The 57363-nt window shown below is 54.4% G+C and carries 51 protein-coding genes, 1 pseudogene and 1 other annotated feature (1 of these 53 running past the window's edge); of the genes and pseudogenes, 34 read left to right on the top strand and 18 right to left on the bottom strand.

The annotated features are described in order from the left end of the window. Nucleotides 1-28: 28 nt before the first annotated feature. Nucleotides 29-1030, bottom strand: a complete 1002-nt coding sequence (locus NQ842_RS20825; protein WP_063412610.1) for a zinc-binding alcohol dehydrogenase family protein — start codon at nt 1028-1030, stop codon at nt 29-31. 108 nt (nt 1031-1138) lie between these two features. On the opposite strand from NQ842_RS20825, the gene NQ842_RS20820 reads away from it, so the two are divergent. Then, nucleotides 1139-2038 carry a LysR family transcriptional regulator gene (locus NQ842_RS20820; protein ID WP_014830585.1) on the top strand — a complete coding sequence of 300 codons (900 nt, stop codon included), beginning with the start codon at nt 1139-1141 and terminating at the stop codon, nt 2036-2038. A 91-nt stretch (nt 2039-2129) separates the two neighbouring features. Here the strand turns inward: NQ842_RS20820 and ettA are convergent, their stop codons facing one another. After that, nucleotides 2130-3797 (bottom strand): energy-dependent translational throttle protein EttA, encoded by a 1668-nt coding sequence (gene ettA / locus NQ842_RS20815; protein WP_013095500.1) that lies wholly within the window; start codon nt 3795-3797, stop codon nt 2130-2132. Between the two features lie 227 nt (nt 3798-4024). On the opposite strand from ettA, the gene sltY reads away from it, so the two are divergent. Further along, a complete protein-coding gene (gene sltY, locus NQ842_RS20810; RefSeq protein ID WP_083021540.1) occupies nt 4025-5962 on the top strand; it encodes a murein transglycosylase in 1938 nt (645 codons plus the stop codon). 55 nt (nt 5963-6017) lie between these two features. Beyond that, nucleotides 6018-6347, top strand: coding sequence for a trp operon repressor (gene trpR / locus NQ842_RS20805; RefSeq protein WP_014830588.1), 330 nt, complete (start codon nt 6018-6020; stop codon nt 6345-6347). 27 nt (nt 6348-6374) lie between these two features. Here the strand turns inward: trpR and yjjX are convergent, their stop codons facing one another. Next, nucleotides 6375-6890, bottom strand: coding sequence for an inosine/xanthosine triphosphatase (gene yjjX, locus NQ842_RS20800; protein ID WP_014830589.1), 516 nt, complete (start codon nt 6888-6890; stop codon nt 6375-6377). A gap of 50 nt (nt 6891-6940) precedes the next feature. On the opposite strand from yjjX, the gene gpmB reads away from it, so the two are divergent. Continuing rightward, on the top strand, nt 6941-7588 hold the full coding sequence (gpmB, locus tag NQ842_RS20795) for a 2,3-diphosphoglycerate-dependent phosphoglycerate mutase GpmB (protein ID WP_008502057.1): 648 nt from the start codon (nt 6941-6943) through the stop codon (nt 7586-7588). Here gpmB and robA read toward each other — a convergent pair. Further along, nucleotides 7585-8454, bottom strand: a complete 870-nt coding sequence (gene robA, locus NQ842_RS20790) for an MDR efflux pump AcrAB transcriptional activator RobA (protein ID WP_013095505.1) — start codon at nt 8452-8454, stop codon at nt 7585-7587. The two genes, gpmB and robA, sit on opposite strands and share 4 nt — an antisense overlap. 211 nt (nt 8455-8665) lie before the next feature. Between robA and creA the strand changes: the two genes are divergently transcribed. Next, a complete protein-coding gene (gene creA, locus NQ842_RS20785; protein WP_014830590.1) occupies nt 8666-9139 on the top strand; it encodes a protein CreA in 474 nt (157 codons plus the stop codon). 46 nt (nt 9140-9185) lie between these two features. Here the strand turns inward: creA and arcA are convergent, their stop codons facing one another. After that, complete coding sequence (gene arcA, locus NQ842_RS20780; RefSeq protein WP_003856501.1) at nt 9186-9902, bottom strand: two-component system response regulator ArcA; 717 nt, start codon at nt 9900-9902, stop codon at nt 9186-9188. Between the two features lie 95 nt (nt 9903-9997). Between arcA and yjjY the strand changes: the two genes are divergently transcribed. The 7 genes from yjjY to NQ842_RS20745 all read left to right on the top strand — a co-directional run bounded on the left by yjjY (nt 9998) and on the right by NQ842_RS20745 (nt 16805). Further along, complete coding sequence (gene yjjY, locus NQ842_RS20775; protein ID WP_001541509.1) at nt 9998-10138, top strand: protein YjjY; 141 nt, start codon at nt 9998-10000, stop codon at nt 10136-10138. 399 nt (nt 10139-10537) lie between these two features. After that, the gene (locus NQ842_RS20770) at nt 10538-11224 is read left to right on the top strand and encodes a tRNA/rRNA methyltransferase (protein WP_014830591.1); all 687 of its coding nucleotides are present in this window, start codon (nt 10538-10540) and stop codon (nt 11222-11224) included. A 211-nt stretch (nt 11225-11435) separates the two neighbouring features. Next, nucleotides 11436-11504, top strand: a complete 69-nt coding sequence (thrL, locus tag NQ842_RS20765; protein ID WP_015572623.1) for a thr operon leader peptide — start codon at nt 11436-11438, stop codon at nt 11502-11504. Next, nucleotides 11443-11560 (top strand) — a sequence feature (Thr leader region). It overlaps the preceding gene by 62 nt. Before the next feature lie 24 nt (nt 11561-11584). After that, on the top strand, nt 11585-14047 hold the full coding sequence (thrA, locus tag NQ842_RS20760; RefSeq protein WP_257256271.1) for a bifunctional aspartate kinase/homoserine dehydrogenase I: 2463 nt from the start codon (nt 11585-11587) through the stop codon (nt 14045-14047). A 1-nt stretch (nt 14048) separates the two neighbouring features. Continuing rightward, the gene (gene thrB, locus NQ842_RS20755; protein ID WP_013095510.1) at nt 14049-14978 is read left to right on the top strand and encodes a homoserine kinase; all 930 of its coding nucleotides are present in this window, start codon (nt 14049-14051) and stop codon (nt 14976-14978) included. A 3-nt stretch (nt 14979-14981) separates the two neighbouring features. After that, nucleotides 14982-16268 carry a threonine synthase gene (thrC, locus tag NQ842_RS20750; protein ID WP_014830593.1) on the top strand — a complete coding sequence of 429 codons (1287 nt, stop codon included), beginning with the start codon at nt 14982-14984 and terminating at the stop codon, nt 16266-16268. A gap of 243 nt (nt 16269-16511) precedes the next feature. Then, complete coding sequence (locus tag NQ842_RS20745; protein ID WP_047360286.1) at nt 16512-16805, top strand: DUF2502 domain-containing protein; 294 nt, start codon at nt 16512-16514, stop codon at nt 16803-16805. Nucleotides 16806-16837: 32 nt separating this feature from the next. Here the strand turns inward: NQ842_RS20745 and yaaA are convergent, their stop codons facing one another. Both yaaA and NQ842_RS20735 read right to left on the bottom strand, forming a co-directional pair. Then, complete coding sequence (gene yaaA / locus NQ842_RS20740; RefSeq protein ID WP_047360287.1) at nt 16838-17611, bottom strand: peroxide stress protein YaaA; 774 nt, start codon at nt 17609-17611, stop codon at nt 16838-16840. Between the two features lie 66 nt (nt 17612-17677). Next, entirely contained in the window at nt 17678-19108 is a 1431-nt protein-coding gene (locus NQ842_RS20735; protein ID WP_047360288.1) for a sodium:alanine symporter family protein, read from the bottom strand. 262 nt (nt 19109-19370) lie between these two features. Between NQ842_RS20735 and tal the strand changes: the two genes are divergently transcribed. The 3 genes from tal to NQ842_RS20720 all read left to right on the top strand — a co-directional run bounded on the left by tal (nt 19371) and on the right by NQ842_RS20720 (nt 22467). Beyond that, a complete protein-coding gene (gene tal / locus NQ842_RS20730) occupies nt 19371-20324 on the top strand; it encodes a transaldolase (protein ID WP_013095515.1) in 954 nt (317 codons plus the stop codon). Between the two features lie 110 nt (nt 20325-20434). Beyond that, nucleotides 20435-21022 carry a molybdopterin adenylyltransferase gene (gene mog / locus NQ842_RS20725; RefSeq protein ID WP_013095516.1) on the top strand — a complete coding sequence of 196 codons (588 nt, stop codon included), beginning with the start codon at nt 20435-20437 and terminating at the stop codon, nt 21020-21022. Between the two features lie 122 nt (nt 21023-21144). Further along, nucleotides 21145-22467, top strand: coding sequence for an MFS transporter (locus NQ842_RS20720; protein ID WP_257256270.1), 1323 nt, complete (start codon nt 21145-21147; stop codon nt 22465-22467). Here NQ842_RS20720 and satP read toward each other — a convergent pair. Then, a complete protein-coding gene (gene satP, locus NQ842_RS20715; RefSeq protein WP_153907967.1) occupies nt 22444-23010 on the bottom strand; it encodes an acetate uptake transporter in 567 nt (188 codons plus the stop codon). The two genes, NQ842_RS20720 and satP, sit on opposite strands and share 24 nt — an antisense overlap. Nucleotides 23011-23306: 296 nt before the next feature. Between satP and dnaK the strand changes: the two genes are divergently transcribed. The 4 genes from dnaK to nhaR all read left to right on the top strand — a co-directional run bounded on the left by dnaK (nt 23307) and on the right by nhaR (nt 28762). After that, nucleotides 23307-25220: a molecular chaperone DnaK gene (dnaK, locus tag NQ842_RS20710; protein WP_013095521.1), complete on the top strand. Its 1914-nt coding sequence runs from the start codon at nt 23307-23309 to the stop codon at nt 25218-25220. A gap of 87 nt (nt 25221-25307) precedes the next feature. Further along, nucleotides 25308-26453, top strand: coding sequence for a molecular chaperone DnaJ (gene dnaJ, locus NQ842_RS20705; protein WP_014830600.1), 1146 nt, complete (start codon nt 25308-25310; stop codon nt 26451-26453). Nucleotides 26454-26628: 175 nt separating this feature from the next. Beyond that, the gene (nhaA, locus tag NQ842_RS20700; protein ID WP_014830601.1) at nt 26629-27804 is read left to right on the top strand and encodes a Na+/H+ antiporter NhaA; all 1176 of its coding nucleotides are present in this window, start codon (nt 26629-26631) and stop codon (nt 27802-27804) included. A gap of 58 nt (nt 27805-27862) precedes the next feature. Further along, a complete protein-coding gene (nhaR, locus tag NQ842_RS20695) occupies nt 27863-28762 on the top strand; it encodes a transcriptional activator NhaR (RefSeq protein WP_014830602.1) in 900 nt (299 codons plus the stop codon). A gap of 57 nt (nt 28763-28819) precedes the next feature. Here nhaR and rpsT read toward each other — a convergent pair whose 3' ends face one another. Next, nucleotides 28820-29083, bottom strand: coding sequence for a 30S ribosomal protein S20 (gene rpsT, locus NQ842_RS20690; RefSeq protein WP_003856458.1), 264 nt, complete (start codon nt 29081-29083; stop codon nt 28820-28822). 101 nt (nt 29084-29184) lie between these two features. Here rpsT and NQ842_RS20685 point away from each other — a divergent pair. From NQ842_RS20685 to NQ842_RS20640, 10 genes and pseudogenes are all read left to right on the top strand, one after another. Next, a pseudogene (locus NQ842_RS20685) lies at nt 29185-29403 on the top strand (DUF2575 domain-containing protein). 7 nt (nt 29404-29410) lie between these two features. Further along, the gene (gene ribF / locus NQ842_RS20680; RefSeq protein WP_046889353.1) at nt 29411-30337 is read left to right on the top strand and encodes a bifunctional riboflavin kinase/FAD synthetase; all 927 of its coding nucleotides are present in this window, start codon (nt 29411-29413) and stop codon (nt 30335-30337) included. A gap of 45 nt (nt 30338-30382) precedes the next feature. Beyond that, entirely contained in the window at nt 30383-33199 is a 2817-nt protein-coding gene (gene ileS, locus NQ842_RS20675; protein ID WP_014830604.1) for an isoleucine--tRNA ligase, read from the top strand. Then, nucleotides 33199-33699, top strand: a complete 501-nt coding sequence (gene lspA / locus NQ842_RS20670) for a signal peptidase II (protein WP_047360289.1) — start codon at nt 33199-33201, stop codon at nt 33697-33699. The genes ileS and lspA overlap by 1 nt, the downstream gene beginning before the upstream one ends. A gap of 117 nt (nt 33700-33816) precedes the next feature. Next, a complete protein-coding gene (gene fkpB / locus NQ842_RS20665) occupies nt 33817-34266 on the top strand; it encodes an FKBP-type peptidyl-prolyl cis-trans isomerase (RefSeq protein ID WP_023345412.1) in 450 nt (149 codons plus the stop codon). Between the two features lies 1 nt (nt 34267). Beyond that, entirely contained in the window at nt 34268-35218 is a 951-nt protein-coding gene (gene ispH, locus NQ842_RS20660) for a 4-hydroxy-3-methylbut-2-enyl diphosphate reductase (protein WP_014830607.1), read from the top strand. A 205-nt stretch (nt 35219-35423) separates the two neighbouring features. Further along, complete coding sequence (gene dapB, locus NQ842_RS20655; RefSeq protein ID WP_118283613.1) at nt 35424-36245, top strand: 4-hydroxy-tetrahydrodipicolinate reductase; 822 nt, start codon at nt 35424-35426, stop codon at nt 36243-36245. A gap of 454 nt (nt 36246-36699) precedes the next feature. Continuing rightward, nucleotides 36700-37848, top strand: coding sequence for a glutamine-hydrolyzing carbamoyl-phosphate synthase small subunit (carA, locus tag NQ842_RS20650; protein ID WP_047360427.1), 1149 nt, complete (start codon nt 36700-36702; stop codon nt 37846-37848). Nucleotides 37849-37866: 18 nt separating this feature from the next. After that, nucleotides 37867-41091 carry a carbamoyl-phosphate synthase large subunit gene (carB, locus tag NQ842_RS20645; protein ID WP_014830610.1) on the top strand — a complete coding sequence of 1075 codons (3225 nt, stop codon included), beginning with the start codon at nt 37867-37869 and terminating at the stop codon, nt 41089-41091. Nucleotides 41092-41230: 139 nt separating this feature from the next. Further along, complete coding sequence (locus NQ842_RS20640; RefSeq protein WP_013095533.1) at nt 41231-41464, top strand: YgdI/YgdR family lipoprotein; 234 nt, start codon at nt 41231-41233, stop codon at nt 41462-41464. A gap of 47 nt (nt 41465-41511) precedes the next feature. Here NQ842_RS20640 and NQ842_RS20635 read toward each other — a convergent pair whose 3' ends face one another. Further along, nucleotides 41512-44073 carry an autotransporter outer membrane beta-barrel domain-containing protein gene (locus tag NQ842_RS20635; RefSeq protein ID WP_047360426.1) on the bottom strand — a complete coding sequence of 854 codons (2562 nt, stop codon included), beginning with the start codon at nt 44071-44073 and terminating at the stop codon, nt 41512-41514. On the opposite strand from NQ842_RS20635, the gene NQ842_RS20630 reads away from it, so the two are divergent. The 4 genes from NQ842_RS20630 (at nt 43964) to folA (ending at nt 47791) form a co-directional block, all read left to right on the top strand. Then, nucleotides 43964-44455, top strand: coding sequence for a hypothetical protein (locus tag NQ842_RS20630; RefSeq protein ID WP_163281471.1), 492 nt, complete (start codon nt 43964-43966; stop codon nt 44453-44455). The two genes, NQ842_RS20635 and NQ842_RS20630, sit on opposite strands and share 110 nt — an antisense overlap. Nucleotides 44456-44808: 353 nt before the next feature. Continuing rightward, nucleotides 44809-45339 (top strand): glutathione-regulated potassium-efflux system oxidoreductase KefF, encoded by a 531-nt coding sequence (kefF, locus tag NQ842_RS20625; RefSeq protein WP_014830612.1) that lies wholly within the window; start codon nt 44809-44811, stop codon nt 45337-45339. Beyond that, nucleotides 45332-47197 carry a glutathione-regulated potassium-efflux system protein KefC gene (gene kefC / locus NQ842_RS20620; protein WP_046889349.1) on the top strand — a complete coding sequence of 622 codons (1866 nt, stop codon included), beginning with the start codon at nt 45332-45334 and terminating at the stop codon, nt 47195-47197. The genes kefF and kefC overlap by 8 nt, the downstream gene beginning before the upstream one ends. A gap of 114 nt (nt 47198-47311) precedes the next feature. Further along, the gene (folA, locus tag NQ842_RS20615; protein ID WP_047360425.1) at nt 47312-47791 is read left to right on the top strand and encodes a type 3 dihydrofolate reductase; all 480 of its coding nucleotides are present in this window, start codon (nt 47312-47314) and stop codon (nt 47789-47791) included. Nucleotides 47792-47830: 39 nt separating this feature from the next. On the opposite strand, the gene apaH is transcribed toward folA, so the two are convergent. From apaH to lptD, 6 genes are read right to left on the bottom strand one after another with little or no spacing between them, the layout of a single operon-like run. Then, complete coding sequence (gene apaH, locus NQ842_RS20610; protein WP_014830615.1) at nt 47831-48679, bottom strand: bis(5'-nucleosyl)-tetraphosphatase (symmetrical) ApaH; 849 nt, start codon at nt 48677-48679, stop codon at nt 47831-47833. A gap of 4 nt (nt 48680-48683) precedes the next feature. Beyond that, complete coding sequence (apaG, locus tag NQ842_RS20605; RefSeq protein WP_014830616.1) at nt 48684-49061, bottom strand: Co2+/Mg2+ efflux protein ApaG; 378 nt, start codon at nt 49059-49061, stop codon at nt 48684-48686. Between the two features lie 3 nt (nt 49062-49064). Next, the gene (gene rsmA, locus NQ842_RS20600) at nt 49065-49886 is read right to left on the bottom strand and encodes a 16S rRNA (adenine(1518)-N(6)/adenine(1519)-N(6))-dimethyltransferase RsmA (protein ID WP_014830617.1); all 822 of its coding nucleotides are present in this window, start codon (nt 49884-49886) and stop codon (nt 49065-49067) included. Next, the gene (gene pdxA, locus NQ842_RS20595) at nt 49883-50869 is read right to left on the bottom strand and encodes a 4-hydroxythreonine-4-phosphate dehydrogenase PdxA (RefSeq protein WP_257256269.1); all 987 of its coding nucleotides are present in this window, start codon (nt 50867-50869) and stop codon (nt 49883-49885) included. The genes rsmA and pdxA overlap by 4 nt, the downstream gene beginning before the upstream one ends. Continuing rightward, nucleotides 50869-52155, bottom strand: a complete 1287-nt coding sequence (surA, locus tag NQ842_RS20590; RefSeq protein WP_014830619.1) for a peptidylprolyl isomerase SurA — start codon at nt 52153-52155, stop codon at nt 50869-50871. Before surA ends, pdxA begins: the two co-directional genes overlap by 1 nt. 53 nt (nt 52156-52208) lie before the next feature. Beyond that, complete coding sequence (lptD, locus tag NQ842_RS20585; protein WP_014830620.1) at nt 52209-54560, bottom strand: LPS assembly protein LptD; 2352 nt, start codon at nt 54558-54560, stop codon at nt 52209-52211. A gap of 239 nt (nt 54561-54799) precedes the next feature. Between lptD and djlA the strand changes: the two genes are divergently transcribed. Next, nucleotides 54800-55618 (top strand): co-chaperone DjlA, encoded by an 819-nt coding sequence (djlA, locus tag NQ842_RS20580; protein ID WP_014830621.1) that lies wholly within the window; start codon nt 54800-54802, stop codon nt 55616-55618. Nucleotides 55619-55648: 30 nt separating this feature from the next. On the opposite strand, the gene rluA is transcribed toward djlA, so the two are convergent. Further along, on the bottom strand, nt 55649-56308 hold the full coding sequence (gene rluA, locus NQ842_RS20575) for a bifunctional tRNA pseudouridine(32) synthase/23S rRNA pseudouridine(746) synthase RluA (RefSeq protein ID WP_214551213.1): 660 nt from the start codon (nt 56306-56308) through the stop codon (nt 55649-55651). 12 nt (nt 56309-56320) lie between these two features. Then, nucleotides 56321-57363 carry the 3' end of an RNA polymerase-associated protein RapA gene (rapA, locus tag NQ842_RS20570; protein WP_014830623.1) on the bottom strand. It continues 1864 nt past the right edge of the window, so 1043 of the gene's 2907 nt are visible here — the last part of the coding sequence; its start codon lies off the right edge, out of view; it ends in the stop codon at nt 56321-56323.

The raw sequence follows: 57363 nt of genomic DNA, 5'->3' as shown, positions 1-57363 counted from the left end.
GAGGGCCGGGGTGAGGAAATCAGGCCACTCAGAACGCAACCACCACTTTCCCGCGCATATGCCCGTCCAGCACTTTGCGGTGCGCCTCGGTAATGCTTTCCACGCTCAGCCCGTGCAGCGTTTCGCTGAGCGAGCTTTCCACCACGCCGTTATCCACCAGCTTCGCCACCTCGTTTAAGATCTCACCCTGACGCGCCATATCGGCAGTCTGGTACATGCTGCGGGTGTACATAAATTCCCAGTGCAGGGCGGCGGATTTGGATTTCAGCTTGTCCTGGTTCAGCGGATGCGCATTTTCGACGATGGAGCAGATATGCCCCTGCGGTGCAATCAGTTCGCTGGCCGCATCCCAGTGGCCATCGGTATCATTGAGGATGAAAATGTAATCCACAAAGGTGATGCCCTCTTTGGCCAGTTCACCTTGCAGATCGCGATAATTCACCACCAGATCCGCGCCGCGATCGCGACACCACCGGGCAGAATCTTCCCGCGACGCGGTGGCGATGACCCTGACCTTGCTGTTGTGTTTTGCAAACGGGATCGCCAGGGAGCCCACGCCGCCGGCACCGCCGATGATCAGCAGCGTTTTGTCCGATCCGGCATCCTGAATGTTCAGGCGCTCAAACAACCCTTCCCAGGCGGTGAGCGCGGTCAGCGGCAATGCGGCGGCAGCATCCCAGCCAAGGCTTGTCGGTTTGTGTCCGACAATGCGTGCATCAATCAGCTGGTGCGTGGCATTACTGCCCGGACGGGTAATGTCGCCCGCGTACCATACTTCGTCGCCCGGTTTGAAGCCGGTGACGCTTGCCCCAACCGCTTTGACGATCCCGCTGGCATCCCAGCCGAGAATGCGCGGATCCTTGAGGCCATTTTTAGCAATACTCGCGTGGACTTTAGTATCAACCGGGTTAATTGAGACGGCCTTCACTTCCACCAACAGATCGTGCTCGCCAGGCTGCGGCATGGGTTGGGAAATTTCAATGAAAGCAGCGGGATTTTCTGGGTTAACGGCAATGGCTTTAACTGACATGGTGAACTCCTCAATGGAATGCGTTTTGTTGAGACTAGTCTATTAAGTGGCCATGCGCGTGATAAGATGGACAATCAAGAACGAAGTGTTCGTACAGGATGAACAATCATGTTTAAACAGCTTCAGGATATGGCGCTGTTTGCGCTGGTGGCCGAGATGGGGAGCTTTACTGCTGCAGCGCAGAAGGCTGACTTGCCGAAATCCAGCGTTAGCCAGCGGATTAGCCAGCTTGAGCAGCAGGTGGGGATCCGCCTGCTAAATCGCACCACGCGCAGGCTGAATCTGACCTTTGCGGGGGAGCACTATCTGGTGCATTGTCGCGAGATGCTGGCGGCCAGCGAAAGGGCGGAATATGCCATTCAGCGACTGCGAGAAAACCCCAGCGGACGGCTTCGCATCACCTGCCCGGCAGGGATTGGCGCGACATTACTGGCACACCTGAATGCCGAGTTTCAGCTCCGCTATCCTGACGTTTCGCTGGATGTCTCGATTTCTGACGACGTGCTCGATCTGGTGGAGTCTGGCTTTGACGTCGCGCTGCGTACCGGTAAACCGCAAGACTCCTCGCTGATAGGTCGCATGATTGGTCACTGCCCGCGCTATATGCTGGCTTCGCCAGATTATCTGGCGCGGCGGGAGCCACTGAACCATCCCCGTCAGCTGGTGGAGCACCGCTGTATAACCCATAAGGCCTGGTCTGAATGGCTGCTGCAAAGCGAGAGCGAGGATTACCGCTATCTGCCGGATAACGCACATATGACGGATAATCTGGTGTATGCCCGTGAGTGCGCGGTTGCTGGCGCGGGGATCACTTTGCTGCCCGCATTTCTACTGGAAGATAAGATCGAAAAAGGGGCACTGGTGCAGGTACTGCCGGCGTGGAACGTCGAAGGAAACGACCTGTGGCTGGCCTATCCGAGCCGTAAGCTTAACTCGCCCGCGCTGATGAGCTATATCGACTTTGCGATGCAGTTTGATGAGGTTAAGCGATTTTACGTGGGTGGGTGATTATGTGCGGCCTGATGCCCTCACCCTGACCCTTTCCCACGGGGAGAGGGAACAAATATAAAAAACGGCAACCGAAGTTGCCGTTTTACTTTTATTTCGCGATACGCTTGTACTTAATACGCTTCGGCTCCAGCGCGTCGGCGCCCAGCGTGCGTTTCTTGTACTCTTCGTATTCGGTGAAGTTACCTTCGAAGAACTCCACTTTCCCTTCATCCTGGTAATCCAGAATGTGGGTGGCGATACGGTCCAGGAACCAACGGTCGTGCGAGATAACCATCGCGCAGCCCGGGAACTCCAGCAGGGCGTTTTCCAGCGCGCGCAGGGTTTCGATGTCGAGGTCGTTTGTTGGTTCATCGAGCAGCAGAACGTTACCGCCAACCTGCAGCAGTTTCGCCAGATGCAGACGACCACGCTCACCACCGGACAACTCGCCGACGCGTTTACCCTGATCGGTGCCTTTGAAGTTAAAGCGACCAACATAGGCGCGGCTTGGCATTTCGGTGTTACCGATACGCATGATATCCAGACCGCCGGAGACTTCTTCCCACACGGTTTTGCTGTTATCCATTGCGTCACGGAACTGGTCAACGGACGCCAGCTTCACCGTCTCACCCAGGGTAATAGAGCCGCTGTCAGGCTGCTCCTGACCAGACATCATACGGAACAGGGTGGATTTACCCGCGCCGTTCGGACCGATGATACCGACGATGGCACCCTTCGGTACGGAGAAGGAGAGGTCGTCGATCAGCACGCGGTCACCGTAAGATTTACGCAGGTTGCTGACTTCGACCACTTTATCCCCCAGACGCGCGCCAGGTGGAATAAACAGTTCGTTGGTTTCGTTACGTTTCTGGTATTCGGTGTTGTTCAGCTCTTCAAAGCGTGCCAGACGGGCTTTGCCCTTCGACTGACGGCCTTTCGTGCCCTGACGTACCCACTCCAGCTCTTTCTCAATAGACTTACGGCGTGCTGCTTCAGCAGAGGCTTCCTGCGCCAGACGCTGATCTTTCTGCTCCAGCCAGGAAGAGTAGTTGCCTTCCCATGGAATACCCTCACCGCGGTCCAGCTCCAGGATCCAGCCCGCCACGTTGTCGAGGAAGTAACGGTCGTGGGTGATCGCCACCACGGTGCCTTCGAAGTCGTGCAGGAAGCGTTCCAGCCACGCCACGGACTCTGCATCCAGGTGGTTAGTCGGTTCGTCGAGCAGCAGCATGTCTGGCTTTTCCAGCAGCAGACGGCACAGCGCCACGCGGCGACGCTCACCACCGGAGAGGTTGGCGATTTTCGCATCCCAGTCCGGCAGACGCAGGGCGTCAGCGGCGCGCTCCAGCTGCACGTTCAGGTTGTGACCGTCGTGCGCCTGGATAATCTCTTCAAATTTGCCTTGCTGAGCGGCCAGTTTATCGAAGTCCGCATCTGGCTCGGCGTATTTAGCATACACTTCATCCAGACCTTTCAGCGCGTTAACCACTTCGGATACTGCTTCTTCAACAGATTCACGAACGGTGTGTTCAGGGTTCAGCTGAGGTTCCTGCGGCAGGTAGCCAATTTTGATGCCAGGCTGCGGACGGGCTTCACCTTCGATGTCTGTATCGATGCCGGCCATGATGCGCAGCAGGGTGGACTTACCGGCACCGTTGAGGCCCAGAACACCGATTTTTGCGCCCGGGAAGAAGCTCAGCGAGATATTTTTAAGAATATGACGTTTCGGCGGTACCACTTTGCCGACACGATGCATGGTATAAACGAATTGAGCCACGTTGGACTTCGCCTCTTTTATCGTGATGAAAAGGAATTTCAGCCTCGAAGTGTAGCCTTTTTCCCGCCCTAATCCCAGCCAGGAACGTCGGGAGTGTTAAAACGCGCAGGAAAGGTAAAAAAGTGTCCGTAACGTGGCGCGTTCCGGGATGCCTGGTTAGCATAAGTTAATTAGACTTTGACGTGGCAAGACGCTGCAATTGACGAAAAAACAATGAGGAAGAGCTTGTGGAAAAAGCCAAACGGGTGGTCTGGCGTCTGCTGGCGGCCAGCGTATGCGTAATGGCGGTAAGCCAGGCGGTGCATGCCGATTCACTGGATGAACAACGTAACCGCTACGCCCAGATTAAACAGGCGTGGGACAACAAACAGATGGATACCGTGCAGGCGCTGATGCCGACGCTGAAGGACTATCCACTCTACCCCTATCTGGAGTATCGCCAGATTACTGACGATCTCATGAATCAACCCACGGTCACCGTGAATAACTTCATTCAGGCGAACCCGACCCTGCCGCCCGCCCGGAACCTGCAGTCTCGTTTTGTAAACGAGCTGGCGCGTCGTGAAGACTGGCGCGGGCTGCTGGCTTTTAGCCCTGACAAGCCGAACACCACAGAAGCCCAGTGTAATTATTACTATGCGAAATGGGTCACCGGTCAGCAGGAGGAGGCCTGGGCCGGGGCAAAAGATCTGTGGCTGACCGGGAAAAGCCAGCCGAACGCCTGTGATTCGCTCTTTGGCGCCTGGCGTGCTTCCGGTAAACAGGATCCGCTGGCTTACCTTGAGCGAATTCGTCTGGCGATGAAAGCCGGGAACACGCGTCTGGTGACCGCCCTGGCGGGGCAAATGCCGTCGGATTACCAGACCATTTCGACCGCCGTGATGTCGCTGGCAAACGATCCCAACAGCGTTCTGACCTTTGCCCGCAGCACGGGAGCGACCGATTTTACCCGTCAGATGGCGGCGGTGGCCTTTGCCAGCGTGGCGCGTGACGATGTTGAAAACGCGCGGCTGATGATCCCGCAGCTGGTGCAGGCCCAGCAGCTCAATGAAGAGCAAACCCAGGAACTGCGCGACATCGTGGCGTGGCGACTGATGGGCTCGGACGTGACCGACGAACAGGCCCGCTGGCGGGACGATGCCATTATGCGCTCCAGCTCCACGTCGCTGGTGGAACGCCGCGTGCGCATGGCGTTGGGGACCGGCGATCGAAAAGGCCTCAATACCTGGCTGGCGCGTCTGCCGATGGAGGCCAAAGAGAAAGACGAATGGCGCTACTGGCAGGCGGACCTGCTGATGGAGCGGGGACGCGATGATGAAGCCAAAGAGATCCTCCACGCGCTGATGCAGCAGCGTGGCTTCTACCCGATGGCGGCCGCGCAGCGTCTGGGTGAGGAGTACACCTTCCGCATTGATAAAGCACCGGCGAACGCCAGCCCGGCGTTGACCCAGGGGCCAGAAATGGCGCGCGTGCGCGAGCTGATGTACTGGAATATGGACAATACCGCCCGTAGCGAGTGGGCGAATCTGGTGACCAGCCGCACGACGGATGAAAAAGCCCAGCTTGCGCGCTACGCCTTTGATAACCACTGGTGGGATCTGAGCGTTCAGGCGACGATCGCTGGCAAGCTGTGGGATCATCTCGAAGAACGTTTCCCGCTGGCCTACAAAGATCTGTTCGATCGCTACACCAGCGGCAAAGATATTCCGCAAAGTTATGCCATGGCGATTGCCCGTCAGGAGAGCGCCTGGAACCCGAAAGTCCGTTCCCCGGTAGGGGCCAGCGGCCTGATGCAGATTATGCCGGGCACGGCGACGCATACGGTGAAGATGTTTAATATCCCGGGATACAGCAGTCCATCACAGCTGCTGGATCCGGATACCAACATCAACATTGGTACCAGCTATCTGCAGTACGTCTATCAGCAGTTTGGTAACAACCGCATTTTCGCCTCTGCGGCGTATAACGCGGGCCCAGGGCGCGTGCGTACCTGGCTGGGTAACAGTGCCGGACGCATCGACGCCGTGGCGTTTGTCGAGAGCATTCCGTTCTCAGAAACGCGTGGCTACGTGAAGAACGTGCTGGCGTATGATGCCTACTACCGTTACTTCATGGGGCAAAAAGATACCCTGATGAGCGACGCGGAGTGGCAGAGACGTTACTGATCGGGATGGGTTGTGTTATGCTGTACTCGTTAATGAGTACAAGAGGCAGCATAACATGACCCAGCATTCCCCGTATTCCTCGGCACTGGCCGAACAACGTCATCAGGAGTGGCTTCGTTTTGTGGAGTTGCTTCGCCAGTCTTACGACCAGGATCTGCATTTACCCCTGCTGCAACTGATGCTGACGCCAGACGAACGTGAGGCGCTGGGAACGCGCGTGCGAATCATCGAAGAGTTACTGCGCGGTGAGATGAGCCAGCGTGAGCTCAAAAACGAGCTGGGCGCGGGTATCGCGACGATCACCCGCGGTTCAAACAGCCTGAAGTCTGCGCCAGTTGAGCTGCGTCAGTGGCTGGAAGCGATATTGCTGAAAAACGCCGGATGACGGCTGCGCCTTATCCGGCCTACACGTTCAACGATAAATGGCGTTATGAAACGGGCTTAACGCCAGGATCACTGCCTGATGGTAAACGCTTGAGCGCGTAAGCGCGCCAGCGGTAAAGACGCCAATCGCCCCTTCTTTGCGACCAATCTCATCAATGCCGGTGTATTGTGACATCACCGGCCCGAGCGCCTCACCTGCGCGGACCTTTTCCAGAATGATCTCCGGCAGCGGCAGGGTGGCCGAGCGTGCTTCACCACGCTGTTCGCGGCTTTCGATAACCACCCAGCTAAACGTCGCGCCTTCGTCAATTCCCGCTTCAATCGCTACCCAGAAGTCGGCATCGGGTGCGGCCGCTTTCGCATTGAGCACGCGATTTCGTGCGCCAGCGCGCGTTTCTTCGCTGCCAAACGGCTGTTCAGGAACGCCACTCTCGACGCCGATGGCATCAATATGGCAGGATCCTTCGCCGAAAATCTCTTCAAATGCCCTTAGAATTGCCTGAATTTTGGCAGGATTGGTGGTAGCAGAGACAACATGGTGCATAATTAAGCTCGATTCAAAAAAAACTCATCGCAGTATAACGGAAAAAAAGCATGTTACAGGTATACCTTGTTCGCCACGGTGAAACGCAGTGGAACGCCGAGCGACGTATTCAAGGCCAGTCCGACAGTCCTCTCACTGAAAAGGGTGTGCAGCAAGCGTGGCAGGTGGCAGAACGTGCCAGAACGCTGGGCATTACCCATGTCATCACCAGCGATTTAGGTCGCACGCAGCAGACGGCGCGCATTATTGCTGATGCCTGTGGTTGTGATGTGATGCTTGAACCACGCCTGCGCGAACTGGATATGGGGGTGCTCGAAAAACGCCATATCGATACGCTGACGGAAACGGAAGAGGGCTGGCGTCGCACGCTGGTCAACGGTACCGAAGATGGCCGTATTCCTGAGGGTGAATCGATGCAGGAGTTGAGCGTGCGTATGCATGCTGCGCTGGCAGAGTGCCTGAAGCTGCCCGCCGGAAGCCGTCCACTGCTGGTGAGTCACGGAATTGCGCTGGGCTGTCTGGTGAGCACCATTCTGGGGTTACCGGCCTATGCTGAACGCCGCTTGCGCCTGCGCAACTGTTCTATTTCCCGTATTGATTATCAGGAAAGCGCGTGGCTGGCGTCGGGGTGGGTCGTGGAGATGGCAGGGGACATTTCGCATCTTGATGCCCCTGCACTGGATGAACTGCAGCGCTAACGACGTATCGGAATTAAGAATTCCATCCGCAGATTAATGGGGCCTTCTTCCGGTTTTGCATCGCTTGCCGGGTAGTAGCGCTCAATATCCTGACCTTTACGGCGATTCAGGTTCAGCATAGGCATGCATGTTCCGTAAACGGTCAGGATAAATTCCTGTACGCCCGTTCCCAGCCCTTCATAGGAGAACATCACGTACTCTCCGCCTTCCAGCACGACCGGTTTTGAACCCTGAATATAGCCATTGGCCATCTCCGGCGTTAACGCGGTGGTGTAGAACACCTCCTGCTCGTCGTCTTTTTCCTGGCTTGGATGCGTTTCGTTGAGACCATACAGGATAGGCGGGATCGCCGGTGCATGGCTCAGGAAGTCGCGCCAGAACTGAACGCGCATTTGATGGCGGAACTCGGAAATCTGCTCCAGAGAACAGGTGTAGCTCTGTGTCGTACCGATCAAATGGGTTTCCGGCAGGGTAATGATTTCGTACTTCGGCATGGCGAACTCGCCCAGGCGCAGCGGCGGGCGCATACCGTATGAGCTCCAGTCCGGTGAACGTCGATAGAGCGCTGGCGTCAACGAGAACTGTTTTTTAAAGGCTCGGGTGAACGTTTGTTGTGAATCGAAACGATACTGCAGGGCAATATCGAGAATAGGCCGCGCGGTCAGGCGCAATGCCACGGCAGATTTTGATAAACGACGTGCGCGAATATAGGCACCGATAGCATGACCGGTGACATCCTTGAACATCCTTTGCAGATGCCACTTGGAATAGCCTGCTTTTGCCGCCACATTATCCAGTGACAAAGGCTGGTCGAGATGACCTTCCAGCCAGGTGAGCAGGTCGCGAATAATTCCAGCCTGATCCATATACTATCCTCATCCTTAAAACAGCAGGTGCCTGATAACAGGTTAGCGGATAATAGCATTTTTTGATGTTTTAGCATTCAGTGTTTTTTTTGCTCATTAATGCTTTTTGTCCTGCGTTTTGGGTGAATATATTCTAATCCTGTGATCTTGCTACATTTTTGTCTAACGTGTTGAATAATCGCTCAACGTAATATTAAGAAATGGTAACAATATGAAATATAAGACTTTGCTCTTAACTGCCTTACTGCTGATGGTTGGCCGCGCGGCGCAGGCAGAACAGATTGGTTCTGTCGATACCGTCTTTAAGATGTTTGGCCCTGACCACAAAATTGTGGTGGAAGCGTTTGACGATCCGGATGTGAAAAACGTCACCTGCTACGTTAGCCGGGCGAAAACCGGGGGAATCAAAGGCGGGCTGGGGCTGGCCGAGGATACATCCGATGCGGCCATCTCCTGCCAGCAGGTGGGCCCGGTTGAGTTGAGCGAGAAAATCAAAAACGGCAAAGCGCAGGGGGATGTGGTATTCCAGAAACGGACTTCACTGGTTTTCAAAAAGCTGCAGGTGGTGCGTTTTTACGATGCTAAACGTAATACCCTGGCCTACCTTGCCTACTCCGACAAAGTGGTGGAAGGCTCACCGAAAAACGCGATAAGCGCGGTGCCAATCATGCCATGGCGGGAATAAAAAAACGGCGCGAAAGCGCCGTTTTTTTATGGTGCTCACTGCGGGATCACTCCTGCAGGTCACCGCAGAAGCGATAGCCTTCGCCGTGGATCGTGGCGATGATTTCCGGCGTATCTGGTGTAGATTCGAAATGTTTACGAATACGACGGATGGTCACGTCTACAGTACGGTCGTGTGGCTTCAGCTCACGGCCGGTCATTTTCTTCAGCAGTTCTGCACGGGACTGAATTTTGCCCGGGTTTTCACAGAAGTGCAGCATGGCGCGGAATTCACTGCGCGGCAGTTTATACTGCTCACCGTTCGGGCTGATCAGTGAACGGCTATTGATATCAAGTTCCCAGCCGTTAAATTTGTAGCTGTCTACGCTACGACGCTCTTCGCTGACGGTGCCCAGGTTCATGGTGCGGGACAGCAGGTTGCGTGCACGAATGGTTAACTCGCGAGGGTTAAACGGTTTGGTGATGTAGTCATCCGCACCGATTTCCAGGCCAAGGATCTTATCAACTTCGTTATCACGGCCTGTCAGGAACATTAATGCGACGTTCGCCTGTTCACGCAGTTCACGCGCCAGAAGAAGGCCATTTTTACCTGGCAGGTTGATATCCATAATGACCAGGTTGATATCATTTTCAGAAAGGATCTGATGCATCTCTGCGCCATCGGTCGCTTCAAAGACATCGTAGCCTTCTGCTTCGAAAATGCTCTTTAACGTGTTGCGTGTTACCAACTCGTCTTCAACGATAAGAATGTGCGGGGTCTGCATGTTTGCTACCTAAATTGCCAACTAAATCGAAACAGGAAGTACAAAAGTCCCTGACCTGCCTGATGCATGTCGCAAATTAACATGACCGGGCTAACGTGACTAAAGTACGTAATTGCGTTCTTGATGCACTTTCCATCAACGTCAACAACATCATTAGCTTGGTCGTGGGTACTTTCCCTTTGGACCCGACAGTGTCAAAAACGGCTGTCATCCTAACCATTTTAACAGCAACATAACAGGCTAAGTGACACCTGACACCCAATAAAACTACGCTTCGTTGACATATATCAAGTTCAATTGTAGCACGTTAACAGTTTGATGAAATCATCATAGCTAAATGCTAGCCTTTGTCACAATTTTTCAATAAACCAACTAGTTGCGGACATTGATTGATAAACAATACGAATCCAACCCAGAAACGGTATTCATACAGTCATTATCATTATAAAACATAAGGATAATAGGGTTCTGTTAACATACTAACTGATTGTTCAGTCACAAAATAGTTTAGCGTCTTTAATTTGTTATGAAACGCTATTTCGGTGATTTGTGTTGCAAAATTGTAAATTCGCGCTGCGTAATATGTTGAAGTGCATCACATTTATCCCCGCTAACTGATTAAAAAGAGAACATAAATGCATCTGTCGATTGTACTGGTCGCGCCAGCCAGAGCAGAAAATATAGGCGCTGCGGCGCGTGCCATGAAGACCATGGGGTTCACCGATTTGCGCATTGTGGACAGCGTTGCGCATCTGGAACCTGCGGCGCGCTGGGTGGCGCATGGTTCGGGTGATATTCTCGATAATATAACCACTTACGCTACGCTCGCCGATGCCTTGCACGATATCTCATTTACCGTTGCGACCACGGCGCGCAGTCGGGCGAAGTTCCACTATTACGCCACGCCAGCAGAACTGGTACCGATGCTGAGCGAGAAAAGTCAGTGGCTGGAAAAAGCCGCGCTGGTATTTGGGCGGGAAGATTCAGGATTAACAAACGACGAACTGGAACTCGCGGACGTGCTGACCGGGGCGCCGATGGTGGCGGATTATCCGTCGCTGAATTTAGGTCAGGCGGTGATGGTTTATTGCTATCAATTAGCATCCCTAATACAAATTCCACAACCGCAAGCGGCGGGGACAGATGAAAACCAGCTGGCCGCGCTGCGCACGCGCGTTGAGCATCTGCTGGCGCAACTCGGCGTGGCTGACGACCAAAAAATGGCAGATTGGTTGCAGCAGCGTCTTGGCCGTCTTGAGCAACGGGACACTGCAATGCTGCACCGTTTGCTGCACGATATCGAAAAAAAATTAGCCGAGTAAAATGCTGCCATAAGTTTTTACTATGGCGTAAGCGTCTGACATTGAGGGTTGCCTCTGGCGGAATCGGATGAAAATAAATCTGCACGCAGCGGGACGTAAGAACGTCCCGAATTGTGATCAAATTAAAAATTCATTGACTTAAGGTGCCCGATCCTTTAACCCTAAAAGAATACAGCACAGACAGATAATAATGACAGAGTACACAACATCCATGAAACGCATCAGCATCACCACCATTACCACAACCATCATCATTACCACAGGTAACGATGCGGGCTGACGCGTACAGGAAAAACAGAAAAAAGCCCGCACCTGAACAGTGCGGGCTTTTTTTTCGGCTAAAGGAAACGAGGTAGAACCATGCGAGTGTTGAAGTTCGGCGGTACATCAGTGGCAAATGCAGAACGCTTTCTGCGTGTTGCCGATATCCTGGAGAGCAACGCCAGACAGGGACAGGTCGCGACCGTACTCTCTGCGCCGGCAAAAATCACCAACCACCTGGTGGCGATGATTGAAAAGACCATTGGTGGTCAGGATGCACTCCCGAACATTAGCGACGCCGAGCGTATCTTCGCCGAGCTGCTGCAGGGGCTGGCGGAGGCACAGCCAGGTTTCCCGCTCGTACAGCTGAAAGCCTTGGTAGAACAAGAATTTGCCCAGATTAAACATGTCCTGCACGGCATCAGCCTGCTGGGTCAGTGCCCGGACAGCATCAACGCGGCGTTGATTTGCCGCGGTGAGAAACTCTCTATCGCCATCATGGCGGGCCTGCTGGAAGCGCGCGGCCATCACGTCACGGTGATTGATCCGGTTGAAAAACTGCTGGCGGTGGGCCACTACCTCGAATCCACCGTTGATATTGCCGAATCAACCCGCCGTATCGCCGCGAGCAAAATACCGTCTGACCATATGATCCTGATGGCGGGCTTCACCGCCGGTAATGAGAAGGGGGAGCTGGTGGTGCTGGGCCGTAACGGCTCCGACTATTCTGCTGCCGTGCTGGCCGCCTGTTTACGCGCGGACTGTTGCGAGATCTGGACTGACGTTGACGGCGTATACACCTGCGACCCGCGCCAGGTACCGGACGCCAGGCTGCTGAAGTCGATGTCTTACCAGGAGGCGATGGAGCTTTCCTACTTCGGCGCGAAAGTGCTTCACCCGCGTACCATCTCCCCGATTGCCCAGTTCCAGATCCCCTGCCTGATTAAAAATACCGGTAACCCGCAAGCGCCTGGCACGCTGATTGGCGCCAGTACCGATGAAGATGGCCTGCCGGTGAAAGGCATCTCCAACCTGAACAATATGGCAATGTTCAGCGTCTCCGGGCCGGGTATGAAAGGGATGGTCGGCATGGCAGCGCGCGTGTTTGCCGCGATGTCCCGTAACGGGATCTCTGTGGTGCTGATCACCCAATCCTCATCCGAATACAGCATCAGCTTCTGCGTGCCGCAGGCGGATTGCCTTCGCGCCCGTCGCGCGCTGGAGGAAGAGTTCTATCTGGAGCTGAAAGAGGAACTGCTGGAGCCGCTGTTCATTCAGGAGCGCCTGGCGGTTATCTCAGTCGTCGGTGACGGCATGCGCACGCTGCGCGGCATCTCCGCTAAATTCTTTGCCGCGCTGGCGCGGGCCAATATCAACATCGTGGCCATTGCCCAGGGCTCCTCCGAGCGTTCGATTTCGGTGGTGGTTGATAATGATGACGCGACAACCGGCGTACGCGTGGTTCATCAGATGCTGTTCAACACCGATCAGGTGATTGAGTTGTTCCTGATTGGCGTGGGCGGCGTGGGCGGTGCGCTGCTCGAGCAGGTGAAGCGTCAGCAGGAGTGGCTGAAGAAGAAGCATATCGATCTGCGCGTCTGCGGGATCGCCAACTCAAAAGCGCTGTTGACCAACGTTCACGGGCTGAACCTGGAAAACTGGCAGGCCGAGTTGAACGAGGCAAAAGAGCCGTTCAACCTTGGGCGTCTGATCCGTCTGGTGAAAGAGTATCACCTGCTGAACCCGGTGATTGTCGATTGTACGTCGCACCAGGCGGTTGCCGATCAGTACGCGGACTTCCTGCGCGAAGGCTTCCACGTGGTCACGCCGAACAAAAAGGCCAACACCTCGTCGATGGATTACTATCACCAGCTACGTCTGGCGGCGAGCAAATCGCGTCGCAAGTTCCTGTACGACACTAACGTGGGGGCGGGCCTGCCGGTGATCGAAAACCTGCAGAACCTGCTGAACGCGGGCGACGAACTGCAACGTTTCTCCGGCATTCTCTCCGGCTCGCTGTCCTTTATCTTCGGTAAGCTGGATGAAGGCATGAGTCTTTCAGAAGCGACCCGCGCCGCGCGTGAGCTGGGCTACACCGAGCCGGATCCGCGTGACGATCTCTCCGGGATGGACGTGGCGCGCAAACTGCTCATTCTGGCGCGCGAAACGGGCCGTGAGCTGGAGCTTTCCGATATCGTGATAGAACCGGTGCTGCCGGCTGAATTTGACAGCAGCGGTGACGTCAGCGCCTTTATGGCCAATTTACCGCAGCTGGATGACGCTTTTGCCGCACGCGTGGCGAAAGCCCGTGATGAAGGTAAGGTATTGCGTTATGTTGGCAACATTGAAGAAGATGGCGTGTGCCGGGTGAAGATTGCCGAAGTCGATGGCAACGATCCGCTGTACAAAGTCAAAAACGGCGAAAACGCCCTGGCGTTTTACAGCCACTATTATCAGCCATTGCCGCTGGTGCTTCGCGGCTATGGCGCAGGGAACGATGTTACGGCGGCGGGGGTGTTTGCCGATCTGCTGCGTACCCTGTCATGGAAGTTAGGAGTTTAACATGGTCAAAGTTTATGCCCCGGCTTCCAGCGCCAATATGAGCGTCGGGTTTGATGTGCTGGGTGCGGCGGTGACGCCGGTGGACGGTTCACTATTGGGCGATACGGTCACGGTGGAAGCGGCAGAAAGTTTCAGCCTGAACAACGTGGGACGTTTTGCCAGCAAGCTGCCGTCCGAACCGCGCGAGAATATCGTCTATCAGTGCTGGGAGCGCTTCTGTCAGGAGATCGGTAAAAACGTGCCGGTCGCCATGACGCTGGAAAAAAGTATGCCGATTGGCTCGGGTCTGGGGTCAAGCGCCTGCTCTGTGGTGGCCGCGCTGGTGGCGATGAATGAGCACTGCGGCAAACCTCTGAACAATAGCCGTCTGCTGGGGTTAATGGGCGAGCTGGAAGGCCGTATCTCCGGCAGCATCCACTACGACAACGTCGCGCCGTGTTTCCTCGGCGGTATGCAGTTGATGATCGAAGAAAATGGCATCATCAGCCAGCAGGTGCCAGGGTTTGATGAGTGGCTGTGGGTGCTGGCCTATCCGGGCATTAAGGTCTCCACCGCGGAAGCGCGTGCGATCCTGCCTGCGCAGTATCGCCGTCAGGACTGTATTGCCCACGGGCGTCACCTGGCAGGCTTTATTCACGCTTGCTATACCCGTCAGCCACAGCTGGCGGCGAAACTGATGAAAGATGTGATTGCCGAACCGTATCGTACGAAGCTGCTGCCTGGCTTCAATGAGGCGCGACAGGCATCGCTTGATATCGGCGCGCAGGCGTGCGGCATCTCCGGCTCCGGCCCGACGCTGTTCGCCCTGTGCGATAAGCCAGACACCGCGCAGCGCGTGGCGGACTGGCTCTCTAAACACTACCTGCAAAATCAGGAAGGCTTTGTTCATATTTGCCGTCTGGACACGGCTGGCGCACGAGTACTGGGATAACGAATGAAACTCTACAATCTGAAAGATCATAACGAGCAGGTCAGCTTCGCGCAGGCGGTGACTCAGGGACTGGGCAAAAATCAGGGGCTGTTCTTCCCTCACGATCTGCCGGAATTCCAGCTGACCGACATTGATGAGCTGCTGAAGCAGGACTTTGTTACCCGCAGCACGAAAATTTTGTCTGCGTTTATCGGCGACGAAATCCCGCAGGAGCTGCTGGAAGAGCGCGTGCGTGCGGCGTTTGCCTTCCCGGCACCGGTTCAGCAGGTTGAGCCGGATGTGGGTTGTCTGGAGTTGTTCCACGGCCCAACGCTGGCGTTTAAAGACTTCGGCGGCCGCTTTATGGCGCAGATGCTGACGCACATCAGCGGTGACAAACCGGTGACCATTCTGACCGCCACCTCCGGGGATACCGGTGCCGCCGTGGCGCATGCCTTCTACGGTCTGAAGAACGTCCGCGTGGTGATCCTCTATCCGAAAGGCAAGATCAGCCCGCTCCAGGAAAAACTGTTCTGTACCCTCGGCGGCAACATTGAAACCGTAGCAGTAGATGGCGACTTTGATGCTTGTCAGGCGCTGGTTAAGCAGGCTTTCGATGATGAAGAGCTGAAGGCCGCGCTGGGGCTCAACTCTGCCAACTCCATTAACATCAGCCGTCTGTTGGCGCAGATTTGCTACTACTTCGAAGCGGTTGCCCAACTGCCGCAAGAGGCGCGCAATCAGCTGGTGGTTTCGGTACCGAGCGGAAACTTTGGTGACCTGACCGCGGGCCTGCTGGCGAAATCACTCGGCCTGCCGGTGAAACGCTTTATTGCGGCGACCAACGCCAACGACACCGTGCCACGCTTCCTGAAAGACGGTAAATGGGCGCCGAACGCGACCCAGGCGACGCTCTCTAACGCGATGGATGTGTCACAGCCAAACAACTGGCCGCGTGTGGAAGAGCTGTTCCGTCGTAAGGTCTGGCGTCTGGGCGATCTGGGCTATGCGGCGGTCACGGATGAAACCACCAGAAGCACCATGCGTGAGCTGAAGGCGGTGGGGTATACCTCTGAACCGCATGCGGCGATTGCTTATCGTGCGCTGCGCGACCAGCTGAATCCCGGTGAGTATGGCCTGTTCCTGGGGACGGCGCATCCGGCAAAATTCAAAGAGAGCGTGGAAGAGATTCTGGGTGAAACGCTGCCGCTGCCGAAAGAGCTGGCGGATCGCGCTGACCTGCCGCTGCTCTCCCACGAGCTGCCCGCGGATTTTGCCGCACTGCGTAAGCTGATGATGACCCGAGCGTGATTTTTTGCCCGGTGGCGCTGCGCTTACCGGGCCTACAACGATCTCAATCGTAGGCCCGGTAAGCGCAGCGCCACCGGGCTTTTTTGTGAAGAAATTAAGGAGAAAAATAGCAGGGAAAAAGCAGAAATTCCCAATAAATGCGGTCACTTAGCGTTTAGGATTGCAGAGAATAACATCCCCGGTTCCCCTCACGTAATCTCCTTACATCGGCCCACGTTGGGCAAGAATCATAAGGAGTCACCGATGTCTAAACTGAAACCTGCGCTGATGGCGCTTTCACTGATGCTGGTCGCTCCCATGGCGGTACAGGCATCCGAAATTACTCTGGTTCCGGCGGTCAAACTGCAGATTGGCGATCGAGATAATAACGGTCATTACTGGGACGGCGGCCGCTGGCGCGACCATGACTGGTGGAAGGCGCATTATGACTGGCGTGATAACCACTGGCGTCCGCATGATGAGCATCGCGATCGTGACGAGCGCCATGATCACCGCCACGACGATCACCGACCAGGCCCGGACTGGAAGCATCACTAATACAAACCCCGCCAGAAGGCGGGGTTGTTTTTTTACTGTTCGTGACGCTTAAACACCAGTTCCCCTTTCCCCGACGCGTCCTCGTCAAAGAAATACCCCTCTCTGTTGAATCCGGTCAGCTGCTCAGGCTTCGTCAGACGGTTTTGAATGATGTAGCGGCTCATCAGGCCACGCGCTTTTTTGGCATAGAAGCTGATGACCTTAAACTTGCCGTTTTTCTCATCGAGGAAGACCGGTTTAATAATCTGTGCATCCAGCTTCTTCGGCTTCACCGACTTAAAGTATTCATCGGAGGCAAGGTTAATCACCACGTTATCACCCTGCGCGTGCAGGGCTGCGTTCAGCTTATCGGTGATAATGTCGCCCCAGAAATGGTACAGATCTTTGCCTTTGGCGTTTTCCAGGCGGATGCCCATCTCCAGACGATAGGGCTGCATCAGATCAAGCGGGCGCAGCACGCCGTAGAGACCCGAGAGCATACGCAGATGCTGCTGGGCAAAATCGAAATCGGCTTCGCTGAACTCTTCAGCCTGCAGACCGGTATAGACGTCACCTTTGAAGGCCAGAAGCGCCTGGCGGGCATTTGCAGGGGTGAAGTCAGGATGCCACTCGTGGAAGCGGGTCGCATTCAGATCGGCGAGCTTATCACTGATGCTCATCAATGAGGCGATTTGCGGCGCGGAGAGCTTACGTGCCTCGTGAATCAGCTGTTGCGAGTAGTCCAGCAGTTCAGGCTGGGTATAACGCTCAGTCGCGAGCGGGCTCTGGTAGTCGAGCGTTTTTGCAGGTGAAATCAGAATCAGCATATCCAGTCCTTGCAGGAAATTTAGAGCGACTTTAGCAAAAAATCGCCCTGAATTGATCGATAGCTGTTATTGCCGTGGCAAATCATCCCAGGCGCCGGGCGCAATCTGCGACTTGATTTCGGGATAGCGCGCGGCATCAAAGACGGGGGGGATACCCAGTTTGCGCTGGCGTAGATAATCTCCGGCGATAAGGTTCACAACAGGAGAGAGCAGCAAAATCGCCGTCAGGTTAGTGATAGCCATCAACGCCATAATCACGTCCGCCAGCTGCCAGACCAGCGGCATGCTGAGCAAAGAACCCGCTATTACCATTAATATCATCCCCAGACGTAGCAGGTTGCGCACAGGACGGGTGTTGAACTTCAGGAAAATGAGGTTGTTTTCGGCGTAAAGGTAATTGACGACCATCGAGCTGAAGGCGAACAGCATCAGAATGAGCGAGACAAATCCGGCCCCCCAGCCACCGGTAAGGTTCATCAGCGCCTGCTGAAGAAGCTGTATCCCGGCGGCTTCCGATGAGTGCGGTACCGGGCCGGCCAGCAGCAGGATCATGGCGCTGGCGGAACAGATAATAATCGTGTCCGTAAAGACGCCAATCATCTGCACAATCCCTTGCGCGGCCGGGTGAGGAGGCCACGACGCAGCCGCCGCGGCGGCATTTGGCGTAGATCCCATTCCGGCTTCATTAGAGAACATGCCGCGCTGAAAACCCGCCATCAGCGCCTGGCTAAAGGTATAGCCCAGCGCGCCCGAAGCGGCTTCACGCCAGCCAAAGGCGCTTCTGAAGATGGTCGCAATCACATCCGGCACCTGGTCGATATGCAGCGCAGCGACCAGCAGGCTGGCCGCAACCCAGAGCAGCGCCATGACGGGAACCAGCCATTGCATCAGACGGGCAGTGCCCTTGAGTCCGGTAGAGATAGTCAGCAGTATGCAGAGGGCTAACACCACGCCGGTTAACCATTCCGGACAGGCAAAGGCATAGCGGAGGGCATGGGCGACAGAATTTGCCTGAACGGTGTTGAAAATCAGACCATAGGCGACAAGCAAGAATAGCGAGAACAGCACGCCCATCCAGCGCATCCCTAAGCCTCGAGCCATGTACCAGGCCGGGCCGCCGCGAAACTGGCCGTTGTTGTCTTTTTCTTTGTAGAGTTGAGCGAGAGAACATTCGGCAAACGACGTTGCCATGCCGATAATTGCCGTAATCCACATCCAGAAAACCGCGCCCGGTCCGCCGGCGCTGATAGCCAGCGCGACCCCCGCCAGATTACCGCTGCCAAGACGTGCCGCGAGGCTGGTACACAGTGCCTGGAAAGACGTTAATCCACCCGGTTGCGGTGTGACGCTGTTTTTCAGACTTCTGCCAAATTTGCGGATATAACGAAACTGGATAAAACCGCTGCGAAGCGTAAACCAAATACCTGCTCCGAGAAGCAGGTAAATCATGATCGAACCCCAGAGAACTTCGTTAATAAAGAAAAAGAAATCAGGCATTAACGTCCCTCTTGTTGATGCCAGGGCAATTATGTAAGCGCTACCACATATTGAGCGTGCTGTTACTTAGCTGCCTGTTAATATTTCGAGTTTATCATACAATGGTGAAGCGCACTGTCTGCGGTTGCGCTACCCCTCCGTCGTGTTATCATCAGGGCAGACCGGTTACATCCCCCTAACAAGTAAACCTGTCATTTTTCCGCTGCAGACATGCTGTCGGTAGCGTGAATTATCCAGGGCACGTTAAAAGAGAAACACTATCATGACGGATAAATTGACCTCCCTTCGTCAGTTCACCACTGTCGTAGCTGACACCGGAGATATCGCGGCAATGAAGCTGTACCAGCCGCAGGATGCCACAACTAACCCTTCTCTGATCCTTAACGCCGCACAGATCCCTGAGTATCGCAAACTGATTGACGACGCTGTGACCTGGGCGAAAGCACAGAGCAACGACCGCGCGCAGCAGGTTGTGGATGCCACTGATAAACTGGCAGTGAACATCGGTCTGGAGATCCTTAAACTGGTTCCTGGCCGTATCTCTACCGAAGTGGATGCGCGTCTCTCCTACGACACCGAAGCGTCTATCGCGAAAGCAAAACGTCTGATCAAAATGTATAACGATGCGGGTATCAGCAACGACCGTATCCTGATCAAACTGGCTTCTACCTGGCAGGGTATTCGCGCGGCTGAACAGCTGGAAAAAGACGGGATCAACTGTAACCTGACGCTGCTGTTCTCCTTCGCGCAGGCGCGTGCATGTGCGGAAGCGGGCGTATACCTGATTTCTCCGTTCGTGGGCCGTATTCTGGACTGGTACAAAGCCAATACCGACAAGAAAGAGTACGCTGCATCTGAAGATCCGGGCGTGATTTCCGTGACTGAAATCTACGAATACTACAAACAGCACGGCTATGAAACCGTTGTTATGGGCGCAAGCTTCCGTAACGTGGGTGAAATCATCGAGCTGGCTGGCTGTGACCGCCTGACCATCGCACCAGCGCTGCTGAAAGAGCTGGCTGAAAGCGAAGGTACCATCGAGCGTAAACTGTCTTACACCGGTGAAGTGAAAGCGCGTCCAGAGCGTATCACCGAATCCGAGTTCCTGTGGCAGCACAACCAGGATCCGATGGCGGTAGACAAACTGGCAGACGGTATCCGTAAGTTTGCTATCGACCAGGAAAAACTGGAAAAAATGATCGGCGATCTGCTGTAATCATTCTGCGTGACCGGGCTCCCGGTCACGCGACTTCTTTCGTACTCTGTCTGAATTTCCCCTCTGCGTGTATCATTCCCTTTAATCAGTACTTATTGAATGGAATGGATATGAATACCTTACGCATCGGCTTAGTGTCGATTTCTGACCGCGCCTCAAGCGGTGTCTATCAGGATAAAGGCATCCCTGCTCTTGAAGAGTGGTTGGGCAGCGCGCTGACCACCCCGTTTGAAATCCAGACCCGCCTGATCCCGGATGAACAGCCGATCATCGAGCAGACGTTGTGTGAGCTGGTGGATGAGATGAGCTGCCACCTGGTGCTGACGACCGGCGGAACCGGTCCTGCACGTCGTGATGTGACGCCAGATGCTACGCTTGCTATAGCTGACCGCGAAATGCCGGGCTTCGGTGAACAGATGCGCCAGATCAGCCTGCACTTTGTTCCAACAGCGATCCTCTCCCGTCAGGTGGGGGTCATTCGCAAGCAGGCGCTAATCCTGAATCTGCCAGGGCAACCTAAGTCGATTAAAGAGACGCTCGAAGGGCTAAAAGCGGATGATGGCAGCGTGATCGTCCACGGGATCTTTGCAAGTGTACCGTATTGTATACAACTGCTTGACGGGCCGTACGTGGAAACCGATGACAAAGTCGTAGCAGCATTTCGTCCTAAAAGCGCACGTCGCGAAACAATCTCCTGAAAATAATAAAAATGTGACATTAGCTGAAGCGGCGATGGTGTGCTAAACGTTTTACGGTATAGTAATTTTTTCTTTACGTTAGCTGTAAAAATAAATCCACAACACACGCTCAATGGTTCGCTATGTCACATAACACCCGACCTCTGAATCGACAGGACTACAAAACCCTCACGCTCGCGGCCCTGGGCGGCGCGCTGGAGTTTTACGACTTCATCATCTTTGTCTTCTTCGCCGCCGTGGTGGGGGAGTTGTTCTTCCCGGCGGATATCCCGGAATGGCTGCGTCAGGTGCAAACCTTCGGTATTTTTGCTGCCGGGTATCTGGCGCGCCCTCTTGGTGGGATTGTGATGGCGCACTTTGGCGATCTGGTCGGGCGTAAGAAGATGTTTACCCTCAGTATCCTGCTGATGGCTGTGCCGACGCTGGCGATTGGTCTGCTGCCAACCTACGCCTCGATGGGCATTCTCGCCCCGTTATTGCTGCTGCTGATGCGTATTCTTCAGGGGGCGGCCATCGGCGGTGAGGTGCCGGGGGCGTGGGTGTTTGTCGCGGAGCATGTTCCGGCGCGCCGTATTGGTATCGCCTGCGGAACCTTAACCGCGGGGTTAACGGTGGGCATTTTGCTCGGTTCCGTGGTCGCGACAATTGTGAATACCAGCATGACACAACAGGCCGTGCATGACTGGGGCTGGCGTCTACCGTTCCTGCTGGGCGGGGCGTTTGGTCTGGTGGCCATGTACCTGCGCCGTTGGCTGCAGGAGACACCGATTTTCCTCGAAATGCAGCAGCGCAAAGCGCTGGCGCAGGAGTTGCCGGTAAAAGCTGTCGTGGTGCGTCATAAAAAAGCGGTGGTGGTGTCGATGCTGCTTACCTGGTTGCTCTCGGCAGGCATTGTGGTGGTGATTTTGATGTCGCCGGTCTGGCTGCAAAAGCAGTACGGCTTTTCCCCGGCGGTGACCTTACAGGCGAACAGTATCGCCACCATTATGCTCTGCTTCGGCTGTCTGGCCGCCGGGCTGGCTGCAGATCGGTTCGGCGCCAGCGTCACCTTTATCGTCGGCAGTCTGTTACTGGCGGGCTCAAGCTGGGCGTTTTACCATCTTGCAGGCAGTCATCCTGAACAATTGTTCCTTCTGTACGGCGTGGTAGGGCTGTGCGTCGGTGTGGTGGGGGCAGTGCCTTACGTGATGGTACGCGCATTCCCGCCAGAGGTACGCTTCACCGGGATCTCATTCTCCTACAACGTTTCGTATGCCATCTTCGGTGGACTGACGCCGATTGCGGTTACGGTGTTGATGGGCGTGTCACCGATGGCACCTGCCTGGTACGTGCTGGCGTTGTCGCTGATGGGGCTGGTATTGGGAATTTGGCTACGTCAATCGGGGAGAAGTCGTGCCCGCGAGGCAGGCACGACAGAGGGATCAGTGTTTTTCACCAATCGGTAGAATGGTGCGGTCAAACTGCTCGTTCAGCACTTCGCCCATTGCCAGGTAGATTGCGCTTGCGCCGCAAACCAGGCCAATCCAGCCTGCTACGTGAACGATGCCTTCGTTATCAACCAGGTGACCAAGCGCCAGCAGGGCGAACAGCACGGTCAGGCTCAGGAAGACGAACTGCAGTACGCGGTTGCCCTTAAGGGTGCCGAAGAACATGAACAGGGTGAAGACGCCCCAGAGGCCCAGATACACGCCCAGGAAGTGGGCGTTTGCCGCATCAGCCAGACCCATTTTAGGCATCAGCAGAATGGCGACCAGGGTCAGCCAGAAAGAACCGTAAGAGGTAAAGGCCGTTAAGCCGAAGGTGTTGCCTTTCTTATATTCCAGCAGGCCCGCGAAGATTTGCGCGATACCGCCGTAAAAAATGCCCATCGCCAGGATAATGCCATCCAACGGGAACATCCCGATGTTATGCAGGTTCAGCAGGATGGTGGTCATGCCAAAACCCATCAGGCCCAGCGGAGCCGGATTAGCCAACTTAGTGTTGCCCATAAGTCCTCAAAAAAATCATCATTGATATGGTGAAATGGTTAAACCCGCGACAGTTCTCCCTGACGGGGCGCGGCATCATAATGGGCGCAAACGATGCCGTCTATGATCTCATCAGGGTGAAATTAAAATTTTTTTTATCCTTCCCCCTTGATGGATGCGCTGGTGACCCCATCTTGTAAGCAACCGCAGTGTGTGGACCTGAAAAAAATCAAATCTGGGCAGTTGAAAAAGCACGTTTTGCCCTTATTACAGGTACACAACCACATGTTGACTGAATTTTTAGTGGAGACGTTTAGATGGGTAAAATTATTGGTATCGACCTGGGTACTACCAACTCTTGTGTAGCGATTATGGATGGCACTACTGCACGCGTGCTGGAGAACGCCGAGGGCGATCGCACCACGCCTTCTATCATTGCCTATACCCAGGATGGTGAAACTCTGGTTGGTCAGCCGGCTAAACGTCAGGCAGTGACAAACCCGCAAAACACCCTGTTTGCGATTAAACGCCTGATCGGCCGCCGCTTCCAGGACGAAGAAGTTCAGCGTGACGTTTCTATCATGCCTTACAAAATCATCGCAGCTGATAACGGCGATGCATGGCTTGATGTGAAAGGCACCAAAACAGCACCACCTCAGATCTCTGCTGAAGTGCTGAAAAAAATGAAGAAAACCGCAGAAGATTACCTGGGTGAGCCGGTAACTGAAGCTGTTATCACCGTTCCTGCATACTTCAACGATGCTCAGCGTCAGGCAACCAAAGATGCTGGCCGTATCGCAGGTCTGGAAGTAAAACGTATCATCAACGAACCAACCGCTGCTGCTCTGGCTTACGGTCTGGATAAAGAAGTTGGCAACCGTACTATCGCGGTTTACGACCTCGGTGGTGGTACCTTCGATATCTCTATTATCGAAATCGACGAAGTTGACGGCGAAAAAACCTTTGAAGTTCTGGCAACCAACGGTGATACGCACCTGGGGGGTGAAGACTTCGATACGCGTCTGATCAACTACCTCGTTGACGAGTTTAAGAAAGATCAGGGCATTGACCTGCGTAACGACCCGCTGGCCATGCAGCGCCTGAAAGAAGCCGCTGAGAAAGCGAAGATCGAACTCTCTTCCGCTCAGCAGACCGACGTTAACCTGCCGTACATCACTGCAGATGCGACCGGTCCTAAACACATGAACATCAAAGTGACCCGTGCGAAACTGGAAAGCCTGGTAGAAGACCTGGTGAACCGTTCTATCGAGCCACTGAAAGTTGCACTGCAGGATGCTGGCCTGTCCGTGTCTGATATCAACGACGTTATCCTCGTTGGTGGCCAGACTCGTATGCCAATGGTTCAGAAGAAAGTGGCTGAATTCTTTGGTAAAGAACCACGTAAAGACGTTAACCCGGACGAAGCAGTGGCAATTGGTGCTGCGGTTCAGGGCGGCGTGTTGACCGGTGATGTTAAAGACGTTCTGCTGCTGGACGTAACCCCGCTCTCTCTGGGTATCGAGACCATGGGTGGTGTGATGACGGCGCTGATCAGCAAAAACACCACCATCCCGACCAAGCACAGCCAGGTGTTCTCTACTGCTGAAGACAACCAGTCTGCGGTAACCATCCATGTGCTGCAGGGTGAGCGTAAGCGTGCATCTGATAACAAATCTCTGGGTCAGTTCAACCTGGATGGTATCAACCCGGCACCACGCGGCATGCCGCAGATCGAAGTGACCTTCGATATCGATGCTGACGGTATTCTGCATGTTTCCGCGAAAGACAAAAACAGCGGTAAAGAGCAGAAGATCACCATCAAGGCCTCTTCCGGTCTGAACGAAGAAGAGATCCAGAAAATGGTTCGCGAAGCAGAAGCCAACGCGGAATCTGACCGTAAGTTCGAAGAGCTGGTTCAGACCCGTAACCAGGGCGACCATCTGCTGCACAGCACCCGTAAGCAGGTTGAAGAAGCAGGCGATAAACTGCCAGCGGAAGACAAAACTGCTATCGAAGCTGCACTGAGCGCGCTGGAAACGTCTCTGAAAGGCGAAGACAAAGCGGATATCGAAGCGAAGATGCAGGAGCTGGCACAGGCTTCTCAGAAGCTGATGGAAATCGCTCAGCAGCAGCATGCCCAGCAGCAGGCAGGCGCTGACGCTTCAGCGAACAACGCGAAAGACGACGACGTTGTCGACGCTGAGTTCGAAGAAGTTAAAGACAAAAAATAATCGCCCTGATGCAGGGTAATTAATCGGCACGGGCGTAGGAGAACTCTCCACGCCCGTGCTCGCATGTTAAGGGGCTTAAAAAAACCAATGGCAAAGCAAGACTATTACGAGATTTTAGGCGTTCCGAAAACTGCGGAAGAGCGTGAAATCAAAAAGGCGTATAAGCGCCTGGCCATGAAATTCCACCCGGATCGCAACCAGGGTGACAAAGAGGCTGAAGCTAAATTTAAAGAGATCAAAGAAGCCTACGAAGTCCTGACCGATGCACAAAAACGTGCGGCCTATGACCAGTATGGTCACGCAGCCTTTGAACAGGGCGGCATGGGTGGTGGTGGATTCGGTGGCGGCGGCTTTGGCGGCGGCGCTGATTTCAGCGATATCTTTGGCGATGTGTTCGGCGATATCTTTGGTGGTGGCCGCGGTCGTCAGCGCGCAGCGCGTGGTGCCGATCTGCGCTACAACATGGAGTTGACGCTGGAAGAGGCCGTTCGCGGTGTCACCAAAGAGATCCGTATCCCGACGCTGGAAGAGTGTGACGTTTGCCATGGCAGCGGCGCGAAAGCGGGCACGCAGCCACAAACCTGTCCAACCTGTCACGGTTCCGGTCAGGTGCAGATGCGTCAGGGCTTCTTCGCCGTACAGCAGGCGTGTCCGCACTGTCATGGTCGCGGGACGCTGATTAAAGATCCTTGCACCAAATGCCACGGCCACGGTCGCGTTGAGAAAACCAAAACCCTGTCCGTTAAAATCCCGGCTGGCGTGGATACGGGTGACCGCATCCGTCTGGCAGGAGAAGGCGAAGCAGGTGAGCATGGCGCACCAGCAGGCGATCTGTACGTTCAGGTGCAGGTGAAACAGCACGCTATCTTTGAGCGTGAAGGCAACAACCTCTACTGTGAAGTACCGATCAACTTTGCCATGGCGGCGCTCGGTGGCGAAATTGAAGTGCCTACACTTGATGGTCGCGTGAACCTGAAAATTCCAGGCGAAACCCAAACCGGTAAGCTGTTCCGCATGCGCGGTAAAGGCGTGAAATCCGTTCGTGGTGGGGCGCAGGGCGATCTGCTGTGCCGCGTGGTGGTTGAAACGCCGGTTGGCCTGAACGACAAGCAGAAACAGTTGCTGAAAGAGTTGCAGGAAAGCTTTGGCGGCCCGACGGGTGAGAAAAACAGTCCACGTTCCAAAAGCTTCTTCGATGGCGTCAAAAAATTCTTCGATGATTTGACTCGCTGATCCGTTAGCCACTCTTCATCCTGACAAAGCCCGGAAGCGATTCCGGGCTTTTTTCTTTTTTAAAGGTATTGTTCGGTAAAACTGAATTTATACTCAATATTAATCTGTTTTTGCCGAGTTGTTAGGCTTGGTATTATGGTTTTATCGAGGTATCTTGCTTAAAGAGAGAGCTTAAGTGAAATTATTACACCGTTTTTTTAGCAGTGAAGCGTCAGGGGGAGTGATCCTGATTATCGCCGCTGCGGCAGCGATGTTGCTGGCTAACCTGGGCATCACACGTGAGTTCTATCATGCGTTTCTGGAAACGCCCGTCGAACTGAAGGTCGGCGCGCTGGAAATCAACAAAAACATGCTGCTGTGGATCAACGATGCATTGATGGCGGTGTTTTTCCTGTTGGTAGGACTTGAGGTGAAGCGTGAGCTGGTGCTGGGCTCGCTGGCCAGCCGCCAGCGCGCAGCGTTTCCGGTGATCGCCGCCATTGGCGGGATGGTCGTTCCGGCGCTGCTCTTCCTTGCGTTTGCCTGGCAGGATCCCGTTGCACGTGACGGCTGGGCGATCCCGGCCGCAACGGATATCGCGTTTGCGCTCGGTGTTTTAGCCTTGCTTGGAAGCCGTGTTCCGGTTGCACTGAAAATCTTCCTGATGGCGCTGGCCATCATCGATGACCTGGGGGCGATCGTTATCATCGCGCTGTTCTACACCAGCGAGCTGTCAATTCTGTCGTTGAGCGTGGCCGCAGCGGCGATTGCAGTACTGGCGTTGTTAAACATTTTCAATGTACGTCGCATCGGGATTTATATCCTGGTGGGGATGGTGCTGTGGACGGCCGTGTTGAAATCCGGCGTGCATGCCACGCTGGCAGGGGTCATCGTCGGTTTCTTCGTACCGCTTAAGCCGCAGGAGGGTAAATCACCGGCCAAACAGCTGGAGCATGTGCTGCATCCGTGGGTCGCCTTTATGATCCTGCCGCTGTTTGCGTTTGCCAACGCAGGCGTTTCCCTGGGAGGCGTTACGCTGGACGGTCTGACGTCTGTCCTGCCGCTGGGCATTATTGCCGGGCTGTTTATTGGTAAACCGCTGGGGATTAGCCTGTTCTGCTGGCTGGCGCTGAAGCTTAAGCTGGCGTCGTTGCCGAACGGCACCACATTTGGTCAGATTATGGCGGTCGGCGTGCTCTGCGGGATTGGATTTACCATGTCGATCTTTATCTCGACGCTGGCGTTTGGCGCAAACGCGCCTGAGCTGATTGTCTGGGCAAAACTCGGCATTCTTATCGGTTCACTGCTGGCCGCGGTTATTGGTTATACCTTGTTGAAGGTGAAATTGTCCGGACAGGCCGTCCAGGCATAACGGAAAACCGGGAGAAGGTAATCCTTCTCCCGATACACACTCAGGGAGAGCAGACGCGATGTCTCATTTGAATTACAACCATCTTTACTACTTCTGGCATGTTTACAAACAAGGCTCGGTTGTGGGAGCGGCAGAAGCACTTTTTCTGACGCCACAAACGATCACCGGGCAAATCAAGGCCCTGGAAGAACGCCTGCAGGGCAAGCTGTTCAAGCGTAAAGGGCGTGGGATAGAGCCAAGCGAACTGGGCGAACTGGTCTTTCGCTATGCGGACAAGATGTTTACCCTGAGCCAGGAGATGCTGGACATCGTCAACTACCGCAAAGAGTCTAATTTGCTGTTTGATGTGGGCGTGGCGGATGCACTCTCAAAACGGCTGGTGAGCGGCGTGCTGGATGCGGCGGTGGTTGAAGACGAACAAATTCATCTGCGCTGTTTTGAGTCCACCCATGAGATGCTGCTGGAGCAGTTGAGCCAGCATAAGCTGGATATGATTATCTCGGACTGCCCCATTGACTCCACGCAGCAGGAAGGGCTGTTCTCGGTCAAAATCGGCGAATGTGGGGTAAGCTTCTGGTGCATCAACCCGCCCCCGGAAAAACCGTTCCCTGCCTGCCTGGAAGAACGCCGTTTGCTGGTGCCGGGAAGGCGTTCCATGCTGGGGCGTAAGTTGCAGAACTGGTTTAACTCTCAGGGGCTGAACGTAGAGATCCTCGGTGAGTTCGATGATGCTGCGCTGATGAAAGCCTTTGGTGAAGCACACAACGCTATCTTTGTCGCGCCGACGCTCTATATGCACGATCTCTATTCGGATAACAGGATTACGGAGATTGGCAGGGTGGATAACGTGATGGAGGAGTACCACGCGATATTTGCCGAAAGGATGATTCAGCATCCGGCGGTGCAGCGTATCTGTAACCGCGACTACTCGTCGCTGTTTACGCCACCGGCAAACTGAAGGCATAAAAAAACCCGCGTTAAGCGGGTTCTTTAAACAAGCAACAACAAGCGGCGATTAAGCCAGTTTGTTGATCTGCGCGGTCAGGTTTGCTTTATGACGCGCTGCTTTGTTTTTGTGGATCAGACCTTTAGCAGCCTGACGATCCACGATTGGTTGCATTTCGTTAAATGCGTTCTGCGCTGCAGCTTTGTCGCCAGCTTCGATTGCTGCGTATACTTTCTTGATGAAAGTACGCATCATAGAGCGACGGCTTGCGTTGTGCTTACGAGCCTTTTCAGACTGAACGGCACGTTTCTTAGCTGATTTGATATTAGCCAAGTCCAACTCCCAAATATGATCTATGTGGACAATTCAAAGGCCGAGGAATATGCCCTCTTTGCCTTCTTTTGTCAATGGATTTGTGCAAATAAGCGCCGTTAATTAGCGACGCTACGTTACGTAGTGATGGCGCAGGATTCTACCAGCTTGTCTCGCGTGAATACAGCTTTTCGGCATAAAAATCGCAGTTCACGGACAGATTTTTTCGCTGTGAAAGGTCAGCCTGATGAAATCATTACGGCTTTCTGTTTTGCGCGAACAATCGCCGGTTAACCTTAACCGCTCTACAAGGTATACTTTGGCGATTTTCACTGTTTTGAGCCAGACATGAAGCTGATACGCGGCATACATAATCTCAGCAAAGCCCCACACGGGTGCGTGCTGACCATTGGTAATTTCGACGGCGTGCATCGTGGGCATCAGGCGCTGTTGCAGGGATTGCGTAAAGAAGGGGAGGCCCGTGGCCTGCCCGTGGTAGTGATGATTTTCGAGCCGCAGCCGCTGGAGCTGTTTGCAGGGGAGAAATCACCCGCCCGCCTTACTCGCCTGCGCGAGAAGTTGCGCTATCTGGCAGAGTCCGGTGTGGACTACGTATTGTGTGTCCGTTTTGATCGTCGCTTTGCCGCACTGACAGCACAAAATTTCGTCAGCGACCTGTTGGTTAAGCGCCTTGGCGTGCAGTTTCTCGCCGTGGGTGATGATTTCCGCTTTGGCGCTGGTCGTCAGGGCGATTTCTTGCTATTACAGAAGGCTGGCCTGGAGTACGGTTTTGACGTCACCAGCGCGATGACATTTTGCGAAGGCGGCGTTCGCGTCAGCAGTACAGCGGTTCGCCAGGCACTGGCGAATGATGAGCTGGAGACCGCAGAAAACCTGCTGGGGCATCCGTTTACCATTTCTGGTCGTGTGGTTCATGGCGATGCGCTGGGCCGCACTATAGGTTTCCCGACGGCGAATATACCGCTGCGTCGTCAGGTCTCCCCGGTTAAAGGGGTATATGCGGTAGAAGTGGCTGGACTGGGCGACAAGCCTTTTTATGGCGTCGCCAACATTGGCACACGTCCCACGGTCGCCGGTGTGCGGCAGCAGCTGGAAGTGCATCTGCTGGACGTTGTAATGGACCTCTACGGTCGCCATATAGATGTCATACTGCGTAAAAAAATACGCAATGAGCAGCGATTTGCCTCGCTGGATGAACTAAAGGCGCAAATCGCGCGAGATGAATTAACGGCCCGCGAGTTTTTTGGGCTTTGAACCCGGCTTAAATGCCTACGTGATAAATACGGAACCGAGAATCTGATGAGTGACTATAAATCAACCCTGAATTTGCCGGAAACAGGGTTCCCGATGCGCGGCGATCTCGCCAAGCGCGAACCGGGAATGCTGGCGCGTTGGACCGATGATGACCTGTACGGCATCATTCGTGCAGCCAAAAAAGGCAAAAAGACCTTCATTCTGCATGATGGCCCTCCATATGCGAATGGCAGCATTCATATTGGTCACTCTGTAAACAAGATTCTGAAAGACATTATCGTGAAGTCCAAAGGACTCGCGGGATATGACTCACCTTACGTTCCGGGTTGGGACTGCCACGGCCTGCCAATCGAACTGAAAGTTGAGCAGGAATTTGGCAAGCCGGGTGAGAAATTCACCGCGGCGGAATTCCGTGCGAAATGCCGTGAATATGCGGCTACTCAGGTTGACGGTCAGCGCGCAGACTTTATTCGTCTGGGCGTACTGGGCGACTGGTCGCACCCGTACCTGACCATGGACTTCAAAACCGAAGCCAACATCATCCGTGCGCTGGGTAAAATCATCGGCAATGGCCACCTGCATAAAGGTGCAAAGCCGGTGCACTGGTGCGTAGACTGTCGTTCTGCCCTGGCAGAAGCGGAAGTTGAGTATTACGACAAAACCTCTCCGTCTATCGACGTGGCGTTCCACGCGGTTGATCAGGACGCGGTGAAAGCCAAATTTGGCGTCACCTCTGTAAACGGCCCGATCTCGCTGGTTATCTGGACTACTACCCCATGGACGCTGCCTGCTAACCGTGCGATCTCCCTGTCTGGTGAGTTTGAATACGCGCTGGTGCAGGTTGACGGTCAGGCGCTGATCCTGGCGAAAGATTTGGTTGAAAGCGTGCTGAAACGCGCGAACATCACCGACTACACCGTGCTGGGCACCGTAAAAGGTGACGCGCTGGAGCTGATGCGCTTTAAACATCCGTTCCTGGACTTCGATGTCCCGGCGATCCTGGGCGACCACGTCACGCTGGAAGCGGGTACCGGTGCGGTGCACACCGCAGGTGGCCACGGTCCTGACGACTATAACATCAGCCTGAAATACGGTCTGGAAATCGCGAACCCGGTTGGCCCGGATGGTGCTTACCTGCCTGGCACTTACCCGTCACTGGACGGGATCAACGTCTTCAAAGCGAACGACATTATCGTGGAGATGCTGCGTGAGCGCGGCGCACTGCTGCACGTTGAGAAAATGCAGCACAGCTACCCATGCTGCTGGCGTCACAAGACGCCGATCATCTTCCGTGCGACCCCACAGTGGTTCGTCAGCATGGATCAGAAAGGCCTGCGCGAGCAGTCCCTGAAAGAGATCAAAGGCGTGCAGTGGATCCCGGACTGGGGCCAGGCGCGTATCGAATCCATGGTGGCTAACCGTCCTGACTGGTGTATCTCCCGTCAGCGTACCTGGGGCGTGCCGATGTCGCTGTTCGTGCATAAAGAGACGCATGAACTGCATCCGAACACCCTGGAACTGATGGAAGAAGTGGCGAAGCGCGTCGAAGTTGACGGCATTCAGGCGTGGTGGGATCTCGACGCCCGCGATATCCTGGGCGCTGACGCGGATAACTATGAAAAAGTCCCTGATACCCTGGACGTGTGGTTCGACTCCGGTTCCACCCACGCTTCCGTGGTTGACGTGCGTCCTGAGTTTGCCGGTCACGCTGCCGATATGTATCTGGAAGGCTCTGACCAACACCGTGGCTGGTTCATGTCATCTCTGATGATCTCCACCGCCATGAAAGGCAAGGCCCCTTACCGCCAGGTACTGACTCACGGTTTCACCGTGGATGGTCAGGGCCGTAAGATGTCCAAGTCCATCGGTAACACCGTTTCTCCGCAGGATGTGATGAACAAACTGGGTGCAGACATTCTGCGTCTGTGGGTGGCGTCTACCGACTACACCGGCGAAATGGCGGTGTCTGATGAGATCCTGAAACGTGCCGCCGACAGCTATCGTCGTATCCGTAACACCGCGCGCTTCCTGCTGGCGAACCTGAATGGTTTTGATCCGGCAAAAGACATGGTGAAACCGGAAGAGATGGTGGTGCTCGATCGCTGGGCTGTTGGCTGCGCAAAAGCGGCGCAGGAAGACATCGTTAACGCCTACGAATCCTACGATTTCCACGAAGTGGTGCAGCGCCTGATGCGCTTCTGCTCCATCGAGATGGGCTCGTTCTACCTCGACATTATCAAAGACCGCCAGTACACCGCGAAAGCGGACAGCGTGGCGCGTCGTAGCTGCCAGACTGCGCTGTATCATATCGCAGAAGCGCTGGTTCGCTGGATGGCACCGATCATGTCCTTCACCGCGGATGAAATCTGGGGCTACCTGCCTGGTGACCGTGAGAAGTATGTCTTCACCGGTGAGTGGTACGAAGGTCTGTTCGATCTCTCCAGTACTGAAGCAATGAACGATGCGTTCTGGGACGAACTGCTGAAAGTGCGTGGCGAAGTGAACAAGGTCATCGAACAGGCGCGTGCTGACAAGAAAGTGGGTGGCTCTCTGGAAGCGGCAGTGACCCTGTACGCAGAACCTGAGCTGGCAGCCAAACTGACTGCACTGGGCGATGAATTACGATTTGTCCTGTTGACCTCCGGTGCGAAAGTTGCGGATTATGCCGATGCTTCTGCTGATGCTCAGCAGAGCGAACTGCTCAAAGGACTGAAAGTCGCACTGAGCAAAGCCGACGGTGAAAAGTGCCCGCGTTGCTGGCACTACACCACCGATGTCGGCCAGGTGGCGGAACACGCAGACATCTGCGGACGCTGTGTGAGCAACGTCGCCGGTGACGGCGAGAAACGTAAGTTTGCCTGATGAGTAAAACTCTCTGTTCAACAGGACTGCGCTGGCTGTGGCTGGTTGTGGTGGTGCTGATTATCGATCTGGGCAGCAAATACCTGATCCTCCAGAACTTTGCTCTGGGGGATACGGTTCCGCTGTTCCCGTCGCTGAACCTGCACTATGCGCGTAACTACGGCGCGGCGTTTAGTTTCCTTGCTGACAGCGGTGGCTGGCAGCGCTGGTTCTTCGCGGGTATTGCTATCGGTATCTGTGTGGTGCTGGCGGTGCTGATGTACCGTTCGAAAGCGACGCAAAAGCTGAATAACATCGCCTACGCGCTGATCATTGGCGGCGCGTTAGGCAACCTGTTTGATCGCCTGTGGCACGGCTTTGTGGTCGATATGATCGACTTCTACGTCGGCGACTGGCACTTTGCGACCTTTAACCTCGCCGATAGCGCAATTTGTATCGGTGCGGCGTTAATCGTGCTGGAAGGTTTCTTGCCGAAACCCGCCGCAAAAGAGCAGGCTTAATTGTAAATGCCGGGTGGCGCTGCGCTTACCCGGCCTACAGAATTTGTGGCCTCCCGTAGGCCCGGTAAGCGCAGCGCCACCGGGCAACAGGTGACCCAAAACAAGCGAGCAATTTGCATGTCTAAATCCGTACAAAGCAACAGCGCGGTTCTCGTGCACTTCACGCTGAAACTGGATGATGGCTCAACGGCTGAATCCACCCGCAATAACGGCAAACCCGCCCTGTTTCGTCTTGGCGACACGTCATTATCCGAAGGTCTGGAGCAACAACTTCTGGGTCTGAAAGAGGGCGAGAAGAAGGCGTTTTCGCTGGAGCCGGATGCGGCGTTTGGCGTGCCAAGCCCGGATCTAATCCAGTACTTCTCGCGTCGTGAGTTTATGGATGCGGGCGAGCCGGAAATCGGGGCGATTATGCTCTTTACCGCTATGGATGGCAGCGAAATGCCTGGCGTGATCCGCGAAATCAACGGCGACTCCATCACCGTAGATTTCAACCATCCGCTTGCCGGGCGCACCGTCCATTTTGATATTGAAGTGCTGGAGATTGATCCGGCACTGGAGGCCTGAAATGCAGATCCTGTTGGCTAACCCGCGCGGCTTCTGCGCCGGTGTAGACCGCGCTATCAGCATTGTTGAAAACGCGCTGGAGATTTACGGCGCGCCGATTTATGTGCGTCACGAAGTGGTGCATAACCGTTACGTGGTCGACAGCCTCCGTGAACGCGGTGCCATTTTTATTGAGCAGATCAGCGAAGTGCCGGACGGTGCGATCCTGATATTCTCCGCACACGGCGTCTCCCAGGCGGTACGTAACGAAGCGAAAAGTCGCGATCTGACCGTGTTTGACGCCACTTGCCCGTTAGTAACGAAAGTACATATGGAAGTGGCGCGTGCCAGTCGTCGTGGTGAAGAGTCGATCCTGATTGGTCATGCCGGTCATCCGGAGGTCGAAGGTACCATGGGGCAGTACAGCAACCCGGAAGGGGGCATGTACCTGGTGGAGTCGCCGGAAGATGTGCTCACGCTGAACGTGAAAAACGAAGCGCGTCTGTCGTTCATGACGCAGACCACGCTTTCCGTGGATGATACCTCTGATGTGATCGACGCTTTGCGCCAGCGTTTCCCGAAAATTGTCGGGCCGCGTAAAGATGATATCTGCTACGCCACCACCAATCGTCAGGAAGCGGTGCGTGCGCTGGCTGAACAGGCGGACGTGGTGCTGGTGGTGGGTTCTAAAAATTCCTCTAACTCCAACCGTCTGGCCGAACTGGCTCAGCGGATGGGGAAAGCGGCGTTTCTGATCGACGACGCGACGGACATTCAGGAAGCGTGGGTCAAGAATGCGAACTGCGTAGGCGTGACGGCGGGCGCTTCCGCACCGGATATTCTGGTGCAGAATGTGATTGCTCGTCTGCAGGAGCTGGGCGGTGGAGAAGCGATACCGCTGGAAGGACGCGAAGAGAATATTGTCTTCGAAGTACCGAAAGAACTGCGTATCGACGCCCGTGAAGTTGAATAATCCTTCTTCTGATGAAAGGCCAGCACCTCCTGTGCTGGCCTTTTTTTTATCTGAAACTTTATCGTGACGACAAAATCATGTCTTTTACTGATATTTGAGTCTGTTTCACGTTAAATTCTAATTATCGGTGTTTTCAGTTGGCAGCCCTGACAAAGGCTGGTTAATCTGAAAACGGTTTACATCATTTTAACGTAAGAGAATAACTATGCATGATGCACAGATCCGTGTCGCCATTGCGGGCGCGGGTGGACGTATGGGTCGCCAGCTCATTCAGGCGGCACTTCAGATGGATGGCGTGGCCCTGGGCGCGGCACTGGAGCGTGACGGTTCATCGCTTCTTGGGACCGATGCCGGTGAACTGGCTGGTGCGGGCAAGACAGGTGTGACCGTGCAGAGCAGCCTGGAAGCGGTCAAAGATGATTTTGATGTGTTCATTGATTTCACCCGGCCAGAAGGCACTCTGAACCATCTGGCATTTTGCCGTCAGCACGGCAAAGGAATGGTCATTGGCACCACCGGGTTTGATGAAGCCGGTAAACAAGCCATTCAGAATGCGTCAAACGAGATTGCGATTGTCTTCGCCGCTAACTTTAGCGTGGGCGTAAACGTCATGCTGAAGCTGCTGGAGAAGGCCGCGAAGGTGATGGGCGATTATACCGACATTGAGATTGTCGAAGCTCACCACCGCTATAAAGTCGATGCACCCTCCGGCACGGCGCTGGCAATGGGCGAAGCGATTGCGCATGCACTGGATAAAGATTTAAAAGACTGCGCGGTTTATACCCGTGAAGGTCATACCGGCGAGCGTGTCCCGGGGACGATTGGTTTCGCAACCGTTCGTGCGGGTGACATCGTCGGTGAACATACCGCGATGTTCGCCGATATCGGCGAACGTGTTGAGATCACGCATAAAGCGTCCAGCCGCATGACATTCGCGAATGGCGCTGTTCGCTCCGCTTTGTGGCTAAAAGGCAAGGATAACGGTCTTTTTGATATGCGAGATGTGCTAGATCTTAACAATTTGTAAGAGTTATTACCCATCGTGATGTGGTTATTGCAGTCGTAATTGTTTGATTGCATAGGGCAATAATTTATTGCCCTTTTATTTTTCCAGTTTCATTCTATATTTTGAGCTTTGTCGTAGAAAGTTTATGTTATCTCTCCTTTTTGTGTTGCCAGTATGTAAATTTTGACCATTTGGTCCACTTTTTATTACCCCGTCACAGGTAATTCTAATAAAGTTGTCACGCAAGCGTTTTCCGCAGTGATTTACCTGATCTTTTTGCCGCTTAACATCTTTTCAGGCTGCCAGGCTTGCAAAAGGATAATTAAAATCTCCGTTTTAAGTTGACTTTTACCCACCAAATCTCCAGAATGCCGCCGTTTGCCAAAAATCCGCTGGCAACACATTTGCATTGATTTATGACATGGTTGTGAATTAATATGCAAATAAAGTGAGTGAATATTCTCTGGAGGGTGTTTTGATTAAGTCAGCGCTATTGGTTCTGGAAGACGGAACCCAGTTTATCGGTCGGGCCATAGGGGCAACGGGTTCGGCGGTTGGGGAAGTCGTTTTCAATACTTCAATGACCGGTTATCAAGAAATCCTCACTGATCCTTCCTATTCTCGCCAAATCGTTACTCTTACTTATCCTCATATCGGCAATGTTGGCACTAATGCTGCTGATGAAGAGTCCTCTCAGGTTCATGCGCAAGGTCTGGTCATTCGCGACCTGCCGCTGATTGCCAGCAACTTCCGCAACACCGAAGACCTCTCTTCTTACCTGAAGCGCCATAACATCGTGGCGATTGCCGATATCGATACCCGTAAATTAACGCGTCTGCTGCGCGAGAAGGGTGCACAGAACGGCTGCATTATCGCAGGGGATAACCTCGATGCGGCGCTGGCGCTGGAAAAAGCGAAAGCCTTCCCTGGCCTGAACGGCATGGATCTGGCGAAAGAAGTGACCACCACAGAAGCTTATAGCTGGACGCAGGGGAGCTGGACGCTGGAAGGCGACCTGCCGGAAGCGAAGCCAGAGAGCGAGCTGCCATTCCACGTTGTGGCCTATGATTTTGGTGCCAAGCGCAATATCCTGCGCATGCTGGTTGACCGCGGCTGCCGCCTGACGGTGGTACCTGCGCAAACTTCCGCTGAAGAGGTTCTGAAGATGAACCCGGATGGCATCTTCCTTTCTAACGGACCTGGCGACCCGGCACCGTGCGATTACGCTATCAATGCCATCACGTCCTTCCTCGAAACCGATATTCCGGTATTCGGTATTTGCCTGGGCCATCAGCTGCTGGCGCTGGCGAGTGGGGCGAACACCATTAAGATGAAGTTCGGTCACCACGGTGGTAACCACCCGGTGAAAGACATCGACAACAACACGGTGATGATTACGGCACAGAACCACGGCTTCGCAGTAGATGAAGCGTCAATGCCGGCTAATCTGCGCGTGACGCACAAATCCCTGTTCGATGGCACCCTGCAGGGTATCCATCGCACCGATAAGCCAGCGTTCAGCTTCCAGGGACACCCGGAAGCCAGCCCGGGCCCGCACGATGCCGCACCGCTGTTCGATCACTTTATCGAACTTATCGAGCAATACCGTAAGACCGCTAAATAATCAGGAGCCGAGAAGACAATGCCAAAACGTACAGACATAAAAAGCATCCTGATCCTTGGCGCTGGCCCGATTGTTATCGGTCAGGCCTGTGAATTCGACTACTCCGGTGCGCAGGCGTGTAAAGCCCTGCGTGAAGAGGGTTACCGCGTTATCCTGGTTAACTCTAACCCGGCGACCATCATGACCGACCCGGAAATGGCTGATGCAACCTACATCGAGCCGATTCACTGGGAAGTGGTGCGTAAAATTATCGAAAAAGAGCGCCCGGATGCGGTTCTGCCGACCATGGGCGGCCAGACAGCACTGAACTGCGCGCTGGAGCTGGAACGTCAGGGCGTGCTGGAAGAGTTTGGCGTGACCATGATTGGTGCCACCGCTGACGCGATTGATAAAGCAGAAGACCGTCGTCGCTTTGACGTGGCGATGAAGAAAATTGGCCTCGACACCGCGCGTTCCGGTATTGCACACAATATGGAAGAAGCGCTGGCCGTGGCGGCTGAAGTCGGCTATCCGTGCATCATCCGTCCGTCCTTCACGATGGGCGGAACCGGCGGGGGTATCGCCTACAACCGTGAAGAGTTCGAAGAGATTTGCGAACGCGGTCTGGATCTCTCCCCAACCAAAGAGCTGCTGATTGATGAATCGCTGATTGGCTGGAAAGAGTATGAGATGGAAGTGGTGCGTGACAAAAACGACAACTGCATCATCGTCTGCTCCATCGAAAACTTCGATGCAATGGGTATCCACACCGGCGACTCCATCACCGTGGCGCCAGCGCAAACGCTGACCGACAAAGAGTACCAAATCATGCGTAACGCCTCGATGGCGGTACTGCGTGAAATCGGGGTGGAAACGGGCGGGTCTAACGTCCAGTTCTCCGTGAACCCGAAAACTGGCCGTCTGATTGTTATCGAAATGAACCCGCGCGTGTCCCGTTCTTCCGCGCTGGCGTCTAAAGCTACCGGCTTCCCGATTGCGAAAGTGGCCGCGAAACTGGCGGTCGGTTACACCCTCGACGAGCTGATGAACGACATTACCGGTGGCCGCACACCTGCGTCCTTCGAACCGTCCATCGACTACGTTGTGACCAAGATCCCTCGCTTTAACTTCGAGAAATTCGCCGGTGCGAACGATCGTCTGACGACCCAGATGAAATCGGTCGGTGAAGTGATGGCGATTGGCCGCACGCAGCAGGAATCCCTGCAGAAAGCGCTGCGCGGTCTGGAAGTGGGGGCGACCGGCTTCGATCCGAAAGTGAGCCTGGACGACCCGGAAGCACTGACCAAAATCCGTCGCGAGCTGAAAGACGCGGGCGCAGAGCGTATCTGGTACATTGCCGACGCCTTCCGCGCAGGCCTCTCCGTCGATGGCGTCTTCAACCTGACCAACATCGACCGCTGGTTCCTGGTGCAGATTGAAGAGCTGGTGCGTCTGGAAGAGAAAGTGGCGGACCTGGGCATCAACGGCCTGGACGCTGACTTCCTGCGCATGCTGAAGCGCAAAGGCTTTGCCGACGCGCGTCTGGCAAAACTGGCCGGCGTGCGCGAAGCGGAAATCCGCAAGCTGCGTGACCAGTATGACCTGCACCCGGTCTACAAACGTGTTGATACCTGTGCAGCAGAATTTGCGACCGACACCGCTTACATGTACTCCACGTATGAAGACGAGTGTGAAGCGAATCCGTCCGTTGACCGCGACAAGATTATGGTACTGGGCGGTGGTCCAAACCGTATCGGTCAGGGTATCGAGTTTGACTACTGCTGCGTACACGCCTCTCTGGCGCTGCGCGAAGACGGTTACGAGACCATTATGGTCAACTGTAACCCGGAAACGGTTTCTACCGACTACGACACGTCCGACCGTCTCTACTTCGAACCGGTAACACTGGAAGACGTGCTGGAAATCGTGCGCATCGAGAAGCCGAAAGGCGTCATCGTGCAGTACGGCGGCCAGACTCCGCTGAAACTGGCGCGCGCGCTGGAAGCCGCAGGTGTGCCGGTTATCGGTACCAGCCCGGATGCCATTGACCGTGCAGAAGACCGCGAGCGTTTCCAGCAGGCGGTTGACCGTCTGAAGCTGAAACAGCCGGCAAACGCCACCGTGACGGCGATTGAACAAGCGGTTGAGAAGGCGAAAGAGATTGGCTATCCGCTGGTGGTGCGTCCTTCTTACGTGCTGGGCGGCCGCGCAATGGAAATCGTCTACGACGAAGCTGACCTGCGTCGTTACTTCCAGACGGCAGTCAGCGTGTCCAACGATGCGCCGGTGCTCTTGGATCGCTTCCTCGACGATGCGGTTGAAGTGGATGTGGATGCTATCTGCGACGGCGAAATGGTGTTGATTGGCGGCATCATGGAGCACATCGAGCAGGCGGGCGTGCACTCTGGTGACTCCGCCTGTTCTCTGCCAGCGTACACCCTGAGCCAGGAAATTCAGGACGTGATGCGTCAGCAGGTGCAGAAACTGGCCTTCGAACTGCAGGTTCGCGGTCTGATGAACGTCCAGTTCGCCGTGAAAGACAACGAAGTCTACCTGATTGAAGTGAACCCGCGTGCAGCACGTACCGTACCGTTCGTCTCTAAAGCGACCGGTATTCCGCTGGCAAAAGTGGCGGCGCGTGTGATGGCTGGCCAGACGCTGGCACAACAGGGCGTCACTAAAGAGATTATCCCGCCGTACTACTCGGTGAAAGAGGTGGTGCTGCCGTTCAACAAATTCCCGGGCGTTGACCCACTGTTAGGGCCAGAGATGCGCTCTACCGGGGAAGTGATGGGCGTGGGCCGCACCTTTGCAGAAGCGTTTGCTAAAGCGCAACTGGGCAGTAACTCCACCATGAAGAAATCTGGCCGTGCGCTGCTCTCGGTTCGCGAAGGTGATAAAGAGCGCGTGGTTGACCTGGCGGCCAAGCTGCTGAAACAGGGCTTCGAGCTGGATGCAACCCACGGTACGGCGATTGTGCTGGGTGAAGCGGGAATCAACCCGCGTCTGGTGAACAAGGTGCATGAAGGTCGTCCGCACATTCAGGATCGCATCAAGAATGGCGAATACACCTACATCATCAATACCACTGCGGGCCGCCAGGCGATTGAAGACTCCAAGCTGATTCGCCGCAGCGCGCTGCAGTACAAAGTGCATTACGACACCACCCTGAACGGCGGTTTCGCAACAGCCATGGCACTGAACGCGGATGCCACCGAGAAGGTGATTTCGGTTCAGGAAATGCACGCCCAGATTAACAAGTAAGACAAATTGCCCGGTACCGTTCGGTTGCCGGGCATTCTTCCCCTCTTCAGAACCTTCTGGTTTTCCATCCGCATTCAGTCAGTTAGCCTAAAATGGTTAGGTCGATAATGAAATTCAACTGAGAGCAGGGGAAAACACCATGCAAAATAAACTACTGATCGCTTCCGTTCTGGCTGCCACTGCAATGTTCACCGTAGCAGGGTGTTCATCTAATCAGGCGGTAAAAACCACCGATGGCCGCACCATTATTACTGACGGCAAACCGCAGGTGGATGACGACACCGGTCTGGTGTCCTATAAAAACGCGGAAACTGGTCAAACCGAGCAGATTAACCGTGACCAGGTTAAATCCATGGGTGAACTGGATAATTAAAAAAAGCAGTGGCATCCGCCACTGCTTTTTTGCTTGATGCTGATGGATTACCAGCGGTGATTCAACAAAATATGACCGCCGTAAGCGGCATAGTTATTTTCACCCCATTCGCCGCTGGCGCGAAGTGAAATCGTCGTGGTCTCGTTAAGATTGCCGGTAATACCCAGCTCTACCTGACCACGATCCTCCGGCGTATCATTACTTACGGTTTCGTCGTTGAAGGCCAGATCGTTTTGACCTGCACCCTTCAGCCAGTTCACCGCAACGTATGGCTGCCAGGCCGTGACGTCCTTTTGCTGGAAATAGCTGGATTTCACACCCAGACGACCGAAGACGCTGTCGTTATCCAGAGTCGTCACCCGGACGCCATCGCGGTCCGTATGATTTTCCTGATCAAGATAACTGTAGATTACCTGCGCCTGAGGCTCGATCTTCCAGGTACGCTCGTTTTCAGATGGGATAACCCACGCATGGCCGACTTCAACAGACGCGGCAAAACCTTCGCTGTTGTAATCTTCATCATTGCGGTTGCTGGTCACTTTGTTGTTGTACCAGCTGTAGGCGGCCCAGGTATCAATGTAGCTGCCCAGACGTAATTTCTGATCTTCCTGCCAGGTGGCGTAGAGCCCAACGTTGAAGCCATCGACTTTACCCTGTGCGTCACGCACGTTGTGTTTCGCATCTGAGTGGGTCTTCGCCTGGCCTGCACCGAACATGCCACCGGCACGCAGGATACCGCTGTCCATTGGCTTGCTGAGGAAATCGCTGCCGACTTGCAGAACGGTGGTCGTGGTGTCGTAGCTGACTTTATCACCGCCTGCATCATTTTCATGGTAACGACCTTTTACATACATCCAGGTATTCAGATCGTCTTCGTTACGGAAGGTGAGCTGATCGCGATCGTCACGTTTGTGCAGGAACATACTCTGAGCAGCCAGATAGTTGCCTAAATACGCGCCCACTTCAGGTGCCATCACTTCTGGTGCTGGGGTATTGCCGCCGCCGTTATCGGTATTATCACCACCGTTGCCGTTATCATTGCCGCCGCTGTTGCCGCCATTGTCAGTGTTACCGCCATCGTCGGTATTGCTGCCATTGTCAGTATTACCGTTATTATCAGTGTTGCCGCCATCGTTGGTATTGCCACCGTTGTCGGTATTATCTCCGTCATCGGTATCATCTGTCGGATCGACAGGTGGCGTGGCCTTCGATTCCAGGTACCAGTTCCCGTCACTATGCTGGTAAAGAGAGTATTCGTATGCGCCTGCCACAACCGGTTTGGCCAGGGTTAGCTGTGCTTCAGAGCTGCCGGCGACGCTGACAATCTCCATGCCGTTAACGGTCTGTGCGCCAAGTCCACCCATGTTGCTGACGGTCACGCCGGACTGGCCAAAACTGCTGCCGGTTATTGTGAGATGATCGGTAGGCGCCGTGTCAGTACCCAGCTCGCTGTTTAATACAATCTGGCTACCTTCTGCGCCGGTATAATCGCCGTTAATGGTAAAATCATTACCCACGCTGTGGTCGGCTGCACTGAGCAAAAGCGTGCCGCTGTTGGTCACGTTGCCGTTAATGGTATCAATGCCGGCGTCGTTGAGCGTTGCGTTATCCTCGATTGCATTCCACGCTGCCAGCGTACCGCCGCTGAGAATAGTAATGTTGTTGTAGACGGTTCCTGCGGTGGCAAACTTTGCCCCGTTCTGCACGGTAAGAGTGGCATTGCTGTTTTCGACGCCTAACGTTGCGCCTGCCGCTACCAGCGTTGTGCCGTTTCGCAGGGTTGTATCGCCGGTATAGCTGTTGTTGCCGGTAAGCGTCAGCGTATTCGCATCAACTTTCTCTACGTTTCCGCTGCCGGTTATGTCAGTAGAAAACGTGAAATTGTCTCCCTGGTTAAAGATAACCGTACCATTGTTGGTTAGCCCGCCGCTGAGACTTGCCATACCTTCGCCATTGCCCAGCTGCAGCGTGGCTTCATTCGCCACCAGCGTATTGCCAGCATTGGAAACGGTACCCGCCAGGGTCAGGTTGCCGCTATTCACCTGCAGTGAATCACCGGCACCAATGATGTCGACGTTACCCGTCAGCGTCCAGTCTTCACCGTTCATTTTGACAGAGGCGAAACCATCGCCTTCGTTCAGCCCGATAAAATTGCTGTCTTCTGTCCCGGCGCCTACCAGGGTCAGGGTGTTACCGGTTGAAAGCGTGGAAATGACATCGCCAGACAGGTTTGAACCTGTGTTGAGGGTGAGGGTATTATTTTTGTTACTGGCGAACATTATAGCTGTCTTGCCACCGCCAATTGAGCCATTGTTAATGATGTCAGCCTTCGCGGTATCCGTTACGTTGATACCATTCTGATCACCCTGAATGGTACCGGTATTGATGATTTTGGTTCCACCACCGCTGAGTTTGATACCATCTTCGCCTGTGCCGATAATCGAGCCATTATTATCAATCACGATTCCGGCGTCAGTAGCCAGACCTGTATTGCCTTTAATGATGCCTGTTTCCGTATTTGATATGCTAATTGCAGAGGAATCTTCATTAACAAAAATCCCCTTTTCAAAGCCGGTAATGTTTCCTTTGTTGGTTAAACTACCCTGCATCGTGACTATGTTTACAGCGTTCTTTGTGGCGGAGGAAATGGTAGCACCAGCATTATTATTAATATCGAGTGGCTGCGCGCTAGTGTTTATATCAAGTCCATTCGAAGTGCCGGAAATATTCCCATTGTTTGTTATTGAACTGACTTTAAATCCTGAGGCGGAAACAGCGGCTAAATCGCCAGACGAAGACACAGTAATATCTTTATTGATGACGTATTCGGTATCGGCGGAGAAATCTTGCGGAGCAGAGGTTGACTGGTCGATGGTGCCTGCAGAACTGATTATTGGTGTAAAAACAAGCAGGGCGGGAAATAATCTCCCCAGTAACTGGGTGGTCCTGTTTAATTCCAGACGTTTTACTTTCATATTCACATCCATTTAAAAGGAAATTCGAAGTGAAGAAAAATATTCTCTTTCAGGTTTTAAAGAAAAGCGTTGAGAGGAGTAGATTGAAATTATTATGTTTTCAATGCGTTATGTATACTTCGATTTATTAAAATGCAAATTTAATAAATCTAAATATGACACGATTATAAATAATGCAGTGTAAATTATTTGTGAGGGGAATATATTTGCAGGTGTTCAAATAAGTACTGGAAAACCTCTGAGAACTGGCACTAAAGAGTAGCAATACTTGCGTTTTGCTTCCGACGCGTCACTGAACACTTTCAGCGGGCGGGTTAACTGTCTACACTCACATCTACAAGAGAGAAGACAGTCAAAACAGGCCGATTCATGATTCTGATAATTTATGCGCATCCCTATCCGCAGCACTCCCATGCGAATAAGCGCATGCTTGAGCAGGTAAGGACACTCGACAACGTAGAGATACGTTCCCTCTATCAACTTTATCCTGATTTTAACATCGACATCACCGCCGAACAGGAGGCGCTCACTCGCGCCGATCTGATCATCTGGCAACACCCGATGCAGTGGTACAGCACACCACCGCTCCTGAAATTGTGGATCGACAAAGTCTTTTCCCACGGCTGGGCGTATGGTCACAACGGGCATGCGCTGAAGGGAAAAAGCCTGATGTGGGCTGTGACCACCGGTGGTGGAGAAAGCCACTTCGATATTGGTTCTTTCCCGGGTTTTGAGGTGCTGGCGCAACCGCTTCAGGCGACAGCGCTCTACTGTGGTCTTACCTGGCTTCCTCCTTTTGCTATGCACTGCACATTTGTTTGTGACGATGAGACGTTGCAAGCGCAGGCTCGTCATTATAAACAACGCTTACTAGAGTGGCAGGAGGCGCACAATGGATAGCCATACGCTGATACAGGCGCTGATTTACCTTGGTGCGGCGGCGCTGATTGTGCCCGTTGCGGTTCGCCTGGGGCTGGGCTCCGTGCTGGGCTACCTGATCGCCGGGTGTGTTATCGGACCCTGGGGATTCCGCCTGGTCACGGATGCGGAGGCGATTCTGCATTTCGCCGAAATTGGCGTCGTGCTGATGCTGTTTGTCATTGGTCTGGAACTTGACCCGCAGCGGTTGTGGAAGCTGCGCGCCTCAGTGTTTGGCGGCGGAGCGCTACAAATGGTGGCCTGTGGTCTGCTGTTGGGCGGCTTCTGTATTCTGCTGGGAATGGACTGGAAAGTGGCAGAGCTTATTGGCATGACGCTGGCACTCTCTTCGACGGCGATTGCCATGCAGGCAATGAACGAGCGAAACCTGACCGTTTCACAGATGGGGCGCAGTGCGTTTTCGGTGCTGCTGTTTCAGGATATCGCGGCCATTCCGCTGGTGGCGATGATCCCGCTGCTGGCCGCCAGCGGGGCATCAACGACGCTGGGCGCTTTTGCCCTCTCTGCGTTGAAAGTGGTCGGTGCGCTGGCACTGGTTGTCCTGCTTGGCCGTTATGTTACCCGTCCGCTGCTGCGCTTCGTCGCTCGCTCGGGACTGCGGGAAGTGTTCAGTGCCGTGGCGCTGTTCCTGGTGTTTGGTTTTGGTCTGCTGCTCGAGGAAGCCGGGCTGTCGATGGCGATGGGAGCCTTCCTCGCGGGCGTTCTGCTGGCCAGCTCAGAATACCGACACGCGCTGGAAAGCGATATCGAGCCCTTCAAAGGATTGCTGCTGGGGCTGTTTTTCATCGGAGTCGGGATGTCTATCGACTTTGGCACGCTGGTCACGCATCCGCTGCGGATCCTCATCCTGCTGGTCGGTTTCCTGGTCATCAAAATGGTGATGCTGTGGCTGATCGCCCGCCCGCTGAACGTGCCTGGCAGACAGCGTCGCTGGTTCGCCGTGCTGCTCGGACAGGGAAGCGAATTCGCGTTTGTGGTTTTCGGCGCGGCGCAAATGGCCAATGTGCTCGATCCCGAGTGGGCGAAAGCGCTGACGCTGGCGGTCGCGCTGTCGATGGCGGCAACGCCGATCCTGCTGGTGCTGCTGACGCGTCTGGAAAAAACCGGCAGCGAACAGGAACGTGAAGCCGATGAGATTGACGAGGAACAGCCGCGTGTGATCATCGCCGGATTCGGTCGCTTTGGGCAGATCACCGGTCGTTTACTGCTCTCAAGCGGAGTAAAAATGGTCATCCTCGATCACGATCCGGACCATGTGGATACCCTGCGTAAGTTCGATATGAAAGTCTTCTACGGCGATGCAACGCGTGTCGATCTGCTGGAATCAGCCGGCGCAGCGAAAGCGGAAGTCCTCATCAACGCGATTGACGATCCCCAGACCAGTATGCAGCTGGTTGAGCTGGTGAAGGAGCATTTCCCGAACCTGACCATTATCTCCCGCGCGCGCGATGTGGATCACTACATTCAGCTGCGACAGGCGGGGGTGGCCGCACCCGAGCGTGAAACTTTCGAAGGGGCGCTTAAGTCTGGCCGTATGGCGCTGGAAAGCCTGGGCCTGGGCGCGTATGAAGCGCGCGAGCGTGCGGATCTGTTCCGCCGCTTCAATACCGATATGGTGGAAGAGATGGTGGCGATGGCGGGCAGTACGGCCACAGAGCGTGCGGCGGTGTTTAAACGCACCAGTGCGATGCTGACAGAAATTATTAACGAGGATCGTAATCATCTGTCGCTGGTGCAGCGTCATGGCTGGCAGGGAACGGAGGAGGGCAAGCATACCGGCGATCCGGCGGACGAACCGGAGAGTAAACCTTCCGCGTGAAGTGGAGTTGCCAGCAATATTAAAAAATTTCTCTTTCTTTACCATGCCGCCAGTCGACGAAAGATTAAGCTTTCCGTATAGTGGCGGCAATTTTTTGCATCCGGGAAATTTTCAATGATCAGTCTGATTGCAGCGCTGGCGGTGGACCGTGTTATCGGTATGGAAAATGCCATGCCGTGGAACCTGCCTGCCGATCTCGCATGGTTTAAACGTACGACGTTAAACAAGCCGGTAGTGATGGGCCGCCTGACCTGGGAGTCGATTGGTCGTCCATTGCCGGGCCGTAAGAATATCGTGATCAGTAGCCAGCCAGGCACAGACGATCGCGTCGAATGGGTGAAATCCGTTGACGAGGCGATTGCCGCGTGCGGTAACGCCGACGAGATCATGGTGATTGGTGGTGGGCGTGTGTATGAGCAGTTCCTGCCGAAAGCGCAAAAGCTCTATCTGACGCATATTGATGCGGAAGTGGAAGGCGATACCCATTTCCCGGACTACGATCCGGACGAGTGGGAATCGGTATTCAGCGAATTCCATGATGCGGATGCGCAGAACTCACACAGCTACTGCTTCGAGATTCTGGAACGTCGCTAGTTGCTTTTCCCTCTCCCGGCCGGGAGAGGGAATTCACTCTCAGGAGGCGACCGCCTCGCCTTCCCCTAAGTCCAGCTGTCGGTTGGACGGCTGCACGAAGTAGGTTTTATCTTCCCAGCGTAAGCAGGTTAAATCCCCGCCCCAGCAACAACCGGTATCAAGACCGTAGATCCCGTCTGGCGTGCCTTTCCCTTCTAGCGCGGCCCAGTGGCCAAACACCACGCTGTACTCACTGGTGACCGGTCCGGGGATCGCAAACCACGGTTTAAGCGGCGCAGGCGCACTTTCCGGCGTCTCTTTGGAGTACATATCCAGTTGCCCGTTCGGGAAGCAGAAACGCATCCGTGTGAACGCGTTCGTGATAAAACGCAGGCGTGCCAGACCGCTCAGATCTTCGCTCCAGTGGTTTGGCATATCGCCATACATGGCATCAAGGAAGAAAGGATAGGAATCGCTCGCCAGTACCGCTTCAACGTCACGTGCGCAGGTTTTTGCCGTCTCGAGATCCCACTGTGGGGTGATCCCGGCGTGGGCCATGACCAGTTTTTTCTCCTCATCGACCTGCAACAGCGGCTGACGACGCAGCCAGTTGATCAGTTCGTCGGCGTCTGGCGCATCCAGCAGCGGGGTGAGGCGATCTTTCGGCTTATTGCGGCTGATGCCGGCAAAGACGGCCAGCAGATGTAAATCATGATTACCCAACACCATGCGTACGCTGTCGCCAAGCGATTTTACGAAGCGTAAAACCTCGAGGGAACCTGGCCCACGCGCCACTAAATCGCCCGTCAGCCAGAGAATATCCCGTCCTGGCGTAAAGTCGACCTGTTTTAATAATGCGATCAGTTCATCGTAGCAACCATGAACGTCGCCAATCAGATATGTAGACATTAGATTAATGAATGAGTGTTGTAACGGCGAGACGGAACACAGGAATAGCAACGCGGAATACATTGCCATCGACGTCGACCATTTCATAATGGCCTTGCATGGTTCCCAGCGGCGTTTCTATCACCGCACCGCTGGTGTACTGATACTCTTCGCCAGGGTCGATGTGGGGCTGTTCACCAACCACACCTTCACCCTGAACTTCGATTTCACGGCCATTGCCGTTAGTGATAAGCCAGTAACGCCCGAGCAGCTGCACAGGCATCCGCCCCAGATTGCGAATGGTCACGGTGTAGGCAAAAACAAAGCGCTCTTCATCGGGTGAGGACTGAGATTCAACGTAAACGCTTTGTACCTGGACACATACGCGGGGCGAATCAATCATGGCTTAACTCTCCTTCGGCGGCGCTTTTTCGCTAATGTAATTAGCCAGTTTACAGTACTGCTCAACAGAAATATTTTCTGCACGCATAGCCGGGTCAATGCCCAACTCAGCCAGCACGTCAACGGTGAACAGATTGCCGAGGCTGTTACGGATCGTTTTACGGCGCTGGTTAAACGCTTCTGTCGTGATGCGGCTCAGTACGCGCAGGTCTTTGACCGGGTATGGCATCGTTTTATGCGGCACAAGGCGCACAACGGCAGAGTCGACTTTCGGTGGTGGCGTGAAGGCGGACGGCGGCACTTCGAGCACCGGGATCACATTGCAGAAATATTGCGCCATCACGCTTAAACGACCATACGCTTTACTGTTTGGTCCTGCAACCAGACGGTTGACGACCTCTTTTTGCAACATGAAGTGCATGTCGGCAATGGCATCAGTATAGCTAAAGAGGTGGAACATCAGCGGCGTGGAGATGTTATATGGCAGGTTACCGAATACGCGCAGCGGTTGACCCATTTTTTCTGCCAGCTCGCCAAAGTTCATGGTCATGGCATCTTGCTGATAAATCGTCAGCTTTGGCCCCAGGAACGGGTGCGTTTGCAGACGAGCAGCGAGATCGCGGTCGAGTTCGATTACGGTCAGTTCGTCCAGACGTTCGCCTACAGGTTCAGTCAGTGCTGCCAGACCCGGGCCGATTTCGACCATCGCCTGGCCTTTTTGCGGATTAATAGCCGAGACAATACTGTCGATCACGAACTGATCGTTGAGGAAGTTTTGCCCGAAGCGTTTACGGGCTAAGTGGCCCTGATGGACTCGATTAGTCATTGAGTATTAACAATCATTTTGATGGCGAGATTAAGCGCCGTAATAAAACTGCCGACATCCGCTTTTCCCTGGCCTGCCAGATCCAGCGCAGTACCGTGGTCGACGGACGTTCGAATAAAAGGTAAACCGAGGGTGATATTCACCCCACGGCCAAAGCCCTGGTATTTTAGCACGGGCAGGCCCTGATCGTGGTACATCGCGAGCACGGCGTCGGCATTATCCAGGTATTTGGGCTGGAAAAGGGTATCGGCAGGCAACGGCCCGCTGAGGTTCATCCCTTTCGCACGCATCTCATCAAGCACCGGAATGATGGTGTCGATCTCTTCGGTACCCATATGCCCGCCTTCCCCGGCGTGCGGGTTCAGGCCGCAGACCAGAACGTGCGGCTGTTTAATGCCAAATTTGGTCTGCAGATCGTGATGCAGTATCCCGATGATCTCCCGCAGCAGTTCTGGGGTGATGGCATCAGGAATGGCCTTGATGGGCAAATGGGTTGTCACCAGGGCCACCCGCATCGCTTCCGTCGCCAGCATCATCACCACTTTCGGGCTGTGTGAGCGCTCTTCAAAGAACTCGGTATGCCCGGTGAACGGAATGCCCGCTTCGTTAATCACCCCTTTGTGCACGGGGCCCGTGATCAAGGCAGCAAACTCACCCTTCAGGCAACCATCGCAGGCGCGCGCCAGGGTTTCGACAACATAGTGGCCGTTTTCAGTGCTGAGTTGACCTGGAATTACAGGAGTACGAAGAGGGACGGGAAGAAGCGTGAGCGTTCCGGCTTGCTGGGGTGCAGGCTGTTGACCTTCAACGTAGGGGATGAGCGTTAAAGGCAGACCGAGCAGTGAAGCCCGGTCTTGTAACAGTGTTGCATCAGCACAGACAACCAGTTCCACCGGCCAGCTACGTTGGGCAAGCTGGACAACGAGGTCTGGCCCAATCCCGGCGGGTTCGCCGGGTGTGATGACAACACGATGCTGTTTCATTAGTTGCTCAGAACTTTCACATAAGCACTGGCGCGTTGTTCCTGCATCCAGGTCGCCGCTTCTTCAGAGAACTTACGGTTGAACAGCATACGATAGGCTCTGTCTTTTTGCGCCGCGTCGGTTTTATCAACGTTGCGGGTGTCCAACAGTTCGATCAGATGCCAGCCAAAGGAGGAGTGTACCGGCGCACTCATCTGGCCTTTGTTCAGCTTCATCAGCGCATCGCGGAATGCCGGATCGTAGATATCCGCAGCCGCCCAGCCCAGGTCGCCGCCCTGGTTAGCAGAGCCAGGATCCTGAGAGAACTCTTTTGCGGCATTCGCAAACGACGTTTTTCCGCTCTTGATGTCCGCGGCAATCTGTTGCAGCTTCGCACGCGCCTGATCGTCCGTCATGATCGGTGACGGTTTCAGCAGAATGTGGCGAGCATGAACTTCGGTGACAGAGATGTTCTGGCTCTGACCACGCAGGTCGTTGACTTTCAGGATGTGGAAGCCGACACCTGAACGGATTGGACCCACGATGTCGCCTTTTTTCGCCGTGCTCAGCGCCTGGGCAAAGAGGGATGGCAGTTCCTGAATACGTCCCCAGCCCATCTGACCACCTTTCAGCGCCTGTTGGTCAGCGGAGTAGGTGATGGCCAGCTTGCCAAAGTCACTGCCGTTACGAGCCTGCTCGACGATAGCGCGTGCCTGGCTTTCCGCTTCAGCGGCCTGGTCGGACGTTGGGTTCTCTGGCAGCGGGATCAGAATGTGGCTCAGGTTCAGCTCGGTGCTGGCGTCGTTCTGGTTGCCCACCTGTTTTGCCAGCGCGTCGACTTCCTGAGGCAGGATAGTGACGCGGCGACGGACTTCATTGTTACGCACTTCCGAAATCAGCATCTCTTTACGGATCTGATTACGGTAAGTTGAGTAGCTGATGCCATCATAGGCCAGACGACTGCGCATCTGATCCAGGCTCATGTTGTTCTGCTTTGCGATGTTAGCGATCGCCTGGTCGAGCTGCTCGTCAGTGACTTTCACCCCCATCTTCTGACCCATTTGCAGGATAATCTGATCCATGATCAGACGTTCCAGGATCTGGTGGCGCAGCGTTGCGTCATCCGGAAGTTGCTGACCCGCTTCGCCCGAATTGAGCTTCACAGATTTCATTAAACCGTCAACGTCACTTTCGAGCACGACACCGTTGTTAACTACAGCGGCGACCTTATCAACAACCTGGGGGGCCGCGAAGCTGGTATTCGCAACCATAGCGACACCGAGCAGCAGCGTTTTCCAGTTCTTCATACTTTTTCCATTTCAATTAACCGCAAAGCGGATTACGTTGCAAATCAAGCACATTACAAGGAACTGCGGTACGGCAGAATGTTCGAGCGCAGCATCTGCTGCGTGCCCAGGCCGTAGTTGGAACTCAGGCCGCGCAGTTCGACATTAAAGCCAATCACGTTATCGTATTTGCCCTGATTATTTTGAGTATCCCAGCCGTTAAGCTTGCGTTCGTAGCCGACACGCAGCGCGTAGCAGCAGGAGTTATATTGCAGACCAACCATCTGGTCAGCTGGCTTATTGGCGTTGGTGTCAAAGTAGTAAGCACCTACAATTGACCAGCGATCGGCAATTGGCCAACTCGCTGCACCACCCACCTGAGAAATGCCGTCTTTGTACTGTTCGCTGGTGGCATAGTTTGGCAACGTCGCCTGAATATATTCCGGGCTGGCGTAACGATACGTCAACTGCATCATGCGGTCTTCATCACGACGGTACTCAATTGCCGCACTGCTTGTGGCAATATTGTCGAGACGCGTATCGTACTGCAGACCACCGCGTAAGCCCCAGCGATCGGTCATGCGCCAGTAGGTATCGCCCGCCCACACCAGGGAACCTGTTTTGTTGTCTTTCTCCCAGTTGATATCGTCATCACCGGTACGAGACTCGGTGAAATAGTAGATTTGACCAACAGAAACGTTAAAACGTTCAACGGAAGCGTCATCATAAACACGCGTTGTGACGCCGGTCGTTAACTGGTTCGCGGAGGCAATACGGTCGAGACCACCATAGGTACGGTCACGGAACAGGCCGCTATAGTCAGACTGCAGGAAAGAGGAGTCGTAGTTCTGGATTTTGCTCTGATCGCGATAAGGCACGTATAAATACTGCATACGCGGCTCCAGCGTCTGGGTATAACCATCTGCCAGCAGCCCCATATCACGTTCGAAGATCAGTTTGCCGTCCATTTTGAATTGTGGAAGGACGCGGTTCACGGATTCGTCAAGATCGGTGCCGTAACGGTTGTTGTACCAGTCCACGTTTTTCTGCTGATAGTGGGTCGCCATCAGCTTGGCTTCGGTATTCAGGCTCGACCAGTTATTAGAGATCGGCAAATTGATCGTCGGTTCTAAGTGAACACGCGTGGCTTCTGGCATATCCGAGTTGGTATTAACGAAATGTACCGCCTGAGCGTAAACGCGGGTGTCGAACGGACCAACATCGTTCTGATACCAGTTAACATCCAGCTGCGGTTCTGCACCGTAAGTGCTTCGCGTCTGGGTGTTAAAGACCTGGAACTGCTTCGTCGACACAGTGGCATTGAAGTTCTGAACGGCGTAGCCAACGCTGAATTTCTGCGTGGCGTAGCCATCGGTACTGGAACCGTACTTGGAATCGAAGTCGTTGAAATAGTACGGATCGCTGACTTTGGTATAGTCGACGTTAAAACGCCAGACCTGGTCCATTACGCCAGCGTGACGCCAGTAATACATCCAACGGTGTTTATCACCTTCTGTTGGATGCTCATCCTGGAAGACTTTATCCGATGGCAGGTAATCCAGCTCCATCAAACCGGTACCCGCCTGGGTCAGATAGCGGAACTCGTTTTCCCACATGACGTTGCCGCGCTTATGGATATAGTGCGGCGTGATCGTGGCGTCCATGTTGGGCGCGATGTTCCAGTAATACGGCAGATAGAACTCAAAATAGTTCGAGGTGCTGTATTTGGCATTTGGGATCAGGAAACCTGAACGACGTTTGTCGCCCACGGGAAGTTGCAGGTACGGGCTATAGAAAACCGGCACTGGACCGAGTTTAAACCGGGCGTTCCAGATTTCTGCGACCTGTTCTTCACGGTCGTGAATCACTTCACTCCCCACCACGCTCCAGGTATTTGAACCCGGCAGGCAGGAGGTAAACGAACCGTTTTCCAGAATCGTATAGCGGTTTTCACCGCGCTGTTTCATCAGGTCTGCTTTACCGCGCCCCTGACGACCCACCATCTGGTAATCACCTTCCCAGACGTTAGTATCTTTGGTATTCAGATTTGACCAGGCTTTCGGACCTTTCAGGATGACCTGATTGTCGTCATAGTGCACATTACCCAGCGCATCCACCGTTCGTACCGGCTCGGCCGCACCTTCCGGCTGCTTCTGGTGCAACTGCACTTCGTCTGCCTGCAGGCGGCTGTTGCCCTGGTTAATATCCACATCGCCAGTGAACGTCGCGTTGTCAGGATAGGTACCTTTAGAACTGTCGGCAGTAATGGTTACTGGCAAGCTATTTGTATCGCCACTCACCAGTGGGCGATTATAACTTGGGACGCCAAGCATACACTGCGAGGCAAGATCGGCCGCCAGCCCCTGTTGACTGTACAGGGCGGTGCCAATCATTGTGGCCAGAAGGGTGGGGATACGTTTTTTCATACGTTATATTTTAGTGTTCCGTCATCAGTGGCTACGGCTTACAAACGCTCAGAGACTATCTTACTCATCAGCGCAGTACCAGCGTTAATCCTGCCCGTTTGCGTGCCAGAGTGTTAGGCTCGCTATCGAATGACGAGTATGATAATGCAAATTATAGGCGATGTCCCTCAATTGACCGTGGCTCGACCACTGTAATGATGGCGTTGCGTCGACAAGGGACATGACTATCCGGGGAGTATATGCAGTATTGGGGTAAAATCATCGGCGTTGCGTTCGCCATCATAATGGGTGCCGGGTTTTGGGGCATCGTTCTTGGCCTGATTATTGGCCATATGTTCGATAAGGCACGCAGCCGCAAAATGGCCTGGTTCGCCAACCAGCGCGAGCGTCAGTCCCTCTTTTTCTCCACCACCTTTGAGGTGATGGGGCACTTAACCAAATCAAAAGGGAGGGTGACGGAAGCCGATATTCAGATCGCCAGCGTATTTATGGACCGCATGAATCTGCACGGGGAATCTCGTGTGGCGGCGCAAAATGCGTTTCGCATCGGTAAATCGGATAACTATCCACTGCGCGAAAAAATGCGTCAGTTCCGCAGTATCTGTTTCGGCCGTTTTGATTTAATTCGGATGTTTCTGGAGATCCAGATTCAGGCGGCGTTTGCCGACGGGTCTCTTCATCCGAATGAACGCGATGTGTTATACGTGATTGCTGAAGAGCTGGGGATCTCCCGGATGCAGTTCGACCAGTTCCTGCGCATGATGCAGGGCGGGGCACACTTTGGCGGTGGTTATCAGCAACAGCAATCCTCTGGCGGCGGCTGGCAGCAGGCGCAGCGTGGCCCGACACTGGAAGATGCCTGTAACGTGCTTGGCGTGAAACCTTCGGATGATGCGACAACCATCAAGCGCGCCTATCGTAAGCTGATGAGTGAACATCACCCGGATAAACTGGTCGCGAAGGGCTTACCGCCAGAGATGATGGAGATGGCGAAGCAAAAAGCGCAGGAAATCCAGAAAGCGTACGAGCTGATAAAAGAGCAGAAAAATTTCAAATAAAAAATGGCCCGACACAGTCGGGCCATTTTTTTAGAAGTCCACCGGTGCTTTAAACGTCATTGCGTTGCCAAACGCCGGATGGGTGAGGGTGAGCGTCTGCGCATGAAGCTGAAGACGTGGCGCTAACGCCAGTGCCTCAGGCGGTGCGTAAAAGCGGTCTCCCAGAATCGGGTGCCCCAGCGCGAGCATATGCACACGCAGCTGATGTGAACGCCCGGTAATGGGTTTTAGCAGGACGCGCGCGGTGTTATCCGGCGCGTACTCCAGCACTTCATACTCGGTTTGCGCGGCCTTGCCGGTCTCGTAACACACCTTCTGCTTTGGCCGGTTTGGCCAGTCGCAAATCAGCGGCAGATCCACCAGCCCTTCCGCCTGCGCGGGATGGCCCCAGACGCGTGCGACATACTGCTTTTTCGGTTCACGCTCACGGAACTGGCGTTTGAGTTCACGCTCGGCCGCTTTATTCAGCGCCACCACAATCACACCGCTGGTTGCCATATCCAGGCGATGAACGGACTCCGCCTGGGGATAATCACGCTGAATACGTGTCATCACGCTGTCTTTGTGCTCATCCAGACGCCCCGGCACGGACAACAGGCCGCTTGGCTTGTTGACCACCATAATGTGCTCATCCTGATAAAGGATGACCAGCCACGGGTCTTGCGGCGGATTGTAAGGCTCCATCACCATCTTGCGCTCCGTTTACTGGTGTGTCACAACGATAAGACGCAGGGCATCCAGACGCCAGCTCGCCTGATTCAGGCTTTCCAGCACCTGCTGACGGTTGCTCTCAATCGCGGTCAGTTCGTCATCACGGATGTTTGGGTTCACCGCTTTTAACGCTTCCAGACGAGACAGCTCTGCAGACAGTTTCTCATCGGCTTCCTCGCGCGCGGCATCAATCAACGCCCTGGCCGCTTTTTCGATTTGCGTTTCACCCAACTGCAGAATGGCGTGCACATCCTGTTGGACGGCGTTGACCAGTTTGCTGCCCGTGTGGCGGTTTACTGCGCTCAGCTGGCGGTTGAAACTCTCGAATTCAACCTGTGCGGCCAGGTTGGTGCCGTTTTTATCCAGCAGCAGACGCACTGGCGTTGGCGGCAGGAAGCGGGTGAGCTGAAGCTGTTTCGGCGCTTGCGCTTCCACAACGTAGATCAACTCAACCAGCAGCGTACCAACGGGTAGTGCTTTGTTTTTCAACAGGGAAATCGTGCTGCTACCCGTGTCGCCGGAAAGGATCAGGTCGAGGCCGTTGCGGATCAACGGGTGTTCCCAGGTGATGAACTGCGCATCTTCGCGAGACAGCGCCACATCACGCTCGAAAGTGATGGTGCAGCCATCCTCAGGCAGACCCGGGAAATCCGGAACCAGCATATGATCGGATGGGGTCAGCACAATCATGTTCTCGCCGCGATCGTCCTGGTTAATCCCGACGATGTCGAACAGGTTCATGGCGAAGCTGATCAGGCTGGTGTCGTCATCCTGCTCTTCGATGCTTTCAGCAAGCGCCTGCGCTTTCTCCCCGCCGTTGGAGTGGATCTCCAGCAGACGATCGCGCCCCTGCTCCAGCTGCGCTTTCAGCGCTTCATGTTTTTCGCGACAGGATTTGATCAGTTCATCAAACCCGTCCGTATTTTCCGGCGCAGCGAGGTAACCGATCAGATCCGTATGCACCTGATCGTAAATGGTGCGTCCTGTTGGACAGGTATGTTCGAACGCGTCCAGACCTTCGTGGAACCAGCGTA

The sequence above is a fragment of the Enterobacter cloacae complex sp. R_G8 genome (assembly GCF_024599795.1).
Classification (GTDB): Bacteria; Pseudomonadota; Gammaproteobacteria; order Enterobacterales; family Enterobacteriaceae; genus Enterobacter; species Enterobacter dissolvens.
This window is presented reverse-complemented; position numbering and strand designations above follow the sequence as displayed.

What these genes read in the sequence shown, in the direction of transcription:
- folA (WP_047360425.1), top strand. Translation starts at nt 47,312, where the DNA reads ATGATCAGTCTGATTGCAGCGCTGGCGGTGGACCGTGTTATCGGTATG.
- carB (WP_014830610.1), top strand. Translation starts at nt 37,867, where the DNA reads ATGCCAAAACGTACAGACATAAAAAGCATCCTGATCCTTGGCGCTGGC.
- dnaK (WP_013095521.1), top strand. Translation starts at nt 23,307, where the DNA reads ATGGGTAAAATTATTGGTATCGACCTGGGTACTACCAACTCTTGTGTA.
- ispH (WP_014830607.1), top strand. Translation starts at nt 34,268, where the DNA reads ATGCAGATCCTGTTGGCTAACCCGCGCGGCTTCTGCGCCGGTGTAGAC.
- ileS (WP_014830604.1), top strand. Translation starts at nt 30,383, where the DNA reads ATGAGTGACTATAAATCAACCCTGAATTTGCCGGAAACAGGGTTCCCG.
- NQ842_RS20770 (WP_014830591.1), top strand. Translation starts at nt 10,538, where the DNA reads ATGCATCTGTCGATTGTACTGGTCGCGCCAGCCAGAGCAGAAAATATA.
- kefC (WP_046889349.1), top strand. Translation starts at nt 45,332, where the DNA reads ATGGATAGCCATACGCTGATACAGGCGCTGATTTACCTTGGTGCGGCG.
- NQ842_RS20630 (WP_163281471.1), top strand. Translation starts at nt 43,964, where the DNA reads ATGATGCCTGTTTCCGTATTTGATATGCTAATTGCAGAGGAATCTTCA.
- satP (WP_153907967.1), bottom strand. Translation starts at nt 23,010, where the DNA reads ATGGGCAACACTAAGTTGGCTAATCCGGCTCCGCTGGGCCTGATGGGT.
- nhaR (WP_014830602.1), top strand. Translation starts at nt 27,863, where the DNA reads ATGTCTCATTTGAATTACAACCATCTTTACTACTTCTGGCATGTTTAC.
- arcA (WP_003856501.1), bottom strand. Translation starts at nt 9,902, where the DNA reads ATGCAGACCCCGCACATTCTTATCGTTGAAGACGAGTTGGTAACACGC.
- NQ842_RS20735 (WP_047360288.1), bottom strand. Translation starts at nt 19,108, where the DNA reads ATGCCTGATTTCTTTTTCTTTATTAACGAAGTTCTCTGGGGTTCGATC.
- thrA (WP_257256271.1), top strand. Translation starts at nt 11,585, where the DNA reads ATGCGAGTGTTGAAGTTCGGCGGTACATCAGTGGCAAATGCAGAACGC.
- dapB (WP_118283613.1), top strand. Translation starts at nt 35,424, where the DNA reads ATGCATGATGCACAGATCCGTGTCGCCATTGCGGGCGCGGGTGGACGT.
- NQ842_RS20825 (WP_063412610.1), bottom strand. Translation starts at nt 1,030, where the DNA reads ATGTCAGTTAAAGCCATTGCCGTTAACCCAGAAAATCCCGCTGCTTTC.
- thrB (WP_013095510.1), top strand. Translation starts at nt 14,049, where the DNA reads ATGGTCAAAGTTTATGCCCCGGCTTCCAGCGCCAATATGAGCGTCGGG.
- dnaJ (WP_014830600.1), top strand. Translation starts at nt 25,308, where the DNA reads ATGGCAAAGCAAGACTATTACGAGATTTTAGGCGTTCCGAAAACTGCG.
- NQ842_RS20820 (WP_014830585.1), top strand. Translation starts at nt 1,139, where the DNA reads ATGTTTAAACAGCTTCAGGATATGGCGCTGTTTGCGCTGGTGGCCGAG.
- lptD (WP_014830620.1), bottom strand. Translation starts at nt 54,560, where the DNA reads ATGAAAAAACGTATCCCCACCCTTCTGGCCACAATGATTGGCACCGCC.
- thrC (WP_014830593.1), top strand. Translation starts at nt 14,982, where the DNA reads ATGAAACTCTACAATCTGAAAGATCATAACGAGCAGGTCAGCTTCGCG.
- robA (WP_013095505.1), bottom strand. Translation starts at nt 8,454, where the DNA reads ATGGATCAGGCTGGAATTATTCGCGACCTGCTCACCTGGCTGGAAGGT.
- fkpB (WP_023345412.1), top strand. Translation starts at nt 33,817, where the DNA reads ATGTCTAAATCCGTACAAAGCAACAGCGCGGTTCTCGTGCACTTCACG.
- surA (WP_014830619.1), bottom strand. Translation starts at nt 52,155, where the DNA reads ATGAAGAACTGGAAAACGCTGCTGCTCGGTGTCGCTATGGTTGCGAAT.
- NQ842_RS20640 (WP_013095533.1), top strand. Translation starts at nt 41,231, where the DNA reads ATGCAAAATAAACTACTGATCGCTTCCGTTCTGGCTGCCACTGCAATG.
- NQ842_RS20745 (WP_047360286.1), top strand. Translation starts at nt 16,512, where the DNA reads ATGTCTAAACTGAAACCTGCGCTGATGGCGCTTTCACTGATGCTGGTC.
- rsmA (WP_014830617.1), bottom strand. Translation starts at nt 49,886, where the DNA reads ATGACTAATCGAGTCCATCAGGGCCACTTAGCCCGTAAACGCTTCGGG.
- rluA (WP_214551213.1), bottom strand. Translation starts at nt 56,308, where the DNA reads ATGGTGATGGAGCCTTACAATCCGCCGCAAGACCCGTGGCTGGTCATC.
- creA (WP_014830590.1), top strand. Translation starts at nt 8,666, where the DNA reads ATGAAATATAAGACTTTGCTCTTAACTGCCTTACTGCTGATGGTTGGC.
- apaG (WP_014830616.1), bottom strand. Translation starts at nt 49,061, where the DNA reads ATGATTGATTCGCCCCGCGTATGTGTCCAGGTACAAAGCGTTTACGTT.
- pdxA (WP_257256269.1), bottom strand. Translation starts at nt 50,869, where the DNA reads ATGAAACAGCATCGTGTTGTCATCACACCCGGCGAACCCGCCGGGATT.
- NQ842_RS20720 (WP_257256270.1), top strand. Translation starts at nt 21,145, where the DNA reads ATGTCACATAACACCCGACCTCTGAATCGACAGGACTACAAAACCCTC.
- yaaA (WP_047360287.1), bottom strand. Translation starts at nt 17,611, where the DNA reads ATGCTGATTCTGATTTCACCTGCAAAAACGCTCGACTACCAGAGCCCG.
- NQ842_RS20635 (WP_047360426.1), bottom strand. Translation starts at nt 44,073, where the DNA reads ATGCAGGGTAGTTTAACCAACAAAGGAAACATTACCGGCTTTGAAAAG.
- mog (WP_013095516.1), top strand. Translation starts at nt 20,435, where the DNA reads ATGAATACCTTACGCATCGGCTTAGTGTCGATTTCTGACCGCGCCTCA.
- yjjX (WP_014830589.1), bottom strand. Translation starts at nt 6,890, where the DNA reads ATGCACCATGTTGTCTCTGCTACCACCAATCCTGCCAAAATTCAGGCA.
- djlA (WP_014830621.1), top strand. Translation starts at nt 54,800, where the DNA reads ATGCAGTATTGGGGTAAAATCATCGGCGTTGCGTTCGCCATCATAATG.
- lspA (WP_047360289.1), top strand. Translation starts at nt 33,199, where the DNA reads ATGAGTAAAACTCTCTGTTCAACAGGACTGCGCTGGCTGTGGCTGGTT.
- trpR (WP_014830588.1), top strand. Translation starts at nt 6,018, where the DNA reads ATGACCCAGCATTCCCCGTATTCCTCGGCACTGGCCGAACAACGTCAT.
- tal (WP_013095515.1), top strand. Translation starts at nt 19,371, where the DNA reads ATGACGGATAAATTGACCTCCCTTCGTCAGTTCACCACTGTCGTAGCT.
- ribF (WP_046889353.1), top strand. Translation starts at nt 29,411, where the DNA reads ATGAAGCTGATACGCGGCATACATAATCTCAGCAAAGCCCCACACGGG.
- apaH (WP_014830615.1), bottom strand. Translation starts at nt 48,679, where the DNA reads ATGTCTACATATCTGATTGGCGACGTTCATGGTTGCTACGATGAACTG.
- gpmB (WP_008502057.1), top strand. Translation starts at nt 6,941, where the DNA reads ATGTTACAGGTATACCTTGTTCGCCACGGTGAAACGCAGTGGAACGCC.
- kefF (WP_014830612.1), top strand. Translation starts at nt 44,809, where the DNA reads ATGATTCTGATAATTTATGCGCATCCCTATCCGCAGCACTCCCATGCG.